The following is a 57671-nucleotide window of genomic DNA, read 5'->3' on the forward strand; positions in this document are numbered from 1 at the left end:
CATCATCTGTAAAAGAGTAGCCATTCAACTCTACCTCACGGGTCTCAAACCAACCTGTGTCCTCATTATACACACGTTCAATTCTTGTCTTACGTTTCATTGTCACTTCTGTTTGTTCCTAAGTGACAACCTTTTTCAGGGAAGTACATTTTCCTCTTACGCGTCTGCTTTAGAGCTTTAGTTAAAAATCCTAACTCATCCTATGCTGGCAAGCAAGAGTGTGGAATATGACAGAAAGACAGTAAAGCTACAGATACAAGTGTTACATAGAATAAAGTATTTGACACATGTGAAAAAGTAGAATTCTGCTTTTTTGCTTACCTTTGCATCCACAAATAACAATTTAACTAATAATTAATTTAAATCATAAAATGACTAGATACAGAATGATTTTATCCCTGCTTTTGGCTGGCATGGGAACTGTTGCAACAGCACAGAATATCAACTTGCCAATCATCCAGACCAAGTACACAGCCGATCCTGCACCTTATGTGCACAACGATACGGTTTATCTCTATACCACACACGATGAGGATGGGGCTGAAGGGTTCCTGATGAAAGACTGGCTACTCTATACCTCAACTGATATGGTAAACTGGCAAGACCGCGGTGCCGTGGCTTCATTGAAAGACTTCAAGTGGTTCAAGGGTGAGAATGGTGCCTGGGCAGAGCAGGTCATCGAGCGCAATGGCAAATGGTATATGTATTGTCCTATCCATGGTCATGGCATCGGAGTGCTGGTAGCTGATAATCCATACGGACCGTTTAAGGATCCTATCGGAAAGCCTCTGGCATGGGAAGGTGATTGGTTTGACATCGACCCTACTGTATGGATAGATGATGATAATCAGGCTTACATGTATTGGGGAAATCCAGAATTGAAGGCAGTAAAGTTGAATGAGGATATGATTTCTTATTCTGATTCCATCATGCACTTCCCGAAGATTCAGGATTATCAGGAAGGTCCTTGGTTCTGGAAGCGCAATGGCAATTATTATCTGGCTTATGCTTCTACCTGCTGTCCTGAGGGCATCGGTTATGCGATGAGCAAGAATCCGCTCGGACCATGGGAATATAAGGGACATATCATGAACCATACGCCTCGTACTCGTGGCAATCATCCGGGCATCATCGACTATAAGGGCAAGAGCTATTGCTTCGGCTTGAATTATGACATCTTCCGTTTGAAGACGGGGCGTCATGCCGAGCAGCGTTCTGTTTCTGCGGCCGAAATGACTTACAATCCTGACGGAACCATCCAGGAGTTGCCATACTTCCAGGAATGCAAGTTGGAGCAGATAGAATGGTTCAACCCTTATCGACAGGTTGAGGCTGAGACGATGGCTTGGGGCTATGGATTGAAGACTCAGCCTAAGAACGAATGGGCACAGAAGGACAGATGGAACCAAGTGGTTACGAATATTGATGAGGGAAAGTATATCCTCGTGAAGGGTGTTGACTTCAAGAAGGGTGCAAGTAAGTTTGAGGTTTCTGCCTCTTGCCACATGTTGGGCGGCAGTATCGAAATCCGTCTTGATGGGGTAAACGGCCTGTGCATCGGCAAGGTGGATATCAAGAACACCAAGGATGAATACAAAACCTTCTCAACCCAGGTGAAGAAGATAAAGGGTGTTCATGATCTCTACTTCGTTTTCAAGGGAGGCAACATCCAGAAGCAGAACTTCTTCTTCCTGGATTGGTGGAAGTTTAGTGAGTAAGAAAGAACATTAAAAGATGTGTTTTTTCATTGAAAGCCATAAGCTAAATGTAATTGTCCGTATATACACTTTTATTAAGAATTTAAAATAATATCAAATTATGAAGAAACAACTAATGATAGCTCTGTTGAGCATGGCGCCTGCCTTGGGTGTTGTGGCGCAAGATAAACTTTATAAGGATGAGTTCCCGCTGGGTGACATCACCCTTCTGGACGGACCATTGAAGCATGCCCGCGACTTGAACGTGCAGGTGCTCCTGAAATATGATTGCGACCGCATGCTGGCTCCTTATCGCAAGGAGGCTGGCTTGCAACCTCGCAAACCTTCTTATCCCAACTGGGATGGGCTGGACGGACATGTGGGTGGACATTATCTGTCGGCTCTTGCCATCAATGCAGCCACAGGCAATGAGGAATGCCGCAAACGCATGGAATATATGATATCTGAACTCCAGCTGGTGCTTGATGCCAACAATCAGCGTCATGAAGCCTGGTGCCATAACTATATCGGTGGTGTTCCCAATAGTGCCAAGATGTGGACGGCTTTCAGTAAAGGAGATTTCGGACCTTACTTCGGAACATGGGCACCTTTCTATAATATTCATAAGATGTATGCAGGTCTTCGTGATGCATGGCTCTATTGCGGCAATGAACAGGCAAAGAATCTGTTTCTGAAGTTCTGTGATTGGGCTGTGGACATTACGCGTGATTTGAATGACGGACAGATGGAGAAAATGCTAGGCAATGAGCATGGAGGCATGAACGAAGTGCTTGCTGATGCATACGCGATTACCGGAGAGCAGAAATATATGGACTGTGCCCGCAGATTCTCTCACAAGCTGTTGCTGGTGCCAATGGAAGAAGGCAAGGATTGTCTTGACAATATGCATGCCAATACGCAGATTCCAAAGGTTATCGGCTATCAGCGCATCGCTGAGTTGGCTCATGATGTGCAATATCACAATGCCAGCGAGTATTTCTGGGAAATAGTGACACGTCAGCGTTCGCTGGCTTTGGGAGGTAACAGCAGGCGTGAGCACTTCCCGACAAAGGAAAATTGCATCGACTATATCAACGACATCGATGGACCGGAGTCTTGCAATACTTATAATATGCTGAAGCTTACCGAGGATCTGAACCGAGTGAAACCTGATGGCATGTATGGCGACTTTTACGAGACTGCGATGTTCAACCATATCCTCTCTGCCCAGCATCCTCAACATGGCGGCTATGTCTATTTCACTTCTGCCCGTCCTCGTCATTACCGCAACTATTCTGCTCCTAATGAGGCGATGTGGTGCTGCGTGGGAACAGGTATGGAAGACCACGGAAAGTATGGACAGTTTGTCTGGACGCACGATAAGGGTGTGAAGGCGGAGGATGATGCGCTCTATGTGAATCTCTTCGTGGCTTCCGAGTTGAATTGGAAGGATAGAAAGATGGTGATTCGTCAGCAGACTGCCTTCCCGTATGCTGAGTCATCAGTCGTAGAAGTAGCCAAGGGTAAGGGAACTTTCATCCTGAAAGTCCGTAAGCCATCCTGGTGTGAAAACTTCACAGTGAAGGGTGTTGGTTTTGATGTCGATAGCTATGAGGAGAATGGATTTGTCTGCATCAAGCGCAAATGGAAGAAGGGTGACCAGATAAAGATTTCTATGCCTATGCACGCTTACATAAAACCGATGATTAATGTGCCTCAGTATGTGGCAATCATGTATGGTCCTATCCTGCTCGGCATGAAGACGGGAACGGAGGATATGCGTGGACTCATTGCCGATGACAGCCGTTTCGGACAGTATGCCGGTGGAAAGAAACTGGCTCTTGACAAGGCTCCTATTTTGTTGCCGAAACATCTCGACGACATTGCCAAAGACCTGAAGCCAATTCCTGGCAAGCCATTGCATTTTAAACTTGCCACCCGAATGGAGAATGCCATTGATGGTGAACTGCAGCCTTTCTTCGAGATTCATGATTCTCGATATATGATGTATTGGTTGGCACTAGGCGAGAATGATTACAAGGCTTATATGCAGAAGTTGGCTGATGAGGAAAAAGCCCGTCAGGCTTTGGAGGAGCGAACTGTAGATAAGGTGAATCCGGGAGAGCAGCAGCCTGAGACTGATCATAACATGGAGGCTGATGTTACTGAGCGTGGTAATACTGAGGGCGTCTTTTTCCGTGATGCAAAGGATGGGCATTTCTTCAGCTATCTGATGCAGACCAAGGGAGAGACTAATCTTAGCCTTCAGCTCAAGTTCTGGGGACAGGATGAATGGCGTACAAGTGAGTTTGATATTTATGTCAACGACAAGTTGCTTTGCAGCGTGAACAACAGTCATCGCTGGCGCACCACACAGTTTAAGACCGTTGATTATGCCATTCCTTCAGAGTTTGTTAAGGGCAAGAAGGAAATAAGAGTGAAGTTTGTGGCTCATAAGGGCAAGCAAGTTGGACAGATTTATGGAGTTAGACTTGTGAAGCATTAATTGTAGAAAAGTATATGTTAGCATATATTCAACTCAAGAATGAGACAAGTGCATCAATCACCAATAGAGTTTGTGTAGTAAGATAAACTCAATAAAGTTTTTGAAACATTCGATAAAGTCATTATGATTGTTTTTTCGTAATTTTGCAGCATTAAACGAAAAAACAATCATAATGATGAATACAACGAAAATTTTGGCTCTCAGAAAGCCGTTACTGATAAGCGCATGGCTGCTTGCCATGCAGGGAGCTGCCTATGCGCAGAATCCTATCGTTCAAACACAGTTGACTTCAGACCCAGCTCCTCTTCCTGTCGGTGACCGGCTTTATGTCTATACCGGTCATGATGAAGATAAGGCTGACTTCTTCTGGATGAACGAATGGCGTGTGTATTCCACCAAGGATATGGTGAACTGGACAGATCATGGTTCTCCGCTCGACCTCAGTTCTTTTTCCTGGGCAGACGACCGTGCCTGGGCAGCACAGACCATCGAACGTAATGGTAAGTATTACTGGTATATCTGTGCGCACTCTAAACTGACGGGCGGAATGGCTATCGGCGTAGCTGTGGCTGATTCTCCTACCGGTCCGTTCAAGGATGCGCTGGGCAAACCGCTTTTCGATAATGGAAGTTGGGACAATATCGACCCTACCGTCTGGATGGATGAGGATGGTCAGGCTTATCTCTATTGGGGTAATCCACATCTTTACTATGCCAAACTGAATAAAGATATGATTAGCTTCAAGGGTGGTATAGATGCTAAGGCAGCTGTTGATGAAAAGCGTGAAGTGGGCAGAATCGTGATGACTGAGGAGGGATTCGGTTCGCCTGACGTGGAGAAGCGTGATTCTACCCGAAAATATAAAGATTGCTACACAGAGGGACCTTGGTTCATGAAGCGTGGCAAGAACTATTATATGCTTTATGCAGCAGGTGGAGTGCCTGAGCATATCGCTTATTCCATGAGTAAGAAGCCTTTCGGCCCATGGAAGTATATGGGCGAAATCATGCCATTGGAAGATACGGGTTCCTTTACTAACCATTGCGGTGTGACCGACTTCAAGGGCAAGTCTTATTTCTTCTATCATACGGGTAAACTGGGTGGCGGATTCGGACGCAGTGTGGCTGTGGAAGAATTCAAATACAATGCCGACGGCACCTTCCCAATCATCCACCATACTCAGGAAGGAGTGGCTCCTATCGCAACCCTCAATCCTTACAAGCGTCAGGAGGCTGAAACCATCGCTTTCTCTAAGGGAGTGAAGTCGGAGCAGACCGATGATACGGGTGTTTATATCTCTGAAATCCATCAAGGCGATTATATCAAGGTACGCGAGGTGGATTTCGGAAATGAGAGTCCGGATGCATTTGCCATCTCTGCAGCGTGCTCTTCGCTTGGAGGTTCGCTGGAGGTTCATCTCGATAAGGAAGATGGCGAACTGATAGCTAAACTTGATGTTACCAAGACGGGTGGCTGGGAAAAGTGGAAGACTTTCTCGGCACAAATGCTAAAGAAAGTGACAGGAAAGCATGATATATACTTCGTGTTCAAGGGATTGAAGGGGAGCAAACTCTTCAATTTCGACTGGTGGAAGTTTGAGAAGAATTTTGCCAATCCTGTGGTTTGGGCTGATGTGCCTGATGTGGATGTAATCCGTGTGGGTGACAGCTTCTATATGGTAAGCACCACCATGCATCTGATGCCGGGTGCGCCTATCATGAAATCGAAGGATCTGGTGAACTGGGAAACCGTTAACTATATCTTCCCTAAACTTACCGATTCGCCTAAGTATGACATGAAGGAGGGTACGGTGTATGGTCGTGGTCAGTGGGCCACTTCGCTGCAGTATCATCGTGGCAAGTTCTATGCGCTCTTTGCTCCGAATGATAATCCCGGTGGAGAGACTTATATCTGCACTGCCGATGATATCGAGGGCAAATGGATTATCCACAGCCGTTTGCAGCATTTCCATGATGCCGCTCTCTTCTTCGATGACGACGATAAGGCATACGTGGTTTATGGAACGGGAGAGATGGTGCAGCTGAATGCCGACCTGACGGCTGTGGTGCCGGGCAGCCATCGTAAACTCTTTGAGCGTGATGCTGATGAAACGGGTTTGCTCGAAGGCTCCCGCCTGATCAAGCACAACGGCAAGTATTATCTCCTGATGATTTCGTGGCCACAGGGACATCCTCGTCGTGAGGTTTGTTATCGTGCTGATAAGATAACGGGTCCTTACGAAAAGAAGGTGATTCTGGAAACGGAGTTTGCCGGATTCAACGGCGTGGGACAAGGTACGATTGTAGATGATAAGGATGGCAACTGGTATGGCATCGTATTCCAAGACCGTGGTGGTGTGGGCAGAGTGCTCACGCTGGAGCCATGTACCTGGAAGGACGGATGGCCTATGCTGACCGATGAGAAGGGCAATATTCCTGCCGAGATGCAGAAGCCTGTGCTGGGCTACGATGGTAAGGGACTCGTGTATAGTGATGATTTCTCGAAGGATAAACTGGAACTGCAGTGGCAGTGGAACCACAATCCTGTGGATAATGCCTGGTCGCTCACAGAACGCAAGGGCTGGCTCCGCCTGAAGACATCCCGTATTGTTCCTAATATCTTCCTGGCTCCTAATACCATCAGTACCCGTACCGAAGGACCAACCTGCGAGGGAATCATCAAGATGGATGTGAGCAAGATGAAAGATGGCGATGTGGCTGGCTTGTCAGCCTTCCAGGGTGATGCGGCCCTGCTTTCTATCGTAAAGGAAGGCAAGAAACTCTTTGTGGTAGGTACCAAGGAGAGTGTAGCTTTGACTGAAAAGGAAAAGGCAGTGACTGATGTGAAGCGTGAGGAGGTTTATCGCCAGCCTTTGAATCTGAAGCAGAATAAGGCAACGAAATCAAGCATCATCTATCTGAAGATGAGTTGCGATTTCCGTCTTCATCAGGATCTCGCCACCTTATTATATAGTATAGACGGCAAGACCTGGATTCCTGCCATCAAGGATTTCAAGATGCAGTATGATTATCGCCGCTTCTTTATGGGAACCCGTATCGCCATCTACAACTATGCCACAAAGGCTGCTGGCGGATATGTGGATGTGGATAGTTTTGAGTATCAAAAACAGAATGGTAGTGAGAAATAGAATAATAGTCGGAACTATGGCTTTGGCGTTTCTTCTTCCGGTGAAGATGATGGCTAAGGCTAGCAGTTCTGATAATAGTACTCTTCTATGGTATAACGCCCCAGCCCAGCAGTGGCTGGAGGCTCAGCCTATCGGAAACTCACATCTGGGAGGTATGGTGTATGGCGGAACCACGGACGAAAATATCCAGTTGAATGAGGAGACTTTCTGGAGTGGTGGCCCTCATAACAACAATAGCAAGAAATCCCTGGAGAATCTGCCAAAGGTGAGGGAACTCATCTTCAATGGCAGGGAAGAGGAGGCAGCGGCTCTCATCAACCAGACTTTCATCCCAGGTCCTCATGGCATGCGCTTCCTGCCGATGGCAAATCTGCATATCAGAATGAAGAACCGGGGAAAGGCTGAACTGTTTGTGCGCAACCTGGATTTGAAGAGGGCGATTGCCACGACTTCTTTCGTGATGGATGGCGTAAGATATACCCGTACTACCTTTGCTTCGCTGGCTGATGGCGTTATCGTTTGCCATATCAAGGCGAGTAGAAAGGGTGCCCTGAATATCGAGGTTACCCTGGATTCGCCTTTTGAACATCAGACTCAGGAAACATCTTCAGGGGTTATGCTGAAGGTGAAGGGACAAGACCAGGAAGGCATCAAGGCGGCTCTCGCTGCCGAATGTGTGGCAGATGTAAGGACGGATGGCACCGAGGCAACCATCATCGTGAGCGCTGCCACCAATTTTGTGAACTATCACGATGTGTCGGGCAATGCCGCCCAACGCAATGCCGACTATATAAATAAGGTGAAACTGATGAGCTATGCACAGTTGGAGAAACGCCATGTGGAGGCTTACCAGAAGCAGTTCGCTACTTCTTCTCTGATTTTGCCAACCGATATCAATGCTTCGTTGCCTACCAACCAGCGCCTGGAGAAATTTGCAGGCAGCAAGGATATGGCGATGGTGGCACTGATGTATAACTATGGTCGCTATCTGCTCATCTCCTCTTCCCAGCCTGGTGGACAGGCGGCAAACTTGCAGGGCGTTTGGAACGACAGCAAAAATGCGCCTTGGGACAGTAAATATACCATCAACATCAATACGGAGATGAATTACTGGCCTGCCGAGGTAACGAATCTCGGCAACACGACGGAGCCTCTGTATTCGCTGATTAAGGATTTGAGCGTAACGGGAGCACAGACGGCTAGGGAAATGTATGGCTGTCGTGGCTGGATGGCACACCATAACACCGATATCTGGCGCATAGCAGGTCCGGTGGACGGTGCGCAGTGGGGCATGTTCCCGAACGGCGGAGCCTGGCTCACTACCCATCTCTGGCAGCATTATCTCTATACGGGCGACAAGGCTTTCCTCAAGCAGTGGTATCCGGTAATAAAAGGTGCTGCTGAGTTCTATCTTGACTATATGCAGAAGTTGCCGGGCACCGAATGGAAGGTAACCGTGCCGTCGGTGAGTCCGGAACAGGGACCTATGGGTAAGAGAACTGCCGTAACGGCAGGTTGCACGATGGATAACCAGATAGCCTTCGATGCCTTGAGCAGTGCCGTGAAGGCTTCTGAGATATTGGGAGTTGATGAGGCTGAGCGCAAGGCGATGCAGCAGCTGATTTCTCAGATTCCGCCAATGCAGATAGGAAAGTACGGACAGTTGCAGGAGTGGCTTGTGGATGCGGATGATCCGAAGAATGAACATCGCCATATCTCGCATCTCTATGGATTGTATCCATCCAATCAGATTTCTCCTTTTTCTCATCCGGAACTGTTCCATGCCGCTGCCACTACTCTGAAGCATCGTGGCGACCAGGCTACGGGCTGGAGTCTGGGTTGGAAGACGAACTTCTGGGCACGCATGCTCGATGGCAATCATGCTTTCAGAATCATCAGCAATATGCTTCGCCTGTTGCCATCTGATGCGCAGGCAAAGGAGTATCCTGATGGGAGAACCTATCCGAATCTCTTCGATGCCCATCCGCCATTCCAGATAGACGGCAACTTCGGAGTAACAGCCGGCATCGCCGAAATGCTCCTGCAGAGTCATGATGGAGCCGTGCATCTCTTGCCTGCCTTGCCTGATGCCTGGAACAAGGGAAGCGTAAAGGGACTTCGTGCCCGTGGCGGCTTTGTGGTTGATATGGACTGGAAGAATGGCAGACTGATGAAGGCGAAGATTCGTTCCACCATCGGAGGTGTGCTGCGTCTCCGCTCCTACGTTCCGCTGAAGGCGAAGAATCTGAAGAAGGCTGAAGGAATATGTCCCAATATCCTTTTTGCATCTGCAGAAGTGAAGCCTGTAATGGAACAGCATCGGATAGCAGAAGGAGTGAAGGTCACTATTCCTGACGTATATGAATATGACTTGGAAACAGAACCAGGAAAGACTTATCTGATTAAATAATGTCCTAAAATCACATTTGTTGCCATAAAAGTATCATTTTGTCCACCTCTGGTTGGATAATTATTCGTACTTTTGTGGCAATATTTTTTATAATAATCTTTTAGACCTATCAATGAGAATGAAGAAATTATTATTTGCAACCTGTTGCATCGCTTTTTTGAGCGGTTCTTTGGGAGCAGCGGCGCAGAAAAAATCTGCAGCCAAGAATGTTCTGACACAGACTTTGAAAGGGAAGTCTTGGTCGGCTGATAATGGTAATGGTACCTTTACAAACCCCTTGTTTTATGATGAGTTTTCTGACCCTGATATTATCAGAGTGGGGGAGGACTTCTATCTGGCAGGTACTACGATGCACAGTGTGCCGGGATTGGTGGTGCTCCATTCCAAGGATCTCGTAAATTGGGAGTTCTCTTCCTATTGCTTCGACCGATTCGATGATTCTGATGATTTCAACCTCCGCAATGGCAAGGAGGCTTACGGACAGGGTATCTGGGCGCCTGCTATCCGATATCATAACGGAAAGTTCTATATCTTCTCTAATATCAACGGACATGGCTTGCAGGTGTATATTTCGGATAGTGCCAAGGGACCTTGGACGCATCATAAAGTTAATGGCGATATCTACGACCTCTCTGTGCTCTTCGATGAGGATGGCAAGATTTATGCCGTGCACAAGTATGGAAACGTGACCGTTACGGAGTTGAAGCCCGATTTGAGTGGTCCGGTAGAGGGCAGCAGCAAGGTAGTGATTCCGGAAGGCAATGCGATGGGTGAGGGACATCATGTGTATAAAATCAATGGCATGTACTATATCCTCTCTGCAGATTATTCACCGATGGGCCGCATGCAGTGTGCCCGAAGCAAGAGCATCTGGGGACCTTATGAAACCTGCGTAATTAGCGAGCGCGAATCGTATGGTTATGCTGCGGGATGGAGCGTAGGTAACATGGGAATCGGTCGGCCTTTGCCGGAAGATGGTTTCAAATTCCAGAACAACAAGCCTAATGGTCTGAACCTGGGCTGTGCCACCATTCATCAGGGCGGCATCGTACAGGCTCCTGACGGGAAATGGTGGGGCGTTTCGATGCAGGACTTCAATTCCGTGGGAAGAACGGTGTGCCTGTCGCCTATCACTTGGGTTGACGGCTGGCCTTACTTTGGATTGGAGAAGAACCTGGGACGCTCGCCTCGTACCTGGTTCAAACCGAATGATATGGTCAAGACACCACAGGCTCCATACGACAGATGTGATGATTTCTCGGGTAAAACTTTTAAACCGGTTTGGCAATGGAATCATAATCCGAATGACAAGATGTGGTCGCTGAATAAGGAGCGAAAAGGATGGCTTCGTTTGCATTCCATGCCTGCCAAGCAACTGCTTTGGGCAAAGAATACATTGACGCAGCGTGCCATCGGACCTGTTTCTTATACATCTGTTAAGTTGGATGCATCCCGCTTGAAGGTAGGTGATGAGGCTGGTTTGGGTGCCATCAATACGCCATATGCTTCATTGGGCGTTGTCAAGACGGATAAGGGGTTGAACTTGAGATGTTATGACCAGAATACCAACAAGGAAGTGTTGAAGCCGTTGGCTAAAAGCAAGGTAGTTTGGTTGCGACTTTGGGGTGATTATGACAAGAGCCAGTTGCAATATTCCTACTCTCTGGATGGTAAGAACTGGGAAAATATCGGCGAACAGATGCTTTCGCCTTATCAGTTGAAGACCTTCCAGGGGGTACGTGTGGCACTTTATGCTTTCAACAAGAAGGAATTGAATGGCGGTGTGGCTGATTTCGATGATTTCAAGGTAGAGGAGCCGATGGCTGACAGAACAGCCAATTTGCCTATCGGAAAGACCATAAGATTCTCTAATCTCGCTGATGGCAGTCTGATGGATGCTACCGGACATGGATTGATGCATAGTTCCGGCAACCGAAGGGACATGAGAAATCAGGTGAAGTTTGTTGTGGAGGATAGAGGTAAGGGAAAGATTGCTTTGAAGACGGCTGACGGACGATATGTTTATATTGCTGGTGCTGGTTTATCTGGTGATGTTCGTCTGACTTCCGACTCTTCCAAGGCAGAGGAGTTTGTATGGCAGGATATGCTTTATAACCGCTGCATGCTGCTTTCTATGAAGACGCAGCGTTATGTAGGTAAAAATCCTATGGATGGAAGTCCTTATTCTGCAGATTTCCAAGGAGCTGACGCCGGTATGAAGAACGGGTGTGTTTTCACTTGGGATGTTGTTGAGTAAAGATATCTGTTCTTTATAAATTAGAAGAGGTAGACTCTCGCTGTGGGGAGTCTGCCTCTTTTTCTTTTGTGATATTGTTCGATTATTCGAAATAGAATGTTAGTGCTATTATTTTGCTATGTGCTGACTTAGCAGATAGTGTGTACGGGAGTGTACTCTTGTCTTTTATATTTTTGATGTGATTCTTATCGTATGTATCTGTTATTCCATACATGAATTTCAATTCAGGGCGAAGCTTGAAATAAGGCAGATAGAAATCACACCCCAATCCCAGTTCCAGGAACAGATCTGTTTTCTTCAGTTTGATATAATCTTCGTTCTTGCTGTTCAGATTCATCATCGGGTTGATTCCTGCCATGATGTATGGGCGGTGATTATTGAATCTCTGTGCTGCAAATATCAGGTCGAATGCACTGGAAATGTAAGCTGTCTTCATCTCCTGTTTCTGCTGTATTGGATTACCTGCCCCATCTTTTTCCAGCATGTTGTAGAAGGAGAGATGTCGGGTACCGAAATACATGGCTGGTGCTATGCGTAGCTGGAAGTGGTTGTTGAGGCGGAATTCTCCTAGTACACCTACTGTAAATCCTGGATCCCATCTGTCCTGGTCTACTGTTACGCAGCCATGTTGCTCAATGCCGTCAGCATCCAGATAAGTAACCGGTCCTGCATTCTGGAATTCTATATCCTGGAAATGGGTGCCTACCAATACACCGAAGTGGAATGGGCGTAAATCGGTATAAGGACGGTTTTCTACCGTTCTTTCCTGTGCACCAGCCTGGATTGTGATGGCAAGGCTTATGATGAATGTCAATAGTTTCTTTTTCATATATTTATAACGGAATATTCCTCTTCATATTGCTTTCTGTTTTATTTCGATAATGTATAAATTAAGTAAACACGTGAAATTTCTTATACCTAATTGTAGGTATTCCGAAAATAATTATTATCTTTGCACCATAATTATTAGGTAATGTACCTTTAGTTATCAGACAAGACAAATTAAAAGCATATTATACAAAAACATTATAAACATTTAAACATTAATAATTATGGCATACGTAATTGGTGACGATTGTATCGCTTGCGGTACATGTATTGATGAGTGTCCATCAGGTGCAATCTCTGAGGGCGAGAAGTATTCTATCAACCCAGACGTCTGCACAGAGTGTGGTACTTGTGCTGATGTTTGCCCTAACGAGGCAATCAGTCTTCCTTAATCTATAAGGATAGATACTTTTAGTTACATAAAACATTGAGAGCGGTTCCCATGGGAATCGCTCTTTTCGTTTTCTATTGTTTGAAGATTTTTTCTCCCAATTTCCCTTTATTTGCTTATAGTACAATTCATAGAAACGAAAAGGGGATTACATCAATAACTGATGCAATCCCCAATATGTTGTAGTTAATGTTATGCTTATTCACCTGGTTTGAGACCTGCTTTCTCGTAAGCATCGTTAGCCAACTTGTTCTGTGGATCAAGTTTCAGAAGCTTATCCCAGTATGGCTTAGCTGTATTGAAGTCCTGCTTGTCGTAGGTATAGATGAAGCCCATATACTGGTATGATGTCTTCAGGTAGCTGAGCTCATCTTCATCACACTGCTTTGCTTCCAGCTCATTGATTACTTCTGTGTAAGCAGCAATAGCCTTGTCGTCCAACTCGTTCTGGAAAGCAGTGTTACCCTCCTGAAGCTTAGCAAATGGCTTCAATGTAGGATACTTATCTGCCAACTTAGCGTAAACGGCGATAGCCTTATCGATGTTCTCAACCTTCTTGGCTGGATCTTTCTTAGCCTTGTTTACATAGATTTCAGCAAGCTTCATGAAGTCTGTAGGAGCAGCATTTGGATTCTTATCCATGTACTGCTGGTTGTACTCCAATGCCTTGTCTTCATCGCCCAACTCCTTGTAAGCCTCAGAGATATACTGCAATGGCTTAGGGTCGTCAGCCTTCATCTCTAATGCCTTCTGGTACTGAGCAATAGCCTCATTATACTGCTTGTTGCCAGCCAAAGCCAAACCATAATAAGCAACGATACTAGCATTCTTCTTGATAGAATCGGTATTCATTACGATGTTTGCATGCTGGAGAGCAGATTCAAAGTTCTTTACGTCAACAGCAGCGCGCATGGCCAAAACCTGCATAGCTGCATCCTTAGGGAACTTCTGGATACCACTTTCGCAAAGGCTCAAACTTTCTTCCTTCTTACCAACGATATAAGCTGTGAATGCATATTCGTACTGAGCATACTCTTCAAGTGTGTTTGGCTTAGCCTTTGAGAAATACTCATAAGCCTTCTCGTAGTTGCCAGCGCTGAAGAAGTTGTGACCAGCTTCTGCCTCGATAGGGTAGTTAGGGTTGATTTCTCTCAGCTTGTTCAAAGCTTCCGCACTAGCCTGTGGGTCAATTTTACGGTAAACGTTAGAATAGCTGATATATCCCTGAGGATTCTTAGGATCCATTGTCATACACTGACCATACCATGTAGCAGCTTCACCACCATTGTCCTGCATTGCATAAATGTCGCCTTTCAGAATGTAAGCGTCACCATAGTTCTTGAACTTAGCAATGACAGCATCAGCAACAGCGTTAGCCTGATCATAGTTCTTGTTCATTGCAAGAAGGTTACCCAAAGCTACCAATGCCTTAGGATCCTTTTTGAACTCCTTCTGGTATTCCTTGATTTCCTTGGCAAAAGCCTTAGGATCAGCGTTACCAGCCTTCAATGTTGTCTCTATAGGCTTCAGCATGTCCTTATAGTTGACATCCTGTGCCATTGCAGGTGTTGCCAAACCCATGACGAGCAAACCTGCTACTAAATATTTAATTGCTTTCATAATTCTACTTTTTTATATGCGTCTCTTTCTTAGCTTTTTCTTTAGCGTTTTACATTAACGGTCTTTATAGTGATGTCACCTCTGTAAGGAAGTAATCCGGTTTTGAACAGTATGAGCTGACCTCTTGGGCCTGAAATGTAGTTTGCGAAGCTCCAAGGCAATGCCCTGTGAGGGTCAACTACAATAGCATATAATGTTCTCACGAACGGATATCTTCCATCCAGCAAGTATGCCTGATATGGTTGCCAGCTGTTATATGGTGTTGCCACATCTTTGATAGATACTCGCATGACATGAATATTCTTCTTAAATGTAGTGTTGGTTGAATCACGGCGGTCGTTGAGCCAGTTAGATCCAATTACACCGATTGAGCCTGGGTTCTGATCCACATAGTCGATAACCTCTTTACTCGTTTTTGCGGCCATGATTTTTGCACCCATTTTAGCTCCGTGCAGCACAGAGTCTACTACGTAATTGGTTGTTGCAGAGCGGGTATCATCGAAAATGACTTCGATGTCTCCTCTCTTTGAACCTTTCACAATATCACTCCATTTTGTTGCCTTACCTGTAAGGATACGTTTGATATCTTTTACCGTAATACAAGTATCATTGTTTTGCTTGTTTACAATAAATGCCAATCCATCGTAACCGATAGGGAAAACAGAAGGAATTACATTGCTTTTAGACTTCAAGTAGGCTATTTCACTATCTTTCAAATTACGTGTAGTGAACAAGAGCGCTGTTTTGAAATCTTTAATCATCTGAAGTCCGGTGACTTCATCTGTATACTTCGGCTTGAGTTTAGCTTTCGGGAACTCATACTCAAACTGACTTCTTTCTTCGTCAATGATAGGACTCAAACTCTCGTCAGCCACAAATTCAATTGTGCCTGAAGTAGGAGTATCAGTTCTACCATCTTTGGCTTTCTTCTCGCCACATGACGAGAAGAAAGCCATTGATAGTACTGTTAATCCTATACCTAAAAAAATATAAGATGTTTTTTTCATTCTATTACTGCAATCTAAATACAACTGGTACAGTATATTTAACACGTACAGCAGAACCGTTTTGCTTACCTGGTTTCCACCTAGGCATGCTCTTAACGACACGCTGTGCTTCACGGTCAAGTGAAGGGTCAACTGAACGAGCTACCCTAACATCAGAGATAGAACCATCACGCTCTACCACGAATGATACGATAACACGACCCTGTACACCATTCTCCTGTGCAACTACAGGATACTTGATGTTGCTTGCAAGGTAAGACATCAGGGCGCCTTGTCCACCAGGGAATGAAGGCATCTCCTCTACAACATCGAAGACCTTAGTTGAAACTTCAGGTTTTGGTGCTGGTGGTGGAGGTGGAGCTACCGTTGCAATATCACTTCTTACAGCTTCAATTGTACGGTCCTTCACACCTTCCTTGTTTTCAGTACCGACTGCAACTTTTTCATCCAGTTTATCCATCTGCTTAACCTGGTTTTCCTCTTTTACGAGTTCATCCTTCTTAATGACAGGTGCGGTAAACTTCTGAGTTTCGCGAGCCACAGGTATCTCCTTCTTTGGTTCAATCTTTGGCTTCACTGGCTCCTTCTTCTTTTCTTCCTTCTTAGCCTGCTGCTGGAGTTTAGCCAACTCCATAGCTTCCATATATGCCTGCTGTTCTTCGGCCTGTTTCTGTTCGATGACTTTCCAAGCCAAGAATCCACCCACGAGAGCTGCAGCAATGACCAAGATCAGAAGAGCCTTGATGTTTCGGCCAGAAGTACCCTTACGGAGCTGGTATGCACCATACTCCTTGTTCTTTCCGGCGAAAACCATATCGACCCATTTAGGATCGTAAAGATCTATTTTTGCCATTTCTTTCTTGTTTAAAATTGTTTGTTACTCATCTTACATCTTAACGTTTCTAGACTTGAGAAGTTTCTCGTCGTCTGCGTTAATCTTATCGATGACGTAAGTACCAATGTTTGAAATCTGCATTTCGTCGAGAGCGTCAACCATATTCTTGTAAGAAGCGTTGTCGGTAGGCTTGATGACGATGGTAAGAGTAGGAATCTTTCCGTCCTTCAAGTTACCAGCCTTCAAATCGCTCAACTTCTTCTGATAGATGCTATCAGGATACTGCTTAGGATTCTTCTGACGGTCCATGTTCAACTCCTTGACAGCAAGTGCGATTCTTTCTACAGGGCGTGTGCCGTTTTCTGTAGCGTGCTCTCTCAAGACCTTACGGATGCCCTGGCTGCCCCATGTAGTCTCCTTGATCCATGATGGGTCATCGTACTTAGGAATACCTGCACCATAATAAATCTTGTTGTCTGCTGTTACGTAGAGTGTCACAGTCTCAGAAGCCTTTGCTTCGTTCTTCTTGTCCTCTGGTTGGTTGTCATCATTACTTGGCATAGTCAGCTCCATAGTCTGAGGTTTGCTCAAAGATGTACACAGCATGAAGAACGTGATAAGCAGCATGAGCATATCCACCATAGGCGTAAAGTCTACGCGGACATTCATTTTCTTTTGTTTGCTTTCTTTCTTTGCCATTTATTCGTCCCCCTGTTTTTTTAACTGTGTAATCATATAGTAATGACTCTCGTCCATATCCTGGAGTTCGTTCATCACTCTCTTAACGGTCTTGTAAGGTGTAGAAGCATCTGCCTTCAGGGCAATCTTGATGTCCTCGTTTACGTTGCGAGCTGCGTCAACCCACTGCTGGAACTCGCTCATACCGCCCTTAATACTGTCGAGAGGAATACCTTTAGTCTGGAGATACTGTGGACGCTTAGAAGCGTTCATTGTCAGATAAGTACTCAAGTCGTTCATTGGTACACCAAACGTACCTTCGCTCTTGAATGTCTCAATCTGCTTTGGATTCAATGACACGCCGAATGCTCCTGTCATTGTGCTCAGTGTAGCTCCCAACTGATCAGTATTATCAATACTCATAAATACTTGGCCCTCGCCGGTAGGATTACCAGCCTTGTCCTTTTCAGGACTTACCAAGATAGTCAAGACGCCGTTCTCTGGCACCTTAATCTCAGACACAGATCCTGGTGTGTTAACCTTTACAGGCTCATTCTTTACGAATGTAGAGGTGAGCATGAAGAAGGTAAGCAACAGGGTCATAACGTCTGACATAGGCGTCATATCGATCCAGACGTCACTCTTCTTAATTTTTACTTTACCCATAGCGATAAAATTTTAAAGGGTTAGCAAAAATTAAGCCTCTTCTGCGTGGTTAGCTTCGTATGTCTGAGCAATTGAGTAACCTACCTCGTCGAGTGCGTATGTCAACTTATCTACCTTGTTGGTGAATGTGTTGTAAGATACAACGGCACACCATGATGTCAAGATACCGAATGCGGTGTTGATCAACGCCTCAGAAATACCTACAGAAAGTGCTGCTGAGTCAGCGCCACCACCTTCACCCATGGCCTGGAATGACTTGATCATACCGGTTACAGTACCGAGAAGACCTGTCAAAGTACCAAGTGTTACGATTGTAGCGATGATAGGCAAGTTCATTGTCAAAGTTGGCATCTCCAACTGAGTTGCCTCCTCGTGAGCCTGCTGGATCTTAGCTACCTTCTGAGCCTTCTTCAAAGATGCGTTAGCACCAGACTCCATAGACTTGTAAGCGTTCAAAGAAGCCATAACAACGTTAGCTACTGTACCGCGCTGCTTGTTGCAGAGCTGCTCAGCCTTAGCGAAATCATTTGCGTTCAAAGCTGCCTTGATGTTTGCAACGAACTTAGGAAGAGCACCTTTACCTGTAGCGGTCTTAAGAGCCAACCAACGCTCGATTGTCATAGCCAACACTGTGAGCAACAATGTGTGGATAACTGGTACGATTACACCACCTTTGTAGATAGTACCCCAAATGTCTGCTGGGTGATCCTGTACACCTGGATCCTGGAAGTGCATGTCATTACCGAACCATGTGAAGAACAATGTGAATGCGATGATAGCACATACCACGATGATCCAGAATGCGCCTCTTACTCCCTGAAAGCCCTCAGACTTCTTAGCTGGGGCTGCTTGTTTTGTAGTTGCCATAATTTTACTTTTTTTAAATTATTAGTTAATAAATTATTAATATTTCCTTTTTTCTTTCTCGCTTCGTAGACCTTGAATGTGTCGTTTGTCAATAAACACAGTTGGGTTATCTATTTTGCATTGGCAAAGATAATAAATTAAAGTTTACTATCAGCCTAATTAAGAAGTTTTAACGAGATATTGGCTTATTTTATACCAATATCTCGCTTTTTTCTTACATTTTGCCCCTTGAAAATGGTCTTTAAGCCATTTTTATTTCAACTTACCCAAAGCTTCCTTGATGCGCTTGATAGCTTCAACGATGTTCTCGTCGCTTGTTGCATAGCTCATGCGGAAACAGTCTGGATCACCGAATGCGTCACCACCTACTGTGGCTACATGTGCTTCCTCGAGAAGGTACATGGCAAAGTCGGTTGAATTGTTGATGGTCTTCTCACCATTGCTCTTGCCAAAGTAGCTGTTGCACTTAGGGAAGAGATAGAAGGCACCCTGTGGCATGTTTACCTCAAGGCCTGGAACCTCTTTAGCCAACTTTACAATCAGGTTGCGTCGGCGCTCGAAAGCTACGCGCATTTCCTCTACTGCGCTCTGGTCGAGTGTGTAGGCTGCTTCTGCTGCCTTCTGGCTGACAGAACATGTACCGCTGGTATACTGTCCCTGGAGTTTGTTGCAGCCCTTGATGATCCATTCCGGACCCGCCAGGAAACCGATTCTCCATCCTGTCATGGCATAAGCCTTAGATACACCATTGGCAATGATTACCTGTTCCTTCATGCCTGGTTCCTGAGTAATGCTGTGGTGCTTGCCGATATAGTTGATGTGTTCGTAGATTTCATCTGCCAACACAAATACTTCAGGATGTTTCTTGAGTACTTCTGCCAATGCAGCCAGTTCTTCCTTAGAGTATACGCTACCGGTAGGGTTGCTTGGAGAACAGAGAATGAGCATCTTGGTCTTCTCTGTAATGGCATTCTCCAACTGCTCTGCTGTCATCTTAAAGTCCTGGTCGAAACCGGCATTCACGATGACCGGAGTACCTCCTGCCAATTTCACCATCTGTGGGTAGCTTACCCAATATGGTGCAGGAATGATAACCTCGTCGCCTGGATTTACGAGTGCCAATACTGCGTTGCAGACGCACTGTTTACCACCAGTACCAACGATTACTTCATTGGTAGTGTACTCCAAACCATTCTCGTTCTTTAATTTGGCTACAATTGCTTTTCGCAAGTCAGGATAACCTGGTACTGGTGAATAACGGGAATAGTTCTCGTCAATAGCCTTCTTTGCTGCCTGTTTGATATTGTCAGGAGTGTTGAAGTCTGGTTCACCTACGCTCATGTTGATTACATCAATACCTTGAGCTTTCATTTCACTACTCTTCTGTGACATCGCCAGCGTTGCTGAAGGTGCCAATCTGTTTAAACGATCAGATAATTGTGCCATAATTTTATTCTTATATTTGTTTATCGTGTGCAAAAGTAAGCAAATTATTTCTTTTTCGGAAGAAAATTGAGCATTATTTCATGTTTTGTATTGAAATAATAACATAATTTTATTATCCGAGGTGCAAAGTATGCCCCATGCGGTCTCTCTTGGTCTTGAGATAGCGCTCATTGTACTTGTTTGGTACAACTTCGATAGGTACATTTTCTACGATTTCCAAACCGTATGCTTCGAGACCTACGCGCTTTACCGGATTGTTGGTGAGCAGACGCATTTTGTGTACACCGAGATGACGGAGCATCTGTGCACCGCAACCATAGTCGCGCTCGTCTGGCTTGAAACCGAGATGGGTATTAGCGTCAACAGTATCATAGCCTTCTTCCTGAAGTTTGTAGGCTGCAATCTTGTTCATCAGACCGATGCCGCGTCCTTCCTGCTGCATGTAGACAACAACTCCCTTTCCTGCCTCGTCTATCATCTGCATGGCCTTGTGGAGCTGCTGACCGCAGTCGCAACGCTTGCTGCCCAGAATGTCGCCAGTAGCGCAAGAAGAGTGAACACGGACCAGGATAGGTTCGTCTTCTTTCCATTCTCCCTTGATGAGTGCCATGTGTTCCAGACCATTGCTAGACTGGCGGAACGGAATGAGGCGGAAGTGGCCGTATTCTGTAGGCATGTCAACCTCTTCGCCCACTTCGATGAGTGATTCTTTCTTGAGTCGGTATTCTATCATGTCTTTAATAGAAATAACCTTGAGGTTCCATTCCTTTGCCATCTTCATCAGTTCTGGCAGACGTGCCATGGTGCCGTCTTCATTCATGATTTCCATAAGTGCGCCTGCAGGATAGAGACCTGCCATCTTGCAAAGGTCAATGGCTGCTTCAGTGTGTCCGCTTCTTCTTAACACGCCGTTATCCTGTGCGTAGAGTGGGTTGATGTGTCCCGGTCTGCCGAATGTCTGTGGTGTAGAGTTCGGGTCGGCAAGTGCTTTGATGGTTTCAGCACGGTCGTGTGCAGAAACACCGGTAGAACAGCCTTCCAGTTTATCTACGGTTATGGTGAATGGTGTACCCAATACTGAGGTGTTCTCTGAAACCTGATGAGGCAAGTCGAGCTCATCGCAGCGGCTCAGGGTGATAGGGGCACAGAGTACACCTCTTGCGTGTTTCAGCATGAAGTTTACTTTTTCTGCGTCTATCTTCTCTGCGGCAATGATGAGGTCGCCTTCGTTTTCGCGGTCTTCGTCATCAACAACAATGACGAACTTTCCTTCCTTGAAGTCTTTTACTGCATCTTCGATGCTATTTAATTTGATTTCTGACATGTTTGATACCTTATTATATAGTTACATTTTACTTTTTCTGTTCTCTAATCCGCTGGATGATGTCCGTATTGGTCTGACTGATGACCTTGAGGTCACGGAACAAGCGCAGTCGGAATCGCCACATTCTCAAATATAGCAGTGTGCCCACTGGGAAGATAATGGCTGCAATGATGTTGAGCCATTTCCGCTCGAATGGGCGTGTATGTGCCTTGACAGAAAGAACCGGATATTGGTTCATGTCGTGCAGGATATACTTGTTGGCGGTGTTGGTCAAATCTTCTATTACCTCTTCCAATTCTGCATTGATTCTTTCTATCTCATGATCAGGCTCGTATTTGAAGAATACATTGATGACGTTTGGAAGATGAACCAGTTTGTGTTCCTTATTATATAAGGTGATGTCTTGGTTGATTCTTTCCAGTTTCTCTGTATCCGTCTGATAATCCGGGTCGGTGATGATGACTTCCTTGCCGAAGTAATGGCGTTTCTGTCGTAAACCGAGCAGTTTCATGAAGAACTCTTTGTAAACATCCATATTGAATACGGAAGAGTCATTGGTTGCCTTGTAGGTTACGAAGATAGCCAAAGGCGTCAATACTGCCGGTGCAAGACCTTTACCGAACCAAATGGCCCACATGCCACTTCTTGACATTCTGTATCCTGTGTTGTCGAGGATAAAGAAGACGATGAATACAAGTACGGAGATGACGACAGGGAAACCCAGACCTCCCTTTCGGATGATGGCTCCTAATGGTGCTCCGATAAAGAAGAAGATGAGACACGAAAGGGCTAGAGTGAACTTGTTGATAGCCTCAATCTTGTGCTGTCTTATCATGTAGTCAGCATCGCTCGTTGACATCGATTTGAAATCAAGGTCAGAAAGCTCCTGTTGTACGGTAGACTGTGCCTGGTTTACCGCCATGAGTTTCTTGTCCTGTGGCAACTTATTATATAAGGTGTCGAAATTGAGTTTTTCGCCCTTCTTGATTTCTTTGAGAGAGTCCTTCTTGTTGATGCGCTGTGCACCTCCATAGAATCTCGCATTGGCTTCGTTCAGATAGATTCTTCCGATAGAATCATATAATTGGTTGAGCGAATCGATGTCGTGGTTGATTTTTTCCAGACTTTTACCCTTTGCATTTCCTGAAAGCGAAGCTGCATCGGTCATACTGAAGTCTCCATCAAAGTCGAGAATGATTTTCTTGGAAACGAAAGTCTCTCGTCTGTATGGTACGGCAGCAGTATTGGCAAGTGCACTGCTTTGCATGTTCTCAAACCATTCTCCACTGTAGAGACTCAGAACAAGATGCTTCTTTTCTGCTGTACTCTGGAGCATGCCGGAATCTGCCAATATGATTGCGGCATCTTCATAGCTGTCGGTCATGCGGTAAATCATGATGCCGTAAAGCTTTCCGGTTTTCAAATCCTTCTTCTGCACATAAAGGTTGCAGTTTGGAATACCATCATAGAAGATTCCTTCAGGAATTTCCAGTTCCGGACTTTTCTGTTTCATAGAAATCAGAAGTTGTGCCAGTTTCATGTTCGACTTAGGTCCCACATTGTTCTGGAAATAGAAAGAGCCAAACATGATGATGACGGTGATGACGATAAGTGAGCGGAAAGCCTGCATCAGTGAAATGCCGGCAGCCTTGATGGCTGTAAGTTCCGAACTCTCGCCGAGATTACCGAACGTCATGAGTGAAGACAGAAGAATAGCCAATGGCAGAGCCTGCGGTACGAGCATCAGACCCATGTACCAGAAGAATTGAGCCATCACATCCATCGTGAGTCCCTTACCGATGAGTTCATCAATATATCTCCACAAGAACTGCATCATCAGCACAAACTGGCAGATGAAGAAAGTTCCCATGAAAAGGAGACCAAACTGTTTGGCAATAAATATGTCTAATTTCTTAATTCTAAGCATTTCAATATTCAGTTGTTTCAGACCTTTTTCTTATTTGAAATATTCGCAGGTCCATTATTCAGCGTGCAAAGGTAATACAAAAAAATAAGAAAACCTTTATTTTTCGTTTTTTTTATATATATAATTAGGTGGAATAGGGGCTGAAATGCGAGAAAAATGAGAAAATAAAACTTTTTTTGAAAATTTCTGCCGAAAAATTTGTTCAATTCAAATAAATGTATTACCTTTGCACCCGCAAATGAGAAATCAATTGCTTGGATGGCGGGATAGCTCAGCTGGTTAGAGCGTCGGATTCATAATCCGGAGGTCGAGGGATCGTGGCCCCCTCCCGCTACAAGATGAGAGACATCAACTTTTTAGTTGATGTCTTTTTTATGCTCTAAACTTTTCCACACTTGTTCACTTCTCATAGAAAAGTTATCCACATATGTGTTGATAACTATGCTATTCCGTTGGCTATCAGATGTTTCCATTGTTGGTAACTGGTGTGGAAAAGATAAAAAAGAAAGAATTTCCTGTATTTTTCTTGGTGTTTTCAGAATAAAATTATATTTTTGCACCACAAAAGGCAACTATTATGAAGCAGCAGCAAGTATATAACTTAAAAGAGTTTGCCGCTAAATACCAACTGAAGGACATATTTGGAGCCTATGCAGCTCATATTCATACAGATGTTTTAACTGGAAGTGTCCTGAGGGATATGGCGAGTGAACGAACACTTTTTTACAAGATATTATTGGTAAAAAGCGGAAGTGTGAAGTTTGAAGTCGTCCTGGGAACTGAAAGTGCTGAGGATGAGAAACATCAGCTTACGGCAAGTGATTTGCTTGTCGTATCGCCTAAGCATGTTTATAAGTTTACCGAAATATCGGAAGATTTTGAGGCTGAATGTGTTTTTGTTGATGAAGAGATTTCTAATGATCTGGTTTATCATCTTTCTGACGATAAACTCAAGGCGGCTCTTGATATCATTCATATGATTCGGGATATTGTGCGCCATCAGCATATTTATAAGGTAGAGATGATTCAGTCTATGGTGAATGTCTTGAAACTTCTGGTGTCAGAGTTGCCTTATGACAGCCTTTTGTCGACCCGAGACTTGCGCCATAAAAAGAATGTGTACGAAATCTTTCTGCATTTGCTGTATCGCAATTTCAAGAGTGAGCGACAAATCCGTTTTTATGCGGATAAACTGAATGTTTCTTCTGCTTATCTCTCCAGGATGGTAAAAGAAATATCGGGTACGACGGTCAATGATCATATTACCTCTCTTCTTTACAAAGAAATCTGTAATCTGCTGAAGCAGTCGGATATGACAATGGGAGAAATAGCTGATTATCTTAACTTTAACGACCAGAGTGCATTGACCAATTTCTTTAAAACAAGGGCTGGAATGACACCACTTGCTTATCGTAATCAATGCAACTGATATGATTTCCGTCATATGACCATCTTCTTATGGATAACAGAATATCCGCTTGCCTATCTTGAGGAATAGGCAAGCGGAACAGTCAAGTGTTAATATGAAATTCAGATTAGTATTATTCTATATTTTATTCTAAAGTTCTTTTATGTCAGCAGTTACATCTTTTTATTTCAGGGTGAACTTGTGTGACTGCAGCATCTCTTTTGGATCGAGTGCCTTGTCCAATTCTTCCTTGCTCATGATACCCTGCTCAATAACGATATCGTATACAGAGCGGCCTGTAACATGTGCTTCCTTAGCTACTTTAGTACTCTTCTTGTAACCGATGATTGGGTTCAGGGCGGTAACGATACCGATACTGTTCTTTACCATTTCGTAGCAACGCTCTTTGTTTACGGTGATACCGAGGATGCACTCAGAGGTCAAGGTCTCGATGGCGTTCTTCAACCATGTCAGACTCTCGAAGAGACTTTCTGTGATGATTGGTTCCATTACGTTCAATTCCAACTGGCCTGCCTCTGCTGCAAAGCTGACAGTTGCATCGTTTCCTATTACCTTGAAGCAAACCTGGTTGGTTACCTCAGGAATAACTGGGTTAACCTTACCTGGCATGATAGAAGAACCTGGAGCCTTAGGAGGAAGGTTGATTTCGTTTAAGCCGCAACGAGGACCAGAAGCCATCAGACGGAGGTCGTTACATATCTTAGACAACTTGATAGCCAGACGCTTCAAAGCAGAAGAGTAGCTTACGTAAGCACCCGTATCAGGTGTAGCCTCTACCAGGTCGGTAGCTGTTTCGAAGTTCTCGCCTGTCAGCTTGCTGAGGTTAGCAGCACAGAGCTTAGCGAAGCCAGGAACGGCATTCAGACCTGTACCGATGGCTGTACCGCCCATATTGATTTCGTGTAAGAGCTTCACGTTGCGCTCCAGATTGAGGATTTCCTCTTCCAGATTGTTGGCGTATGCGTTGAACTCCTGACCGAAAGACATAGGAACTGCGTCCTGCAACTGGGTACGTCCCATCTTGATGACATCTGCATATTCGTCTGCTTTATAGCGGAATGCGCTAATCAGACCTGTCAGAGCACCTATCAGATGAGCATTCATGCGGATCAAAGCCAGGCGGATAGAAGTAGGGTATACGTCGTTTGTACTCTGGCCGCAGTTGCAATGATCATTAGGAGAACAGAACTGATAATCAGCCTTTTCATGTCCCATGATTTCGAGTGCACGGTTGGCGATTACCTCGTTGGCATTCATGTTGACAGATGTACCTGCACCACCCTGTACCATGTCGATAGGGAAGTTCTCATGCCATTTACCGTCGATAATCTCGCGGCAAGCCTGACCGATTGCCCCTGAAATCTCATCGTTGATAACACCGAGGGTATGGTTGGTTTCGATGGCAGCCAACTTTACGTAAGCGATGGCGATGATGAAATCAGGATAGTCGCGCATCGTCTTGCGTGAAATGTGATAGTTATTAATACCGCGCTGTGTCTGTACACCATAAAGTGCATCAGCAGGAACTTTGAGTTCACCTAAAAGGTCTGACTCTACTCTAAATTTTTTCTCTTCAGCCATAATATTGATTGTTTTGTTATTTTTTTTCTTTCTTTTATTGACAGTTAGTTGTAATGAGAATTTTCTTATATCTTCTTCTCGGTTGCAAAATTACTGCATTTTTTACTGAAATTCTTTATAAATTTTAGACCGATATTTGTAAAAAACTGACCAATGGGGCTAAAATACAAAAAAAAGTTGTATATTTGCAGCGGTAAAGTTTTATTTTTAGGCATTTGTTGAATGCCTCTTCTTTATAAACATAGAAATTGTATAAGCTGTATGAAACGAAAATTACACCTTATTATATATGTAGCAATCATCGTGTTGCTGACCGGTTGTGCTCAGCAGCCTAGGAAGTATGTCATTGGCGTATCCCAGTGTTCGGAAGATACCTGGCGCGATAAACTGAATGATGAACTGAAGATGGGCGAGTATCTCAATGATTCGCTTATCGTGAAACTGGCTTCTTCCAACGATGATAATGTGTTGCAGAATAAGCAAGTTAACCAGTTTATCGATGAGGGCGTAGATCTGCTTATCGTATCTCCTAATCAGCTGAGTGCTATATCCAAGTCGGTAGAGCGTGCATACGATAAAGGTATACCTGTGATTCTCTATGACAGGAAGACCAATTCTGACAAGTATACGGCATTTATTGGCTGCGATAACTATACGATAGGTAAATCGATGGGAACTTTTATCGCCCAGCAGCTTCAGGGAAAGGGCCGCATCGTTGAAATCAGCGGTTTGGAGGGCTCTTCGCCTGCTTTGGAGCGTCATCGTGGTTTTATGGATGCTATCAAGCCTTATCCTGGGTTACAGGTTGTAGCCTCTGAGGGAGGAAACTGGAAAGAAGAGGGTGGAATCCGGGCGATGAAACGCATATTGAAACAGACACAGGACTTTGATTATGTCTTTGCCCATAATGACTGTCTTGCCTGGGGAGCTTATGTGGCTGCCCGCCAGATGAGGGTAAAGCGCAACTATAAGTATACCGGAGTAGACGGCTTGGCTACCGAAGGTGGTGGTTTGGAACTTGTGCGCGATGGTATTTTCGAAGCCTCTTATCTTTATCCTACCAAGGGTGACGAGGTCATAGCGCTTGCCATGAAGATATTGAAGCATCAGCCTTATGAACGCGACAATTATCTGAGCACTTCTATCATAACCCAGGCAAATGCTGCCCTTACATTGATGGAGGCTAGAGATGCCGAGCGTCAGGCGCATAATCTGAAGACTTTGCATAAGCAGGTAAATCAGTATCTGTCTGATTATAACTCACAGAAAGTAATGCTCATAGGTCTGTGTCTGTTCCTGCTTGTTTGCCTCGCAGCTGCGGCTTTGATTTTCAGAGGTTATCTGATAAAGGTGAAACTGAACGAAACATTGGCTAAGACAAATGGCGAACTGAAGCGACTGAATGTAGAATTGGGTGAAAAGAATGAAGAATTGAAACGATTGAATGAGGAGGTCTTGGAACTCACTCATTCCCGTCTGGTATTCTTTACCAATATCAGTCATGAACTTCGTACGCCTTTAACCCTGATAGCCGACCCGGTAGAGATGCTGCTCGAAGATACCGGCATCAAGGGCAAGAGTCGCGAACTCTTGAAGATGGTGCAGCGTAACGCCCTTGCTCTCCAACAGTTGGTAAGTAACATTCTTGATTTCCGTAAGATTCAGAATGGCAAGATGGAACTGAAACTCTATCGCTTCGACATTGTGAAGACCTTGACGATGTGGGTGGGCGACTTCCAGCTTACTGCCGAGCGCAAGCAGATCAGACTGCATCTGGATGTTGATAACTTGAAAGGCAGCCATGAAATGATTGCCGATCAGGAGAAAATTTCCCGTATCGTGTTCAATCTGTTGAGCAATGCCTTGAAATATACGCCTGCTGGTGGCGAAATCTTTGTTTCGTTGAAAGATGAAGGTGCCAATCTACGTCTTGACGTGAGAGATACGGGCAAGGGTATCTCGCAGGATGAGGCTGATAAGATCTTTGAACGTTTCTTCCAGGCTAAGGGTGCTGCCAGTGGTACGGGTATCGGTCTGGCTCTGGTGAAATCTTTTGTAGAGTTGCATCATGGTGAGGCTAGGGTAGAAAGTGAACCGGGAAAGGGCTCTGATTTTATCGTTGTCATTCCTCGTAAACAGGAGGGTGATTCACAAGTTATCCACAATGATGCGGATATTGTGGATAACTCTGCAAATGCTTCTGCGCCAGAGGGTAAGAATGTGATAGATGAATCTGTTTTGCAATATATTGACGATGGAGACAGAAGTCGTGGAAATGTTCAGCAGTTGGTAAGCGAGAATACCAATCGTCCTACTGTTCTGGTTATTGATGATAATACTGATATCCGTCAGTATGAGCGTACTCTTTTGCAGGATGAGTATATTGTTCTTGAGGCCGCCGATGGTAAAGAGGGTCTGGCTGTCGCCTTGAAAGAGGTGCCTGACCTGGTGATTTGCGATGTGATGATGCCTGTTATGGACGGATTGGAGTTTACTAAACGGTTGAAGACGAATACGGCTACCTCTCATATCCCTGTTATTATGCTTACGGCGAAGAACCTGGAGGAGCATCGCGCAGAAGGTTATGAGCATGGAGCTGATTCCTATATTACCAAACCATTCCATAGCAAGGTGCTTCTCGCCCGTATTGAGAATCTTTTGCGACAGCGTCAGCTCCTGAAGAATCTTTATCACGGTACTAAAGAGGCTGAGAAAGAGATTTCTGAGGCTCATCTGGAAGACCGTGACAAGCAGTTCCTCAAGCAGCTTCAAGCCATTATCCAGAAGAATCTTTCTGATAGCGAGTTTGGAGTTGAGGATATGGGACAGCAGATTGGCTTAAGCCGTGTGCAACTCTATCGCAAGGTGAAGGCGATGACAGGCTCTTCTGTTGTTGACTTACTCCGTAAGGCTCGCCTTGCCAAAGCTAGGCGTTTGCTCGAAACCCGGAGCATGAGTGTCTCTGAAGTTGCCTATGAAGTGGGCTTCTCAGCGCCGTCTTACTTCACAAAATGTTTCAAGGAAGAGTATGGAATGTTACCTGGTGATGTCGGTAATGTGATGAAATAGAGAGAAATACGCTATACCTGAAGTGTAAAATCTGTGAATATATGGATAAAAATCGTTCATTTCCTAGCATAAAAGGTACATTGTATCATTTTTGTCACTATTTGAACGATAATTATACCTGGGTTTCGCTGAAACTTACTATCTTTACACCAGAATTTAGAAGTTTATCAATTGTTTCATGCAGAAGTAGTTGCATTTTCATAGGTTTAGGTTTTTAGGTTATAGGATTAAGTATTCATTAAGGTAAGTAGTTTTCTTTAAGGTTAAAAGTTTTGTTTTGGGAAATAAGTAGTAATGAGAGAAAGCAGCTGTATAGACGGGATGTCTGACAGCTGCTTTTCGCGTATTATGGTTTGTTTCTTTTTAAGCGGCATACTATAGCTTTTTAAAGGGGGCTTATTCCCAATCTTCAAATTCCAGTTCCAGTTCCTTGTATTCGGGTTTGAAACTGCTGTTCTCCTTATCTTGCTTCCTGGCTTCTTCTGATGAGGCATTGCTTACGGACAGACCAAGCAGGCGGATGGGATGAGCAGAGGAGTAATCTACCTGTTTCAGCAGCCGTTTGGCAAGAGGTAGAATATCATCCTTCTTTTTCAGAACCTTTTCTTGTGAGATGCTTCGTGTTATCTGGGTAAAATCGGCAAACTTCACCTTCAGCGTCAGGGTTCTTCCTTCGAAACCGCTCTTGGCGATTCGCTCCAGCAGTTCGAGTACAGTATGGTACAGTTCGATAATCACAGCCGTTTTTAGATAGATATCTTCCAGGAAAGTCTGTTCGCAGCCTACCGATTTCCGTTCCCGGTAGGTGATGACAGGTCGTTCATCTATCCCCCTTGCGAAATCATAGAAGATGTGTCCGGCTTTTCCGAACACTTCTACCAGATGTTCCTCGGATACTTTCCTCAGGTCTGCTCCGTTGAAGATACCCATGAAATGCATCTTTTGCAAGGTTTTCTTGCCCACGCCCCAGAAATCCTCTACAGGAAGCTGGGCGATGAAATCGAGCGCCTTGTCGGGATGAATGGTGCAGATGCCGTCGGGCTTGCGGTAATCAGAAGCCACTTTGGCGAGAAACTTGCAGTAGCTGATGCCTGCCGAGGCGGTGAGTTCGGTTGCCTCCTTGATACGGGTTTTGATTTCTTTGGCAATATCCACCGCCAGTTCTATCCCTTTCTTATTCTGTGTTACATCAAGAAAGGCTTCATCTATGGAGATGGGTTCGATGAGGTCGGTATATTCCTGGAATATCTGATGTATCTGATGGGATATTTTAGCATAATAATCATGCCGGCAGGGCACGATGATGAGGTTAGGGCAGCGCTGCTTGGCTTGAGCGATGGATTGCGCCGAGTGAACGCCATACTTCCTTGCCTCATAGCTGGCTGTAGAAACCACACCACGAGGTCCGTCGAAGCCAACCGCTACCGGTTTGCCCCGAAGTTCCGGATTGTCTCTTTGCTCTACCGCAGCAAAGAAGGCATCCATGTCGATATGTATGATCTTGCGCTCAGTCATTGTTATGCAAACTGGCAATATAATGCGTAGTTTGGCATGAATTCATTCTCTATGTGTTTATATTTCATTTACTTCGTCAATTCTCGCCAGTTCCCATCCCTTGAACTGCATGATAATCTTATGGAGTGTCGTGCCTTGGCGTAATGCTTCCACTCTTGGTGCTTTGGCATATCGCTTGATTTGTTCCTCGGCATCAAGCCATTGCTTCGCTCCCTTGGTCATCTTGCTATCTTCTGTTAGAGTATCGAATTCTTTCTTAGACAATACCTTTAGCTCGATGATATAACTATGCTTCGTAGGGTAGTGGGTCAAGTTTGGCAGGAGGAAGAAATCGCAATAACCATGGTTCAATTCCAACTCTGGGGCAGTATAGTAATAGTTGTTGAGGCTGAAATATGCCATGAAGAAACCTTGCAAGTTGCGCTCAGCCTCGATACCATCCCTAACAGATGATACTTCGGCGTATGCTTTTGCCATATACTCCAAGCATTCCTTCCACTTGCCCTCAAAAGCCATATAGGTAAACATGGTCTTGAGGTTTGAGGTATTGATGTATTTCTCCTCTTGATACTGCTCCAACAGATAATTATAATATTGTTTGCGTACATTATTATTAGGAATGCCCAAAATCAGTTGGTCTCCAAAAGTATCCTTGATGGTCAACATGCCATAGTAGAACAACAAACTGATGAATATTTCAGGATTTGTCAATACCTTTGCCGGGAATGATTCCTCGATGTTTCCTACAATTTCTCCTTTTTCCGCAATGGTCATGATGACACCCTTTCGGTCTCCGTCCAACTTGTCGAGCTGGAGGAGCTTCTTCATCTTGTTGTAGTCGGTCTTGGTGTTAGGGTCAATCATCTGGCGTGGAGCTTCCCCAGTCTCCATATAGTTGCGGAGATAGTATAGTACCATGTCGCAGTTGAATACCTTGCTTTGGGTTCTCAATGCCTCCTCTGAAAAACAATAGTTGTCGTACCAAGGTTTCATGTCCTCGATAATAGCTTCTACATCTGTATCGGCTGGTAAGTCGCCTGAATTCTTGTAGTAAGTGAACAGGTCTCTCACATCTTCTGTGGAGAAACCAAGCATCTGGTTGAAAGGTGCCTTGGTGGAGATATGCCAGCCGATGTTGAAACCACTGGTCAAGTCATCGAGCGTTACAGGGCTTACACCTGTCATGAAGATACGGGCAAACATGCCCTTGAATACCTTGAAAATCTCACGATAAAAGCCACTGGCATGAGTCAATGCCCAATACATATCCTCCCCGTGCTCGTTGAGCACCACGTTGGTGAAGTTGTCGTATTCGTCCACGATGAGGAATAGTTGATAACCATTCTTCTGAGCCTCCATTGCGAGGGCGTTCAATTTGCCCGAAGCATAGTTGATGCCTTTTATCTTGGCGATAGCCTCTGGTGTATAGTAGTCCTTGTAAAGGGTATCTACAAAGAAATCCACGCACTGACCGCAATAGTCATTGAATCGGTCTTCCAATAGCTTGATGCCGCCTCCTATCTTCGAGAAGTCAAGGTATAGTACTTGGTACTTGCCCTGCTGTGGGGTAGGATGGGAGCCAATCCAAAGGTTGCCAAAAAGTTCTTGGAACCTTTCTGTCATGCTGATGTCGTAATAAGCACGCATCATGCTTATCAGCAAACTCTTGCCGAATCTTCGAGGACGTATAAAGAAGAGAGCGTCTGCCTCTTTTTCCAGCAAAGGCAGATACATAGTCTTATCGACATAATATTGGTTTCGCTCGATAATATCGACGAAATTAGATACTCCGTATGGTACTCTTTTAGATTGTTCCATGATGAATGATTCCTTTCTTTCTTATTCTTTCTGCAAAGATAATGGAAATATTTGATATATGTGCCGTTTTGGTGAAAAAAATGTTTTGAATCATTGCAGAAGCACCCATGCTTTTCGTTTATCCTCTATTGCTTATGTTATGTTGGACGAATTCTTGTATTTGATGCAATGGTTTTTTAACGCTGTTTTTTGTATGAGTCGTTTCTTGGCCCATTGAAACAGGCTTCGTTGGTCATCGCAAGTACTTGCGTTAGCTAATGAAAGTACTTACGATAGCCAACGAAGCTATCTGTGTCTGTTTCTGGTGTCGTCTCCGATAGCTAATGGAGTCGTCATCGATAGCTTCCGGAGTCGTCATCGATAGCTTATTGAGTCGTCTCCGTTAATTCATTGAGACATCTCCGATAGCTTGCAAAGCCGATTGAATATGCTAACTCAGTTACTTTAGTAAGCTCACTCAGCCACTTTCGTAAGCTGATTCAAGCACTTGAACTCGTTAACTCAAGCACATCATGATATGTTCTTGACTGAATATCCAAATTTGCGCATTTTCTATATTGTTCGTATCCTAGCACAGCGTAGGTGTCTGAAAGTCTGTTAGTTTTATATAGATAAATGGTAAAGAAGTAGCAGAAAAGTGTGAAATTCCGTTCATGTAATAGCAATTATGTTACAATGAACGGAATTTTTTATTCGATGAAATGATTTTTTAAGCCGCTGTTCAGACCTTTATGTATTTTTGCAGCGGAAATCAAAACATTAACGCTAACAAATTAAACATTTAAAGTATGAACAACTTTTTAAATGGAAAGAGCGCAGCTATGATGCTTGCACTTTCATTGGTAAATGTTACAGCAGCTTTTGCACAGGATGATAATTCAAGTGCTAAGGAAGAGGGTAATCGTAATGTGATGCTCAATGCAGCCAGTGCGAATGGTCCTCGTGAGATTCAGATAGGCTTGCCTTCTGCTGATGTCAACGTTTTGGAGAATGGTTTGCCTGTTACTTACGCAACCAATCCTCATTCTGTCAATACTATCTGGCGTGGTGATGCAAGTTTGAGCCATCAGGGCTTGCTCAAGATTGCAGAGACAGCTATCACTACCGGTAATATCGGTTATGCCGTGAACTCTTTCACCCAGAAGGGACAGAAGGGATTCAATGGTACGCTGAACTATAAGAGCAATCATTTCGGATTGCAGGAATTCTCTCTGAATATGAATGGTGATTTGGGTAAGGACTGGTACTACAGCTTTAATATGTATCAGGATTTCGACCCGGGAACCTTCAAGATCAAGTCAACTCCTTATCAGGACCGTACTCAGATTTACAAGGCACTCCTCACCAAGAAGTATAACGGCAACCGTGGTGAATTCACAGCCATGTATAAGTATGCTAATAGTCACAACGTGTATAACTATGCTACCCAGAGTGCTCCATTCATCTATGTAGGCGATGGAAGCGTAAAGGAGTATGGCGACTTCAAACTCGGTACCACCTCTTATCTCCCTATCGATAACGAGATTACTTATCGCAATATGCGTACCGGCAAATTGGAGCAGACTTCTCTCTACGATGCCTGTCTGAACAAGGCAAGCGAGGTAACCCTGATGAACAACTATCGTTTTGACAACGGTTTGAACTGGAAGGCTACCTTGAAGTACGATCACTCTCGTGGTGCAATGGTTTACCAGACTCCTATGTCTATCATCGATTTGAAGAGCGCTGCCAATCAGGGCGTATATAATTATATGTATCGCGATATCGACGGACAGACCAAGGCTTACAACGGTCAGTACATCCAGACCCGTATGTCATGTCTCAATGCCGGTAAGATTGATGAGGCTCTCTTCACCACCGAGCTTAGCAAGAAATTCAGTACATCCACCTTCCGCCTCGGCGTGAATGAGTGGTTCTATCATATTGATTATTGCTCAAATACAACCATGTATGACCAGAGTGTACCTGCTGATGGAAGTTATGCCCTGCGAGTTTGGGATGCAAACCTGCGCGACAGCTACTTCTATGATTTCAACAAGAACGCCTCTGAGTATTACAAGGGAAGCGAAAACAAGCTGGCTCTCTACTTCACTCACGATTGGGATGTTACCAACAAGTTGAATCTCTACTATGGTGCCCGTCTGGAGTGGCAGAAGCTGAAGGGTGAAAACGCGGCAGTGAAGAATGCCAATGGTGAATTCGTAGGTCGTTTCGCCGATTACCATCTCGGTGCTAAGGCAGCAGATGGAACCGTGATTGCTCCGGCAGACTTGAGTTACAACTGGCTCAACTACGATTTCTCTGTAGCAGCAACTTATAAGTTGACCGATAACTTCGGCTTCACTGGCGATTTCACTTACATCGTTCAGCATCCTAAGTTCGAGGCTTTTGCCCCAGCTACATTGCCAAATACGGATAAGATTTCTGTGCCACTCGGTCGTGCAGGTATCTACTACAATAACTCATGGTTGAGTTTGACATCGTTGTTCTCTTATATTTCAAAGACCAACAACAATGCAACATTGAATCTTCAGCATGGCAGTGAGATCAAGGCTGCGCCAATGGCTTTCGATATTCAGACATGGGGTTGGACAACTGATGCAGTGGCTCATCCTTTCAAGGGATTCGATTTCCACTTCCTCTTCACTTATCAGAAGCCAACTTACAAGAAATATGAGACATCGGTTACCTTCAGTGATGGTACCCTTGGCAACATCAATGCCACCGGCAACATTGTAGCCGAGATTCCTCAGATTCTCATCGAGTTGGATCCAAGCTACATGATTACCAAGGACATTAAGCTCTGGACCAGCTTCCGTTACTTCAGCAAGACCTACGCCAACATCAACGAGGCATATTACTTCAATGGTCACTGGGAGACTTTCGGAGGTTTGAATTGGCAGGCAACCAAGCGTCTGGCTCTCGGCTGCACAGTAGTCAACTTCCTCAACCAGACTGGTGCCAAGGGTAGTATCGCAGGTGCCGAGCTGATTACCAAGGATGAGGCTAAGGGAATCAAAAATCAGATTATGACGGGTAGCTATCTTCGTCCATTCACAGTAGAATTCACAGCTTCGCTGAAGTTCTAAGCGATATAAATATCAATAAACATCATCGACAGCTCCTATATATAATATAATGTATAGGGCTGTCGGTAATAAGACAAATAATAATACGTTATAGATATAAACAATAACAATTAACAATAATAGTACAATGAGAACAAACAATATGATGAAGGCTGCCTGCCTCATGTTGATGGCATCAGCTACAACTTCTGCCTTTGCACAGAAGATGAATATCGAACACAAGGGTGATACTACTATCATCAAGGTGGAGAATCCTACCAAGTATCTTCTTCTCCCTATCCAGGAAGAGAAGGATGAGGCCCAGGTTTTGCTCGATACAGGTTCTAAGGATGATACCTGGATGGACGTTCGCCTGGCTCAGAATGGTTCTGATTACTTCGTGCCATTTGCCTTGGGCAAGGGTAAGACCGCTACCGTCAAGATTCTCGGTTTGAAGAAGGATGCTTTGGCACTCAACTTGCTCAAACTCAGCGATACATTCGACACTACCAACACCGATTACTATCGTCCATCTTATCACTTCACTCCGCTCTATGGTTGGATGAACGACCCTAATGGTATGGTGTATAAGGATGGTGAGTATCATCTCTATTTCCAGTATAACCCATACGGAAGCAAGTGGGGCAACATGCACTGGGGACATGCCGTAAGCAAGGACCTGGTTCATTGGGAGCACCTCGACCCAGCTATTGCCCGCGACCCTGTAGGGCATATCTTCTCAGGCAGTTCTGTGTTAGATAAGAAGAATACTGCCGGTTTTGGCAAGAATGCCATCATCGCCATCTATACCAACAACAGTGTAAATCACGATGAGGTGCAGTGCATCGCCTACAGCAATGATAACGGTCGTACTTTTACCAAGTACGAGGGCAACCCAGTGTTGACTCCATTCGACGGTTTGAAGGACTTCCGCGACCCTAAGGTATTCTGGTATGAGAAGGGAAAGTGCTGGTATATGATTGTTTCTGCCGATAAGGAGATGCGTTTGTACAAGTCAAAGAATCTCAAGAAATGGAATTATGTCAGTGCCTTCGGTAAAGGTATAGGTCAGCAGCCATGTCAGTATGAGTGTCCAGACTTCTTCCAGTTGCCTGTAAATGGTGATAAGAAGAAGATGAAGTGGGTGATGACGATGAATATCAACCCTGGCTGCTGGTTTGGTGGCAGCGCTACCGAGTATTTCGTAGGCGATTTCGATGGCAAGAAGTTTACTTGTCCTGATGCCAACGAAGTAAAGTGGCTCGATTGGGGTAAGGATCACTATGCTACCGTTACCTTCTCAAATACAGGCGACCGAGTTCTGGGTATCACCTGGATGAGCAACTGGCAGTATGCCAACCTTACTCCGTTCAAGCAGAACCGTGGTGCCAATGGTTTGCCTCGTGAGTTGAAGCTTTACGAGAAGAATGGCAAGTATTATGTTTCTGAGAATGTAGCTCCTGAGGTATATGCCTTGAGAAAGGATACTAAGAATCTGGCAGATGCTTCTGTAGCCGACGCCAAGGATTTGAAGGGTGTTGCTGCCAATATGGAAGGTGCATTCGAAATTGAGGCCGATGTAACTCCAGATGCCAACGGCATTGCAGGTATTGAGATTTCAAACAACAAGCGTGAGCGCACCCTGATTTATTTCGATATGAAGCAGGGCAAGGTGGTTATGGATAGAACAGAGAGCGGTTTGACCGATTTCGGCAAGCAGGCAGTTCCTCACGATATCGAGTTGGCTTGGGACAAGCAGCGTGCAGCTGAAGGCAAGGAGCCTGCCCGCATTGCCAATTCCATCAACTACAAGAACGATTTCGCTCTGGCTACCTGGGCTCCATTGAGTCTTTGCGAGGATGGCAAGAAGACCTATCATGTTGATATTTTCGTAGATAAGTCATCTGTAGAGCTCTTCGTAGATGGCGGTCGCATCGCCATGACCAACCTCGTGTTCCCTGTAGCTCCATACGAGAATGTGAAGCTCTACACCCAGGGTGGCAAGGCTGAATTCAAGAATCTGAAGGTTCATAAACTTGGTTTGTAATCACGTAGATATTGTATGGTCGAATTGTAGGTTTAAATGTAAATAGTAATGAGTCGCAACCTGATAATATTTTAGGTTGCGACTCTTTTTTTGGCTCAGGGGAGATTGTCCGTGGATAAAACAACCTCTGTTTCTTATTTACCGGTTTGCTGTTTCATTCCCTCAAAAAACTTTTGCTGCAATTGTTTGGCCAGTTGATTATCAGGGTTGAGTTTGAGAGCTTTCTCGTAATCCTGCATCACTTCCAGATAATAGCGTTGACCGTTTTGCCCAGGATTCTGTACGATGCGTACCATATAGAGAAAACCGCGAAGGGTACAGATGTCAGACGGGTCAGCATGCTTTATATTCTCCATCTTGGCAATAGTTTCTTCTGTCTCTTTTAGAAGATTTTCTGTTTGTGGAGCATGCGGATTCATCACGGAATAATTGAGACTTTGCAAAGCTATCTGAAACTTGGGCTGGATGCTATCAGGAAACATATCATCAATACGCTTCATCTCTGCAATACAATTAAGTATGCTCTCTGATGTCGGTTGCTGAAGTTTAGCAAGCGACTGTCCGATAAGCCCCTGCATTGTGGATTGCTGGGCATAGATAACTACAGATGTTGTCATGAAGAAGACTGACATCAATACGAATCGTTTAAAAGTTTGAAATGTCATATGCTTTATTATTTTTAAGTGAAACAAATATGCCTATATATAAAAATCTGTCTCTAGATGGAACTATCGAACGTCCGTTAGTATTATATCCGAAAATGTTTGTACGGCCGAGGATGTTGTTCAGAGAAGAATAGATAATGACCTTGGGACTTAGCAGATAAGTAAGGTTTATATCTACGCTATTATAATGTGGTGTCTTGCCAATCAGAAAATGACGTCCGCTTGCATACGATTCAGTCAGCCCGATGATTGCTTTGCCGAATGAATATTTTGCTGTCAATCTCAGATTATGCCTTGAGGCGTAGTCAGGTATTCGCTCTTCTGTGTATTCGTGATAGAATCGCTTGGAATCGTTGTAGGAATATGAAAATGCTGTGGTCAGATGTTTGAAAAGCGAATGCTCTTCTACAAAAATGTCTATACCTTTACTCTTTCCATATCCTTTCGGTTGGTAAATACCCTTTTCCCATAAAGGCAATCGCTGATATTTTTTCCAGTAGGGTTCTATTCGTATGAGTGTACCAGGCGACTTATATTGTATGGATAGGATAGCATGATCTGCCGTACTTTGTCCAAGAGATTTCTTGTTTGTTGCAAGATAGTCATCTTCTGGAGTCTGGCTATACCGACCGGTAGCAAATGAAAGCTGAAAATTCTTGTTAGGAATATAACATAGTGTAGCCCTTGGCATAAACAGCCAGTTGGCATGAGCCATATATTCTGTCCTTGTCGAAATATTCAGGAACACATGGGGCATCATCCTCCATTGGGCATCAATATGAGCAGCAAGAATATTATAATCCAACTTGTAGCAATCGTTTTCGTACTCCATGAGGCTGTTTCGCTGATAGTCCTCCATTCCTGCCGATATTTTTAGTGCATCCGAGCAAATTTTGCGTATTCCTGTTTTCAGATGTATCTCATTCCTGAAGTTGTAATATCGGTCACCAGCAATCTTCGCATCTTCTATATCGTTGAATACCGATGAGCTTGCCATACCGCAAAAGAGCGTGTAGCCAGCACCCCACTGTGCCTTATAGGTTGTGTTGGCATAGATATTATTCTCTTTGAGCGAAAGGTTTTGGTTGTCTATATGCTGTCCTACAGATGTAAAATCATAGCCAACGTATGTTTTCAATATTCCGGCATTTCGGAACTCATTCTTGTATTGTGATTCGCCAGATAGTTTTAGATAAGGCTTGTTGAAATCAAGCCTTTCTGAAAATAACTGATTGTAGATTCCCAAACTTGTCAGTGCGGCATTAAAGGATAAGCTGCTGTGGGAATATGCCTTGGTGCCACCGATGTTCCAGTCAACCAATGATGCACTGACTCCATATTTGTCACTTGTTGCAGCATCTGATGTTTCCATAGGGAGAACGGAGGAAAGTGCTTGTCCATATTCTCCGCTATATCCACCAAGAGAAAAGTTGATACCTTTAAATATAAAAGGAGAGAATCGTCCACGTACAGCAGTATTTTCTGTGTTTGTACTATATGGAACAAGGACGTGCATTCCGTTAATGAAAGTCTGGCATTCTTCGCTTTCTCCACCACGGACATAGAGCTTTCCATTTTCTCCCACTTTTTGAGTGCCGGGTAAAGTTTGCAGGGCTGCAACAATGTCCCCGCATGAATTACCTGCCATCACAATATCTAAGGCATCCATAGTCTTGAAGTTGTCACTTTTCCCGAAACTGTAAGTGCTGGCAGATATTACAACTTCTTGGATTGCCGTAGCTTTTTCTTTCATTTGGATAGAAAGATTATGTAACTTGCAGGCATCTGTAGTCTGCATATATTCTTCAAAACCAATCATGGTAATCTTGATAGACGCTTCTCCGGTTTTTGATGTGGAAAAGGAAAACCTGCCCAGAGAATCTGTCAGGCATCCATCAATTGTGCCCATGATGAAAACATTGGCACCAGCAAGCGGTTCCTGACCGCTTTTTACCATGCCTGATATGATGGTCTGTGCAGCCAGGTTGCAGACTGAAGTCAGCAGCAATGCGATATGTATTATTCGATGTTTCATGCCGCAAAGATACTGCATGAAACTGGAGTTACCAAATTCTTAGGATATACAACTAAAACTTATGATAGAAAGCTAGTTAAGATGCCGAATAACTAAGTTGAAGGACAAATAACTATGTAAGATAAGTCTTTAACTTGGGCACAAATCTTCGGGAAACGGGTATGATGTTTGTGCAATTTCCGAGAGTCAGTTGATAACCATTTGAGTTGCCTCGTGCCGAAGTGATATTATTCACATTGACAGCAAAAGAACGGTGACATTGGAAAATGTTCTCAAACTCTTTCAACTCTTCAAGAGCATGGGTTAGTGTTGTATGGATATCAACAGCAACAACATTACCTTCTTTTAGAAAACAGACGGATACATTGTTTTTCTGTGCTTCCATATAAAGTAGATCGTTGATGGCAATCGACAGATCGTTTCCTCTTACGTTAGTATCATGGATGGTAATAGATACTTCTTCCTGTTCCTTTGTTGTATTGCGCAACAACTCTTCCATTCTCTCTCGTAATGTTCTGTTGTATTGCATTCCGATAGATAATGTCGTAAGAAATATGCCTATGATAATAGTCCAATTTAGAAACAAGAGAAACAGACTGAATGTAATCGTATAATGAAACAAGTATGAGAATAGGAGGAAATTACCGAAGGCAATGATGAAAATCAGTCCGAGTATAGCTACTCCTTCATGCCAGATACGCCAGGGCTTGATAGTTTGATGCAAATACTTCAATATCGTTGCAGCGTATGTTATGTGGCATCCAAAAGTTACCAGTCCGAATAATGTAGCAACAAAGCATTTGTTACCTTGATATAAGCAGAGTCCAAATGGCTGCAGAAAATATAAAATTACCCAAATGATGAAGCCAAAGATGCTACTATCTTTTAGCAAGTGTTTACTCTGTTTAAAAGGATATGTTCGAGTTAGAAACGACATGTTGAATCTGATTTATTTAATTAACGCAGCACTATCATTTATCTTCTTTATCAGGGTGTACCTAAGCTACTCTGTTGGTGCACCGGGATGCTTGCCATATCCAGACATTTAGTTTATTATCGTGCTGTAAAAATAAAACAAAGTTCTGAATGACACTGCAAAAGTACAAATAAAATTTGAGAAACGCACTTTTGGAGACGTTTATTTTGGTAATGAAGCATTTTCTTATGATGTCTCAGGACTTTTTTTTCTTGATGACATCTGCATCATCTTTCATGATAGCAAGAAACATCAATCCTACTCTGTTCGACCTCTCGGGAAGAAAAGTCCTTGTGCCACAAAAAGGACACATTTATATTATGGGCAACAAGAAAGTCGTATGGTAGGAACGTGTGTTTCGGATAAAATATAATAAAAGCCGCAGTTTGTAAACGCAAACTGTGGCTTTTTCGTTTTTTTATGCTATCTTTGCACACAGATAGTGTTTTTAAAGATAGATCATGATGGAACAGCAAGTAAAACTAGTACCTTATGGGGTGGCTGATTTTGCTACGGTAATAGAGCAGAATCTATATTATGTGGATAAGACGATGTTTATTCCAGAGCTGGAGAAGCAGCCTCGCAATCTCTTCTTCATCCGCCCTCGTCGTTTTGGTAAGAGCATATTCTTGAGTATGCTCTATTCTTACTATGACTGTACGCAGAGCCATAAGTTCCAGAGTCTTTTTGGAAATCTGTGGATAGGCCAGCATCCTACTCCTTTGCAGGGAAAGTATCAGGTGCTGTTCCTCGATTTCTCCCAGATTACGGGTAATATCGACAAGCTTGAGACTAAGTTTAATTCTTATCTCAGCATCAACCTCGATGCTTTTGTCCGTCAATACTCAGAATATTATCAGGCAGAGATGGAAGAAATCCTGGCGCAGGAAGATTTCGAGGAAAAGATGGAACTGATATTCAAGGCTGCCAAGGCGCACCAGTATCATCTGTATCTCATCATCGATGAGTATGACAACTTCACGAATGTAATACTCAACGAACGTGGTGAGAATGTGTATCATGCGATTACCCATGCCGACGGCTTTTATCGTGATGTCTTCAAAAAGTTCAAGGGTAATTTTGAGCGTATCTTCATGATGGGTGTGAGCCCTGTAACCCTGGATGATGTGACGAGTGGATTCAATATAGGTTGGAACATTTCTATCAAGCCGGAGTTTGATGAGATGCTGGGCTTCTCTACCACAGATGTGGTGGAGATGTTTACCTATTATAAAGAACATGGTAGTATTCCTGCCGATAGTGATATTGATGCCATCGTCAATGATATGAAGCCATGGTATGATAACTATTGCTTTGCTAAACAGGCATTGAAGAAGAAAACTCGTATGTTTAATTGTGATATGGTTCTTTATTACCTTCGCAATTATATGGATGCCGGATGTCCGCCTGAAGAGATGATTGACCCGAATACCCGTACCGATTACGGCAAGATGAAGAAACTCTTGCAGTTTGACAAGCTGGATGGAGAGCGTAAGGGCATTATCCGCAAGATAGCAGAAGAGGAGCAGATTGTTACCCAGCTTTATGAGTCGTTTTCTGCGTATCAGATTCCAAAGGCAGAGATATTCCCAAGTCTTCTGTTCTATTATGGCATGTTGACCATCAAGGGAACTCGTGGCTCCAAGCTCATTCTGGGCATTCCAAACAATAATGTCCGCAAGCAGTATTATGGCTATCTGGAAGAGGAGTATCAGGCAAAGGCTTATGTGGATGTCAACCAGCTCACCGATTACTATTATGATATGGCATACGATGGTAAGTGGGAAGAAGGATTGCGCTTCATGGCAGATGCCTATGCCAAGGTTTCATCGGTGCGTGATGGCATTGAGGCTGAACGAAACCTGCAGGGATTCTTCATGGCTTATCTGAATCTGAATGATTATTATATCACGGCTCCAGAGTTGGAGTTGAATCATGGCTATTGTGATTTCTTCCTTTTGCCAGACCTTACCCATTATGCCAGTCAGCATAGCTACATCCTGGAGTTGAAGGTTCTTTCTAAGAAAGATTTCTCTGCGATAGTTGAAGGTGAGTTTACGGAAGATGGCAAGCCTATGACCAAGGCAGAGAAACAGTGGCGTGAGGCTCTAGATCAGATTCATCGATATGCCGAGGCTCCAAGGGTTGAGGCTTTGCGCCAAGGTACAAAACTCCATCTCATCATCATGCAGTTTGAGGGGTGGGAACTTAAACGGATGGAAGAAGTATAAAATCAATGAAAAGAATCAATATTATCTTAATAGTACTACTTAGTAGTATGCTTCTTCTTCTAGGTTCTTGCACCCAGAAGAATGTGGTGATAGGTGTGTCGCAATGTTGCGGCGGAGTTTGGCGCGAGAAGGTGAATAATGAGATGCGACTGGCGCAGTATCAATATAAGAATGTGGATTTGCTGTTTACTACTGCAGAGAATGACGGGCAACGCCAGGCTCGCCAGATAGACAGCATGATAGCCAGGAAGGTAGATTTAATCGTGGTGGCTCCTGATAATGTGAATGATGTAACACCTGCCATCGAGCGAGCTTATCGTGCGCATATCCCAGTTATCCTCTTCGACAGAAAGGTAAAGACAACCCATTATACAGCTTCCATCGGTGGTGATAATGTAGAAGCGGGTAGGGAAGTAGCCCGCTTTCTTGCCAGTAAACTGGATGGAAAAGGTACCGTTGTTGAGATTACGGGCTTAAAGGATGCTTCCCCTGTCATTGAGCGCCATCGTGGTTTCCACGAGGTGATGAAGAATTATCCGGGAATCAAGGTGGTTACCCTGGACAGTAACTGGAAGATGGAGCGAGCCCAGGAGTTGATGAAACAATATCTGGATAAAGGCGGACATGCGGATGGTGTGTTCGGACATAATGACCTCAGTGCCATAGGAGCCTTTCAGGAAGCAGAGAGAAGAGGAATATACAAGCAGATGCTGATAGTGGGCATTGATGGATTGCCTGGTATCTGGGAAGGAGTGGATAGAGTGAAGAGGGGGCATTTTGCTGCTTCTTATGTCTATCCTACCCAGGGCGAAAAGATTATGGAATTGGCTATGAATATCCTTCAGGGTAAACCCTATAAGAAGGATAATGTGATGAAATCATTCCTTGCTACCCCTGAAAACTGCGATGCCATCGCTCTGCAATATCAGGATCTGGAAGCCAAGATGAAGAATCTGGATCAGATTTCTGACAGTCTTGATTCTTATTCAAAGGTTTCCCGTATCCAGAAATGGATGCTTTTGATAGCCTTTATTGTAGTTCTGATTCTGTTCTTTGTCATCTACTATATATATAAGGTATATAGAAAGAAGCTGCAGAAACAGAAAGCCGTGGCTCGTGGCTTCATCGAGAACAAGGAGGACTGGTCTGCTGAACTGAATCACCTGGATGAGAGTGAACGTTATTTCATGGACCGTTTCAAGAAGAAGATTCTTGAGAATATGGGCAATGCTGATATGAAGATGGATAATTTGGGAGCCGAGATGCAACTGAGCAAGGTACAGCTCTATCGCAAGGTGAAGGCGATGACTGGAAAAACGCCTGCCGAACTCCTGAAAGAGATGCGTCTGCAGAGAGCCTATACGCTCCTGATGCAGACTGATAAGACTGTAGCTGAAGTCTCGGCAGAAGTAGGCTTTGCGTTACCGGGCTATTTCTCTTCATGCTTCAGAAAGCAGTTTGGCGTTCTTCCTACCGATTTCAGAAATAAACAGTTATCTAAAAGAAAATAGTTTTCTAACTCCTTTAAAATAAGTACTTTAAAATCTTAGCAAAAGATGAGAAAATCGTTTCATGTAACATAATTATTGTTGCAGGAACGATTTTTTTTATTTATATAACAGTCTTTTCCCTAATTTTGCGGCAGAAATCAAGTAATGACAATTTTTGAAACTTAAAACGTTATAATAGTATGAACAATCTTTCAAGATTACTGATGAGCTCTGCGCTCTGTGCTGTTTGCACCGTAGCTAGTGCACAACAGGTAAATGTAAATGGCATCGTAAAGGATGCTACCGGTGAGACAGTCATTGGTGCATCTGTTATGGTGAAAGGCACAAAGACTGGTACTGTTACCGACTTTGATGGTAACTTCCATGTAGAATGTGCTCCTGGTTCCACACTTGTTATATCTTATATTGGATATAAGACGCAAGAAGTAAAGGCTTCAGATAATATGGAGGTAACACTTCAGGAAGATGCCAACGACTTGCAGGAAGTAGTTGTAACAGGTTATACCACTCAGAAGAAGGCAGACTTGACCGGCTCCGTGGCTGTGGTTTCAACCAAGAACCTGAAGACAAGTTCAGAAACAGACCCGATGCGTGCTTTGCAGGGTCGTGTTCCTGGTATGACAGTTACTACCGATGGTTCTCCTATTGGTTCAGGAACCGTGCGTATTCGTGGTATCGGTTCTTTCAACTCTTCTCAGGACCCTCTTTATATCATAGATGGTGTGCCTACCACTATGGCATTGAATACCCTCAATACAAATGATATAGAGAGTATGCAGGTTTTGAAGGATGCCGCTTCGGCTTCTATCTATGGTTCACGTGCATCAAATGGTGTCATCATCATCACCACCAAGAAAGGTAAGAAGGGTAGCAAGGTGGCTGTTGACTTCTCTGCCAACCTCACTGCACAGTTCTATTCCAACCAGTCGAAGATGAAGCTGATGAACTCCAGCCAGTATGCCACAGCGATGGCGCAGGCTGCCCTGAACGATGGACTCGATCCTGTGGCTTATGCAGCCAACTACGGCATCGACTTGAATGCGGCCTCTGGAACTCCAATCACCGTTTGGAATCCTGCTACCAACCAGTATCAGAACTATACTATCAATGGTCGATATGATGGCTACATCAATGCCAAGAAGACCATGCGATTCTCGGATACCGACTGGCTCGATGAAATCTCTCGCACAGGTTTCTCGCAGAACTACGACCTCTCAGTATCTCATGCCAATGACAAGCATAGCGCTATGTTCTCCTTGGGATACAAGAACAATGAGGGAGTCTTGAAATATACCGACTTCGAGAATATCTCAGCTCGTTTGAACACCTCTTGGAATTTGAACAAGATTGTTACCGTAGGCGAGAATGTAACATTGACTTATACCTCTCAGGTAGATTGCCATCCGATGGAGAATGCCTTGAAGATGCCTTCCATCGTTCCGGTTTACGAAGAAGATGGCAAGACCTTCGCAGGTCCTGTGGGTAGTATGGCCGACCGTCAGAACCCTTGTCGTGAGCAGTATCAGAACCGCAACAACCACCTCGACTATTGGCGCATCTTCGGTAATGCCTTCGTAGAATTGAAGCCAGTCAAGGGATTGACCCTGCGTTCTAACTTCGGTTTGGATTTCAAGACATCGTTTATCAATTCGATGACGAATACTTATCATTCCGATATTGTCAACAATGACATCGCCAAGACAACGCTCTCGAATAACAATGAGACTAACTGGACATGGTCTAACACAGCCCAGTACGTTACCCAGATAGGCAAGCACAACATCGATGTACTCGGTGGTATGGAATTTTCCAAGCAGTCGGTTATCGATTTCTCTGCCTATTCAGAAGGCTATGCGCTGGAAGATGTAGATTACATGTGGCCAAATGCTGCAACAGGAACGATGCGTAACTCGGGTGCAAAGGTAGGTTATCGCCTGGCTTCTTTCTTTGGAAAGGTGAATTACAACTGGGATGATCTCCTCTTGGCTTCCTTCACTATCCGTCATGATGGTTCATCACGTTTCGGTAAGGCTCATCGCTGGGGTACTTTCCCTGCTGCATCACTCGGCTTCCGATTCTCTAATCTTCTGAAGAAGGATTGGTTGGATGATGCCAAGTTGCGACTCTCTTGGGGTCAGACAGGTAACCAGGCTATCGACAACAATGCACAGTTTGGCCTTTATGTAGTGGATTACGGATTAGACCGTGTAACCTCTACAGCATACGACCTCTTCCTGCAAGGTTCAGGTACCTTCCCTTCTGGTTATCGTGCCACACAGTTGGCTAACCCTAACTTGAAATGGGAGGCTGCTACCCAGTATAACGTAGGCTTGGATTACACCCTGTTTGGCAATACCCTCTATGGTACAGTGGATGCCTATATTAAGAATGTAAAGGATATGTTGATTAATCCTGCTTATCTGGGTGCTACTGGTGAAGGTGGAAATTCATGGCAGAATGGTCCTTCGCTCCGCAACTGGGGTATGGAGTTCACCGTGGGCTATCGCAAGACCTTGGCTAATGGACTTGGCATCGATGTGAACGGCAATCTGGATTTCTTCCGCAACAAGGTTACTTATTTGCCAGCATCAACAACAGGTGCTTACGCTCACACATCTAAGGAAAACCTGGTACAGAGTGGCAAGTCTTATGGTTCTATCGTAGGTTATGTAGCCGATGGAATTTTCCAGAATCAGGAAGAAGTAGATAAGTCTGGACAGCCAAACGCACGTGTCGGTGGATTGAAATACAAGGACTTAGATGGTAAAAATGGCATTACTTCAGATGACCAGACTTGGATTTTCGACCCTGTGCCAGCCTTCTCCTATGGTTTGAATATTGCTCTCAACTACAAGGGCTTTGATTTCAGTATGTTCTGGCAGGGTGTCTATGACCAGGATGTGTATAACAACCAAAAGTTCCAGACCGACTTCTGGGCTATTACTGATGGCGGTTCTAACAAGGGTACCCGTTTGCTCGATGCCTGGAATACCAACAATACCGGTTCTTCTATCCCACGTCTGAGCACCATGAATACAGCTGATGAGGGTCGTGCTTCTACTTACTACGTTGAGAATGGATCTTACTTGAAGTTGCGTACCTTGCAGGTGGGTTACACTATCCCAAGCAGCATCCTCTCTAAGTTGAAGATGACCAGTGCCCGTGTCTATCTCTCAGGTCAGAATCTTTTGACCATCAAGAGCAATAGCCTGACCTGTTCAGACCCAGAGAATCCAAACTGGAACTATCCACTTTCAACATCCGTATCATTCGGACTTCAGGTAGGTTTCTAAAATGTTTCATATTTTTTAAAGAGAATTCTAAGATGAAAAAGTTATATACAATGGTGCTTGCTGTAGCACTGATAGGAACATTCACCAGTTGTGATGATTTCCTGGATTACACCCCAACAGCTGTGGTTGATGAAGACAAGGCATTCAGCGAGCCAGACAAGATGGTAAACAGTGCCTATGCGATGTTGGGCGACTGTTGGTATTCTTACCCATTCAACCTTTGGCCATATGGTGACCTTTCTTCAGACGATTGCTTGAAGGGTGGCGGTGGTACCGGTGACACCGGTTATCACGATGTGGAGATCTGGAGTACCTTGACCTCTACTAAGGGCGAACTCGACGAATTATGGTATCGTCTCTATTGTGCCGTTTCCCGTTGCAACCGTGCCTTGGTTTCTTTGCAACAGAATGGTGAGCGCACACTGGGTGCTGAGGTAACCAAGCAGCGTGAGGCTGAGGTTCGCTTTCTCCGTGCTCATTTCTATTTCAAGTTACTTAGCATGTATCGTCAGATTCCTTGGATAGACGAGAAGGTTTATGAGGATAAAACAACAGAGAGCACATCAAACACTCAGTTTACTTATGAGGAATTGTGGCAGAAGGTGATAGCCGACTTCCAGGCAGCATACGATGTACTTCCAGCTAAGCAGAAGGATGGCGGTCGTGTCAACAAGATTGCTGCCGCAGGTTATCTGGCTAAGTGTTATCTTACCATTGCCTGGGGTGATGGCTATGAGGCAACCGATGGTGTTGACCATATTAATAACGAGTATATGCAGAAGGTTGTCGAATATACTGATGTGGTGAAGAATTCTGACTATGGTTACATGGCAGACTTCGGCGACATCTTCCTGCCTGACAATAAGAACAGCAAGGAGTCAGTTTTTGCTGTCCAGGCTTCCGACTATAGCGAGGACCATACCACCTTCGGACGTGGCAACTGGTCTAACGTGCTGAATGGCTGTTGGGGTATGTGGTCTTGCGGATGGGATTTCCACAAGCCTTCACAGGACCTGGTGAATGCCTTCAAGACCAAGAATGGACTTCCTGAGTTTGATGACTACAACAAGACTTGTGATTATCCTGTAAACGGTAAGCCTAATAGTCAGAAATGGGATCCACGTTTGTTCCATACTGTAGGAATGCCTACCTTCCCATATAAATATGAGTCAGAATACAAGATGACTACGGCCAACTCTCGTACACCAAATGTTTACGGTTACTATACCTCTCTGAAGGAAGTACCACAGCGTTCTAAGGGTGAAACTTTCAATGGCTCTTGGCAGGCGTTTGCGATGAACGACTACGTGCTCCGTTATAGCGACATCATGTTGATGCGCGCTGAGGCTTTGATAGAGTTGGGCCATCTGGCTGAGGCTCGTACCATCATCAACGATATCCGTCAGAGAGCCAAGAATTCTGTGGATAAGCATATTGAATATGCCAAGGATCAATGTGATATAGCCCTCTATCCGGAGTCTTATTTCCAGGATAAGGAGACCGCAAGAAAGTGCCTGCGCTGGGAGCGTCGTCTGGAAATGGCTATGGAGAACGGCCGCTTCTTCGACTTGCGCCGCTGGGGCATTGCATCTGAGACACTGAACAAGTATTTCGCATTAGAGCAGAACGATAAGTATGGAGAGCAGACATACGCTCAATACCTGAAGGATGCCAAGTTTACTCCAGGCAAGAACGAGTTCTATCCGGTTCCATATAACCAGCTGTATTACATTCCTGGTCTTTATAAGCAAAATAAGGGATACGAGTAATTACCATCGGTATTTTTAGATAATTAGATAATTAGACAATGAAAAAGATATTTATTTCAGCGCTTGTCGCTCTTTGCGGTTTCACCGCCAGTTATGCCCAGCAGGCTTCCTTCTTGAGCAATAACCACTGTCTCTATCGCATCAGCCAGGAGAGTCAGAACCAGAAGTGTCTCTTGCTCCCTGTACAGGAAAATGCAGAGATAGCCAATATTAAGGTGATTGCCAACAACAAGCAGGTGAAAGCCTTCAATGTGAAGTTGGCTAAAGACCACGTAGATTATTACGTGCCTCTCTATATGAATGAGTTTGCCGGTTTGAAGGGCCTGGCTCTCGATATCCATGTAAACGGCGATTATAGCAAGGAGGGTTTGAACGCCCTCACTTGCTGGGAGAACATGAAGTTCTCTGATTCTTTCGATATGAAGAATCGTGAACAGTATCGCCCAGTTTTCCATCACACTCCTGTTTACGGATGGATGAATGACCCAAATGGTATGTTCTATAAGGATGGCGTATGGAATCTCTACTTCCAGTATAATCCTTACGGATCACAGTGGGAGAATATGACCTGGGGACATTCTACATCTACCGACTTGGTACATTGGAAGTTCCAGGGTGCCCCTATCCAGCCAGATGCAATTGGTACCATTTTCAGCGGTTCTGCCGTTGTGGATAAGAATAATACCGCTGGTTTGGGCAAGGGTGCTGTTGTGGCTCTCTACACTTCGGCTGGTGAGAACCAGACACAGAGCATGGCTTACAGCACAGATAATGGTAAGACCTTTACCAAATATGAGGGAAATCCGATCATCACCAGCAATGTGCCTGATTTCCGTGACCCTCACATGTTCTGGAACGAGGACATCAAGAAATGGAATATGATCATGGCGGTTGGTCAGCACATGGAAATCTATTCTTCAGATAACTTGAAGGACTGGAAATACGAAAGCTCTTTTGGTGAGAAGTATGGCAATCATGGCGGTGTCTGGGAATGCCCAGACCTGATGAAGATGAAGGTTCGTGGCACCGATAAGGAAAAGTGGATGCTCATCTGCAACATCAATCCTGGTGGTCCATTCGGCGGTTCTGCAACCCAGTATTTCGTAGGTGATTTCGATGGACACAAGTTTACTTGCGACAGCAAGCCTGAGGTTACCAAGTGGATGGATTACGGTAAGGACCACTATGCCACAGTTTCCTTTGATAATGCTCCAAACGGTCGCCGTGTGGCTATCGCCTGGATGAGCAACTGGCAGTATGCCAACCAGGTTCCTACCCAGCAGTACCGTTCAGGCAACTCTATTCCTCGCGACTTAGGTCTCTTCGAGTATAAGGGTGAAACTTATTGCAGCGTGGTTCCATCTCCTGAGATGACAGCAGCAAGAAGCAAGAAGGCAGGCAAGAAACTTACAGCATCTTGCGAAATGGTAGTAAACCTGAAGGGAAATGCTACTATCACCCTGAGCAACGATAAGGGCGAGAAGGTAGTGATGAACTACGATGCCAAGGCAGAAACCTTCTCAATGGATAGAACCAAGAGCGGTAAGATGGATTTCAGCAAGGACTTCGCTGCAGTCACCAAGGCTCCAACCTATGGCAATATCAGCCAGCTGCGCATCTTCATCGACAAGAGCAGCATTGAGGCACTGGATGCTGACGGCAAGATGGCCATGACCAATCTCGTGTTCCCAAGCAAGCCTTACAACAAGGTTACTGTAAAGGGAAAGGGCAAGTATCAGGTTTACGACATCAAGTAACCTCGTCTGTTAAGAACTGAATCTATAAGATAATTGTTTCTTAGCGTGTTACTGATGTAACAATGCAACATAAATGGTAGCCGATGAACGATATTTTATGATATGTTGTATCGTTTATCGCTACCTTTGCACCAGCAAAATAGAAACAATAACGCTAACAATTATGAATAAATCATCAAAGTTATCAATCATCCCGGTGATGCTCTGTTTCTTCGCCATGGGATTTGTAGATTTGGTAGGTATTGCCTCCAACTACGTAAAGGAAGATCTCAACCTCAATGATGCAACAGCCAATCTGTTCCCATCGCTGGTATTCTTCTGGTTTCTCATCTTCTCGGTTCCTACGGGAATCCTGATGAATAAGATAGGTAGAAAGAAGACTGTACTCCTGTCTTTGCTCGTTACCGTTATCTCACTCCTTTTGCCCATTTTCGGCGAAAACTTTGAGCTGATGCTCGTGTCGTTCTCATTGCTCGGCATCGGAAATGCATTGATGCAGACTTCCCTGAACCCGCTGGTTTCTGTAGTAACATCAGGTAAGAACCTGGCTTCTACTTTGACCTTCGGACAGTTCGTAAAGGCAATCGCTTCCTTTCTGGCACCATACATTGCCATGTGGGGTGCCATGGCAAGCATTCCAACCTTCGGTTTGGGCTGGAGAATCCTCTTCCCAATCTATATGATTATCGGAATAGCTGCAACATTCTTCCTGGCAGGTACACCTATTGAAGAAGAGAAGAATGAGGGTAAGGCTTCCGGCTTTGGCGAGTGCTTCAAGTTGCTCGGCAAACCTATCGTGCTGCTTTCCTTCATCGGTATCATGTGCCATGTAGGCATTGATGTAGGTACCAACACTACTGCTCCTAAGATTCTGATGGAGCGCTTGGGGTGGACGCTGAACGAGGCTGCCTTCGCTACATCGCTCTACTTCATCTTCCGTACCATCGGATGCTTCACCGGTACAGCCTTCCTCCGTATGATGAAGACCCGCACTTTCTTCGTTATCAGCGTAGTGATGATGGCTCTGAGTATGATAGGCATGTGGGTAGGCGAGAGCAAGACGATGCTTTATATCGCCATCGCCCTCGTGGGATACGGCAACTCTAACGTCTTCTCCATGATTTTCTCTCAGGCTCTGCTTGCTATGCCTGATAAGAAGAACGAGGTGAGTGGACTGATGATCATGGGACTCTTCGGTGGTACCATCTTCCCTTTGATTATGGGCTTTGCCAGCGATGCTATGGGTCAGGTGGGTGCTGTGGCTGTCATGGCTGTGGGAGTCGCTTATCTCTTCACTTATATCCGCAAGTTATAATATAAATCATCCGCAATCGTTTATATCGTATATATTAAGGTGTAATTATGGAAACAAAGAATTTGAATACAAAATATTGTGTAGGTTTGGGCGAAATCCTCTTTGACGTTCTCCCTAGTGGTTCTCAACTCGGCGGTGCTCCTGCCAACTTCGCTTACCACGCAGGTCAGCATGGTTTGCATTCTGTAGCCGTGAGTGCTGTGGGTAAGGATGCCTTGGGCGAAACAGCCCTTCGCATTCTCGATGAGAAGAAGTTGAAGTATGTAATGCCTGAGGTAGATTATCCTACCGGTACTGTTCAGGTGCAGCTCGACAAGGAGGGCGTTCCTACTTACGATATCAAGCAAGGTGTAGCCTGGGATAATATCCCGTTCACCAGTGATATCAGGGAGATTGCTGTCAATGCTGGAGCTGTATGCTGGGGTTCTCTGGCTCAGCGCAGTGAGGTTAGCCGTAAGACCATCTATACGTTCCTCGATCATACTCCAGAGGATTGTCTGAAGATTTTCGACATCAATCTTCGTCAGAACTTCTATACTCCTGAGGTGATTACCGAGAGCTTGAAGCGCTGCAATGTGTTGAAGATTAACGATGAGGAGTTGATTACCATCGGCCGTCTCTTCGGTTATCCAGGTTTGGATATCGAGAACAAGTGCTGGCTGATTCTCGGCAAGTACAATCTCGATATGCTCGTGCTGACCTGCGGTGTAAACGGCAGCTATGTCTTTGCTCCGGGTGTGAAGTCATTCCAGGAGACTCCAAAGGTTGAGGTGGCTGATACAGTAGGTGCAGGCGACAGCTTTACCGGTACATTCTGTGCCAGCATCCTGAAGGGAAAGAGCATTCAGGAGGCTCACGAACTTGCCGTAAAGGTAAGTGCCTACGTTTGTACCCAGAATGGTGCGATGCCTCAGATTCCTGAGGAATACACCCGTTAACCTCGCTTCCCTTATTGGTTATATATAACAATATAAGATTGTAGGTTTAAAGAATAGTTGATTTAAAGTTAATGTTAGTTAGTAAGCTGCATCCTGTTCGCGAAGAATGGGTGCAGCTTTTTATATTTATCTTTAAAAACTCTTTGGGTGTAAACTTGTTGATATCGTCTAGGATAATATTTCTTGTATTTCCTCCTTGTCGAAGGCATCCTCGTTCATGTTGAATTCGTAATAAGCAAGAAAATTGGAAGAAACTTTTATTTTATAAACACACGAATATTTGGAAAAATCTCAGTATTTTTCACAGAAAAGTTGTATTTTTGCAGAAAACTTTCTGGATGATGGCAAAGTGTAGCTAATCTGATATTCCTGGAAGGTAGCGTAATTAACTCAATATCAAATATAAAGACCTGAAAATATGAAACAGAAAAAAGAAAGAAAAAAATGGAAGGGCTTGAAAACGAGGTACCTGTTGATGGGAATCGTTGCCCTGATGATAGCCAGTTCTCAAACTGTTTGTGCAGAGGAAATCAACTGGCAGAAAGCGACGGAGATAGCTAAGAGATATGTTACTCTGCCGCAAGATGATGGTATGAAAGCAAAGAAGGATGGCAGAAAAAATAAGGCTGGTATACCTTATTATATATATAATGATGCGCGGGGACAGGGATTCGTTATCGTATCTGGTGATGACCAGATGGGAGAAGTGCTGGGATACAGCAGAGAAGGTTGTCTCGATACGCTGAATGTCAATCCCTGCGTAAAACTGCTGCTTTCGGGATACCGACAGACTTTTGAGGTGCTGAAAGAAGGGAAGGTGAAGGTGCTAAGTAAACCCCGTACCGGACTTTACTCTAAAACCGTAGCGCCGATGCTGAAAAGCAAATGGGGACAGTCGTATCCGTTTAATGCTAAAACGGGATATGATTACAGCGGCTGTGTGGCTACGGCTGTGGCTCAGATGATGTATTATTATCAGTGGCCGGCTCAGGGACAGGGAAAAAATGAATATGTGGTAACCTACTACCAGACCAAGAAAAGTGCGGATTTCAGTCAGTCGCACTACGACTGGAGCAACATGTTGCCCGATTACCGCTATCCGGTTCAGGCTACTCCTGCAGAGATTGATGCCGTAGCCTTATTGATGAGCGATGTGGGTGTGGCTTCTTTCATGCACAATTTAAGCAAAAGCAACGGAAAGTGAAGATGAGAGAAATGAACTGCAAGTGGTTGAGAATGAGCAATATTTCATAATTCTGCCAATTGGCTGCAAAGCAAAGCCGAGCAGGATATTGAGTTGTTTCAGTTACCAAACCGTTAGCGGTCAGTTACCGAAACCAACACTGCTAACGAGGTGAAAAACAAATAGTTTGTCACCAGTGTTTGTTGCACTGTTCTGCACAACTTTCAATGACGGAGAATGCTTACTAATTGATTATTTTTGCAAACTAAAAAAGTAAGCAGATGAAAGTTGAAAAATTCAAGGTGCTGCTCTACCTCAAAAAGAGCGGATTGGACAAGAACGGTAAGGCTCCCATCATGGGACGCATCACCCTCAACCGAACAATGGCGCAGTTCGGTTGCAAGTTGTCATGTACGCCAAAGTTATGGAATCCACGTGAGAGCAGACTTGACGGCAAGAGCAAGGAGGCTGTGGAAGTGAACGCCAAGATTGACAAGCTGTTGCTGGCAATAAACTCAGCCTACGAGTCACTTGTGGAGCGCAAGACGGATTTTGACGCAAAGGCGATAAAGGATCTGTTTCAATGCAGTGCAGACACTCAGATGACCTTGTTGAAGCAGCTTGACGCCATCATTGCGGACATTGAGTCAAGAATCGGCATCGACTACAAGAAAGGCACGCTTCCAAACTACCAGTACACTCGCCTGACATTGGTATTGTTCGTCAAGAAGCGTTATGGAACTGACGATGTGGCATTCGGTGAGCTTGACGAGCAGTTTATCCGTGAGTACATGGACTTTTGCTTGGACCAGAGAGGTCTTGCACTTGATACAGTCCGCCACTATCTCGCCATCTTGAAGAAGACCTGCCGAATAGCTTTCAAGGCAGGACACTCCGAGCGTTATCATTTCATGCACTTCAAGCTACCTCAAAAGAAAGAGAATCCACCAAAGGCATTGACACGTGAGGACTTCTTGAAAATTCGTGACCTCGAAATACCGGAGCGAAGAAAATCGTTGGCTTTGACACGTGACCTTTTTCTTTTCGCCTGCTATACAGGCACGGCTTATGCCGATACGGTTTCCATCACGGAAGAAAACCTCTTTCGTGATGAGGAGGGCAGCCTTTGGCTGAAATACCACAGAAAGAAGAACAAGATGCTTGCACGTGTGAAGTTACTGCCAGAGGCGCTTGCCATGTTGGAGAAATACAAAGACCCGACAAGACCTACTCTTTTACCGCCACAGGAATTTCGAGTGCTGAGAGGTAACATGAAAAGTCTCCGAGTACTATCTGGCATAAGTATGGATTTGGTCTATCATGTTGGACGGCACAGTTTCGCATCGCTCGTTACGCTCGAAGAAGGTGTTCCGATAGAGACTATCAGCAGAATGCTTGGTCACAACAACATTCAGACCACGCAAATCTATGCACGTGTCACCCCGAAAAAGCTATTTGAGGATATGGACAAGTTCATCGAAGCCAACAAGGACTTCAAGTTTGTCCTGTAATATTATCACAAAATAAGAAAGGAACATAACAATGAGAAGTACATACAAGCAGTTTTATTATATCAACCGTGGCAGAGTAAAGGCAGACGGAACCACATCTATATTTTGCCGTATCACGATTGACGGCAAAGTGTCAGCCATAGCAACAGGTCTTTACTGTGCTCCCGAAGAATGGGACACGAAAAAAGGTGAAGCCAAGAATGCAAGAGTGAACGGACTACTGCAAGCGTTCAGACAAAGAATTGACGAAGCCTACGAGCAGGCAACAAAGGAAAAGGGCATCGTTACCGCCGAGATTCTGAAGAATGTTATTGTTGATGCAAATACTATCCCGATGACATTGCTTGCCACTG

Annotated in this window: 36 protein-coding genes and 1 tRNA gene (1 of these 37 running past the window's edge); 21 read left to right on the plus strand and 16 right to left on the minus strand. The window is 44.5% G+C overall.

All coding sequences use genetic code 11. From position 1 onward, the window contains the following. The first annotated feature begins 371 nt into the window (after positions 1 to 371). From KSW37_RS07730 to KSW37_RS07750, 5 genes are all read left to right on the plus strand, one after another. The gene (locus KSW37_RS07730; protein ID WP_217313902.1) at positions 372 to 1718 is read left to right on the plus strand and encodes a glycoside hydrolase family 43 protein; all 1347 of its coding nucleotides are present in this window, start codon (positions 372 to 374) and stop codon (positions 1716 to 1718) included. A gap of 100 nt (positions 1719 to 1818) precedes the next feature. After that, the gene (locus KSW37_RS07735; protein ID WP_217313903.1) at positions 1819 to 4203 is read left to right on the plus strand and encodes a glycoside hydrolase family 127 protein; all 2385 of its coding nucleotides are present in this window, start codon (positions 1819 to 1821) and stop codon (positions 4201 to 4203) included. Positions 4204 to 4375: 172 nt separating this feature from the next. Continuing rightward, positions 4376 to 7351: a family 43 glycosylhydrolase gene (locus KSW37_RS07740; RefSeq protein ID WP_437183111.1), complete on the plus strand. Its 2976-nt coding sequence runs from the start codon at positions 4376 to 4378 to the stop codon at positions 7349 to 7351. Positions 7352 to 7397: 46 nt separating this feature from the next. Continuing rightward, the gene (locus tag KSW37_RS07745; RefSeq protein ID WP_254368583.1) at positions 7398 to 9761 is read left to right on the plus strand and encodes a glycoside hydrolase family 95 protein; all 2364 of its coding nucleotides are present in this window, start codon (positions 7398 to 7400) and stop codon (positions 9759 to 9761) included. A 118-nt stretch (positions 9762 to 9879) separates the two neighbouring features. Then, the gene (locus tag KSW37_RS07750) at positions 9880 to 12018 is read left to right on the plus strand and encodes a glycoside hydrolase family 43 protein (protein WP_217313906.1); all 2139 of its coding nucleotides are present in this window, start codon (positions 9880 to 9882) and stop codon (positions 12016 to 12018) included. 82 nt (positions 12019 to 12100) lie between these two features. Here KSW37_RS07750 and KSW37_RS07755 read toward each other — a convergent pair whose 3' ends face one another. After that, positions 12101 to 12847: a porin family protein gene (locus KSW37_RS07755; protein WP_217313907.1), complete on the minus strand. Its 747-nt coding sequence runs from the start codon at positions 12845 to 12847 to the stop codon at positions 12101 to 12103. Between the two features lie 223 nt (positions 12848 to 13070). Here KSW37_RS07755 and KSW37_RS07760 point away from each other — a divergent pair, with 223 nt between their 5' ends. Further along, positions 13071 to 13238 carry a 4Fe-4S binding protein gene (locus KSW37_RS07760; RefSeq protein WP_022327039.1) on the plus strand — a complete coding sequence of 56 codons (168 nt, stop codon included), beginning with the start codon at positions 13071 to 13073 and terminating at the stop codon, positions 13236 to 13238. Positions 13239 to 13435: 197 nt separating this feature from the next. Here the strand turns inward: KSW37_RS07760 and KSW37_RS07765 are convergent, their stop codons facing one another. The 9 genes from KSW37_RS07765 to KSW37_RS07805 form a co-directional block, all read right to left on the minus strand. Next, positions 13436 to 14857: a tetratricopeptide repeat protein gene (locus KSW37_RS07765; RefSeq protein ID WP_217313908.1), complete on the minus strand. Its 1422-nt coding sequence runs from the start codon at positions 14855 to 14857 to the stop codon at positions 13436 to 13438. Between the two features lie 41 nt (positions 14858 to 14898). Further along, positions 14899 to 15864 (minus strand): PstS family phosphate ABC transporter substrate-binding protein, encoded by a 966-nt coding sequence (locus KSW37_RS07770; RefSeq protein ID WP_217313909.1) that lies wholly within the window; start codon positions 15862 to 15864, stop codon positions 14899 to 14901. Positions 15865 to 15868: 4 nt separating this feature from the next. Further along, complete coding sequence (locus KSW37_RS07775; RefSeq protein ID WP_022120092.1) at positions 15869 to 16717, minus strand: energy transducer TonB; 849 nt, start codon at positions 16715 to 16717, stop codon at positions 15869 to 15871. Between the two features lie 33 nt (positions 16718 to 16750). After that, the gene (locus KSW37_RS07780) at positions 16751 to 17398 is read right to left on the minus strand and encodes an ExbD/TolR family protein (protein ID WP_022120093.1); all 648 of its coding nucleotides are present in this window, start codon (positions 17396 to 17398) and stop codon (positions 16751 to 16753) included. Continuing rightward, entirely contained in the window at positions 17399 to 18043 is a 645-nt protein-coding gene (locus KSW37_RS07785) for an ExbD/TolR family protein (RefSeq protein ID WP_022120094.1), read from the minus strand. It abuts the gene before it with no gap. Positions 18044 to 18073: 30 nt separating this feature from the next. Beyond that, on the minus strand, positions 18074 to 18910 hold the full coding sequence (locus KSW37_RS07790; RefSeq protein ID WP_022120095.1) for a MotA/TolQ/ExbB proton channel family protein: 837 nt from the start codon (positions 18908 to 18910) through the stop codon (positions 18074 to 18076). Positions 18911 to 19162: 252 nt separating this feature from the next. Next, positions 19163 to 20356 carry a pyridoxal phosphate-dependent aminotransferase gene (locus tag KSW37_RS07795; RefSeq protein ID WP_217313910.1) on the minus strand — a complete coding sequence of 398 codons (1194 nt, stop codon included), beginning with the start codon at positions 20354 to 20356 and terminating at the stop codon, positions 19163 to 19165. Between the two features lie 112 nt (positions 20357 to 20468). Then, positions 20469 to 21680, minus strand: coding sequence for a bifunctional 3,4-dihydroxy-2-butanone-4-phosphate synthase/GTP cyclohydrolase II (locus KSW37_RS07800; RefSeq protein ID WP_006849147.1), 1212 nt, complete (start codon positions 21678 to 21680; stop codon positions 20469 to 20471). A gap of 28 nt (positions 21681 to 21708) precedes the next feature. Next, a complete protein-coding gene (locus KSW37_RS07805) occupies positions 21709 to 23607 on the minus strand; it encodes an LptF/LptG family permease (RefSeq protein ID WP_217313911.1) in 1899 nt (632 codons plus the stop codon). 260 nt (positions 23608 to 23867) lie between these two features. Between KSW37_RS07805 and KSW37_RS07810 the strand changes: the two genes are divergently transcribed. Then, a tRNA-Met gene (locus KSW37_RS07810) sits at positions 23868 to 23941 on the plus strand. Positions 23942 to 24184: 243 nt separating this feature from the next. Continuing rightward, entirely contained in the window at positions 24185 to 25036 is an 852-nt protein-coding gene (locus tag KSW37_RS07815; protein WP_217313912.1) for a helix-turn-helix domain-containing protein, read from the plus strand. A 162-nt stretch (positions 25037 to 25198) separates the two neighbouring features. Here KSW37_RS07815 and KSW37_RS07820 read toward each other — a convergent pair whose 3' ends face one another. Then, positions 25199 to 26617 carry an aspartate ammonia-lyase gene (locus tag KSW37_RS07820; protein ID WP_217313913.1) on the minus strand — a complete coding sequence of 473 codons (1419 nt, stop codon included), beginning with the start codon at positions 26615 to 26617 and terminating at the stop codon, positions 25199 to 25201. Between the two features lie 261 nt (positions 26618 to 26878). Between KSW37_RS07820 and KSW37_RS07825 the strand changes: the two genes are divergently transcribed. Beyond that, positions 26879 to 29686 carry a hybrid sensor histidine kinase/response regulator transcription factor gene (locus KSW37_RS07825; protein WP_217313914.1) on the plus strand — a complete coding sequence of 936 codons (2808 nt, stop codon included), beginning with the start codon at positions 26879 to 26881 and terminating at the stop codon, positions 29684 to 29686. A 396-nt stretch (positions 29687 to 30082) separates the two neighbouring features. On the opposite strand, the gene dinB is transcribed toward KSW37_RS07825, so the two are convergent. Together dinB and KSW37_RS07835 are read right to left on the minus strand one after the other, a co-directional pair. After that, entirely contained in the window at positions 30083 to 31201 is a 1119-nt protein-coding gene (dinB, locus tag KSW37_RS07830) for a DNA polymerase IV (protein WP_217313915.1), read from the minus strand. A 57-nt stretch (positions 31202 to 31258) separates the two neighbouring features. After that, complete coding sequence (locus KSW37_RS07835; RefSeq protein ID WP_217313916.1) at positions 31259 to 33019, minus strand: ATP-binding protein; 1761 nt, start codon at positions 33017 to 33019, stop codon at positions 31259 to 31261. 788 nt (positions 33020 to 33807) lie between these two features. Between KSW37_RS07835 and KSW37_RS07840 the strand changes: the two genes are divergently transcribed. After that, the gene (locus KSW37_RS07840) at positions 33808 to 36108 is read left to right on the plus strand and encodes a TonB-dependent receptor (protein WP_217313917.1); all 2301 of its coding nucleotides are present in this window, start codon (positions 33808 to 33810) and stop codon (positions 36106 to 36108) included. A 127-nt stretch (positions 36109 to 36235) separates the two neighbouring features. Beyond that, positions 36236 to 38134 carry a GH32 C-terminal domain-containing protein gene (locus KSW37_RS07845; protein WP_217313918.1) on the plus strand — a complete coding sequence of 633 codons (1899 nt, stop codon included), beginning with the start codon at positions 36236 to 36238 and terminating at the stop codon, positions 38132 to 38134. A 134-nt stretch (positions 38135 to 38268) separates the two neighbouring features. Here the strand turns inward: KSW37_RS07845 and KSW37_RS07850 are convergent, their stop codons facing one another. The 3 genes from KSW37_RS07850 to KSW37_RS07860 all read right to left on the minus strand — a co-directional run bounded on the left by KSW37_RS07850 (position 38269) and on the right by KSW37_RS07860 (position 41333). Then, positions 38269 to 38799 (minus strand): hypothetical protein, encoded by a 531-nt coding sequence (locus KSW37_RS07850; protein ID WP_153082304.1) that lies wholly within the window; start codon positions 38797 to 38799, stop codon positions 38269 to 38271. Beyond that, on the minus strand, positions 38780 to 40834 hold the full coding sequence (locus KSW37_RS07855; RefSeq protein ID WP_217313919.1) for a TonB-dependent receptor: 2055 nt from the start codon (positions 40832 to 40834) through the stop codon (positions 38780 to 38782). The genes KSW37_RS07850 and KSW37_RS07855 overlap by 20 nt, the downstream gene beginning before the upstream one ends. Before the next feature lie 112 nt (positions 40835 to 40946). Beyond that, the gene (locus KSW37_RS07860; protein WP_181976471.1) at positions 40947 to 41333 is read right to left on the minus strand and encodes a LytTR family DNA-binding domain-containing protein; all 387 of its coding nucleotides are present in this window, start codon (positions 41331 to 41333) and stop codon (positions 40947 to 40949) included. 941 nt (positions 41334 to 42274) lie between these two features. Here KSW37_RS07860 and KSW37_RS07865 point away from each other — a divergent pair. The 10 genes from KSW37_RS07865 to KSW37_RS07910 form a co-directional block, all read left to right on the plus strand. After that, positions 42275 to 44041 (plus strand): ATP-binding protein, encoded by a 1767-nt coding sequence (locus tag KSW37_RS07865; protein WP_217313929.1) that lies wholly within the window; start codon positions 42275 to 42277, stop codon positions 44039 to 44041. Between the two features lie 47 nt (positions 44042 to 44088). Beyond that, positions 44089 to 45552, plus strand: coding sequence for an AraC family transcriptional regulator (locus KSW37_RS07870; RefSeq protein ID WP_217313920.1), 1464 nt, complete (start codon positions 44089 to 44091; stop codon positions 45550 to 45552). Between the two features lie 179 nt (positions 45553 to 45731). Next, positions 45732 to 48845: a SusC/RagA family TonB-linked outer membrane protein gene (locus KSW37_RS07875; RefSeq protein ID WP_217313921.1), complete on the plus strand. Its 3114-nt coding sequence runs from the start codon at positions 45732 to 45734 to the stop codon at positions 48843 to 48845. Between the two features lie 32 nt (positions 48846 to 48877). Continuing rightward, complete coding sequence (locus KSW37_RS07880) at positions 48878 to 50614, plus strand: RagB/SusD family nutrient uptake outer membrane protein (protein WP_217313922.1); 1737 nt, start codon at positions 48878 to 48880, stop codon at positions 50612 to 50614. Positions 50615 to 50652: 38 nt separating this feature from the next. After that, a complete protein-coding gene (locus tag KSW37_RS07885) occupies positions 50653 to 52371 on the plus strand; it encodes a DUF4980 domain-containing protein (protein ID WP_217313923.1) in 1719 nt (572 codons plus the stop codon). Between the two features lie 163 nt (positions 52372 to 52534). Continuing rightward, positions 52535 to 53686 carry an MFS transporter gene (locus KSW37_RS07890; RefSeq protein ID WP_217313924.1) on the plus strand — a complete coding sequence of 384 codons (1152 nt, stop codon included), beginning with the start codon at positions 52535 to 52537 and terminating at the stop codon, positions 53684 to 53686. Between the two features lie 47 nt (positions 53687 to 53733). Next, entirely contained in the window at positions 53734 to 54624 is an 891-nt protein-coding gene (locus KSW37_RS07895; RefSeq protein WP_117586455.1) for a carbohydrate kinase family protein, read from the plus strand. Positions 54625 to 55042: 418 nt separating this feature from the next. Next, the gene (locus tag KSW37_RS07900) at positions 55043 to 55828 is read left to right on the plus strand and encodes a C10 family peptidase (RefSeq protein ID WP_217313925.1); all 786 of its coding nucleotides are present in this window, start codon (positions 55043 to 55045) and stop codon (positions 55826 to 55828) included. 260 nt (positions 55829 to 56088) lie between these two features. Continuing rightward, a complete protein-coding gene (locus tag KSW37_RS07905; protein ID WP_217743438.1) occupies positions 56089 to 57318 on the plus strand; it encodes a site-specific integrase in 1230 nt (409 codons plus the stop codon). A 31-nt stretch (positions 57319 to 57349) separates the two neighbouring features. After that, positions 57350 to 57671, plus strand: partial view of a site-specific integrase gene (locus KSW37_RS07910; RefSeq protein ID WP_217313927.1) — the 5' end (the start) only. Its footprint extends 902 nt past the window's final position; 322 of the gene's 1224 nt are visible here — the first part of the coding sequence; the start codon lies at positions 57350 to 57352; its stop codon lies off the right edge, out of view.

This window comes from Segatella copri (assembly GCF_019127135.1).
GTDB lineage: Bacteria > Bacteroidota > Bacteroidia > Bacteroidales > Bacteroidaceae > Prevotella.

What these genes read in the sequence shown, in the direction of transcription:
- KSW37_RS07840 (WP_217313917.1), top strand. Translation starts at nt 33,808, where the DNA reads ATGAACAACTTTTTAAATGGAAAGAGCGCAGCTATGATGCTTGCACTT.
- KSW37_RS07895 (WP_117586455.1), top strand. Translation starts at nt 53,734, where the DNA reads ATGGAAACAAAGAATTTGAATACAAAATATTGTGTAGGTTTGGGCGAA.
- KSW37_RS07765 (WP_217313908.1), bottom strand. Translation starts at nt 14,857, where the DNA reads ATGAAAGCAATTAAATATTTAGTAGCAGGTTTGCTCGTCATGGGTTTG.
- KSW37_RS07905 (WP_217743438.1), top strand. Translation starts at nt 56,089, where the DNA reads ATGAAAGTTGAAAAATTCAAGGTGCTGCTCTACCTCAAAAAGAGCGGA.
- dinB (WP_217313915.1), bottom strand. Translation starts at nt 31,201, where the DNA reads ATGACTGAGCGCAAGATCATACATATCGACATGGATGCCTTCTTTGCT.
- KSW37_RS07865 (WP_217313929.1), top strand. Translation starts at nt 42,275, where the DNA reads ATGGAACAGCAAGTAAAACTAGTACCTTATGGGGTGGCTGATTTTGCT.
- KSW37_RS07835 (WP_217313916.1), bottom strand. Translation starts at nt 33,019, where the DNA reads ATGGAACAATCTAAAAGAGTACCATACGGAGTATCTAATTTCGTCGAT.
- KSW37_RS07850 (WP_153082304.1), bottom strand. Translation starts at nt 38,799, where the DNA reads ATGACATTTCAAACTTTTAAACGATTCGTATTGATGTCAGTCTTCTTC.
- KSW37_RS07750 (WP_217313906.1), top strand. Translation starts at nt 9,880, where the DNA reads ATGAAGAAATTATTATTTGCAACCTGTTGCATCGCTTTTTTGAGCGGT.
- KSW37_RS07795 (WP_217313910.1), bottom strand. Translation starts at nt 20,356, where the DNA reads ATGGCACAATTATCTGATCGTTTAAACAGATTGGCACCTTCAGCAACG.
- KSW37_RS07790 (WP_022120095.1), bottom strand. Translation starts at nt 18,910, where the DNA reads ATGGCAACTACAAAACAAGCAGCCCCAGCTAAGAAGTCTGAGGGCTTT.
- KSW37_RS07730 (WP_217313902.1), top strand. Translation starts at nt 372, where the DNA reads ATGACTAGATACAGAATGATTTTATCCCTGCTTTTGGCTGGCATGGGA.
- KSW37_RS07820 (WP_217313913.1), bottom strand. Translation starts at nt 26,617, where the DNA reads ATGGCTGAAGAGAAAAAATTTAGAGTAGAGTCAGACCTTTTAGGTGAA.
- KSW37_RS07855 (WP_217313919.1), bottom strand. Translation starts at nt 40,834, where the DNA reads ATGAAACATCGAATAATACATATCGCATTGCTGCTGACTTCAGTCTGC.
- KSW37_RS07780 (WP_022120093.1), bottom strand. Translation starts at nt 17,398, where the DNA reads ATGGCAAAGAAAGAAAGCAAACAAAAGAAAATGAATGTCCGCGTAGAC.
- KSW37_RS07890 (WP_217313924.1), top strand. Translation starts at nt 52,535, where the DNA reads ATGAATAAATCATCAAAGTTATCAATCATCCCGGTGATGCTCTGTTTC.
- KSW37_RS07735 (WP_217313903.1), top strand. Translation starts at nt 1,819, where the DNA reads ATGAAGAAACAACTAATGATAGCTCTGTTGAGCATGGCGCCTGCCTTG.
- KSW37_RS07880 (WP_217313922.1), top strand. Translation starts at nt 48,878, where the DNA reads ATGAAAAAGTTATATACAATGGTGCTTGCTGTAGCACTGATAGGAACA.
- KSW37_RS07745 (WP_254368583.1), top strand. Translation starts at nt 7,398, where the DNA reads ATGATGGCTAAGGCTAGCAGTTCTGATAATAGTACTCTTCTATGGTAT.
- KSW37_RS07825 (WP_217313914.1), top strand. Translation starts at nt 26,879, where the DNA reads ATGAAACGAAAATTACACCTTATTATATATGTAGCAATCATCGTGTTG.
- KSW37_RS07800 (WP_006849147.1), bottom strand. Translation starts at nt 21,680, where the DNA reads ATGTCAGAAATCAAATTAAATAGCATCGAAGATGCAGTAAAAGACTTC.
- KSW37_RS07875 (WP_217313921.1), top strand. Translation starts at nt 45,732, where the DNA reads ATGAACAATCTTTCAAGATTACTGATGAGCTCTGCGCTCTGTGCTGTT.
- KSW37_RS07860 (WP_181976471.1), bottom strand. Translation starts at nt 41,333, where the DNA reads ATGGAAGAGTTGTTGCGCAATACAACAAAGGAACAGGAAGAAGTATCT.
- KSW37_RS07760 (WP_022327039.1), top strand. Translation starts at nt 13,071, where the DNA reads ATGGCATACGTAATTGGTGACGATTGTATCGCTTGCGGTACATGTATT.
- KSW37_RS07740 (WP_437183111.1), top strand. Translation starts at nt 4,376, where the DNA reads ATGATGAATACAACGAAAATTTTGGCTCTCAGAAAGCCGTTACTGATA.
- KSW37_RS07805 (WP_217313911.1), bottom strand. Translation starts at nt 23,607, where the DNA reads ATGCTTAGAATTAAGAAATTAGACATATTTATTGCCAAACAGTTTGGT.
- KSW37_RS07845 (WP_217313918.1), top strand. Translation starts at nt 36,236, where the DNA reads ATGAGAACAAACAATATGATGAAGGCTGCCTGCCTCATGTTGATGGCA.
- KSW37_RS07755 (WP_217313907.1), bottom strand. Translation starts at nt 12,847, where the DNA reads ATGAAAAAGAAACTATTGACATTCATCATAAGCCTTGCCATCACAATC.
- KSW37_RS07775 (WP_022120092.1), bottom strand. Translation starts at nt 16,717, where the DNA reads ATGGCAAAAATAGATCTTTACGATCCTAAATGGGTCGATATGGTTTTC.
- KSW37_RS07770 (WP_217313909.1), bottom strand. Translation starts at nt 15,864, where the DNA reads ATGAAAAAAACATCTTATATTTTTTTAGGTATAGGATTAACAGTACTA.
- KSW37_RS07815 (WP_217313912.1), top strand. Translation starts at nt 24,185, where the DNA reads ATGAAGCAGCAGCAAGTATATAACTTAAAAGAGTTTGCCGCTAAATAC.
- KSW37_RS07785 (WP_022120094.1), bottom strand. Translation starts at nt 18,043, where the DNA reads ATGGGTAAAGTAAAAATTAAGAAGAGTGACGTCTGGATCGATATGACG.
- KSW37_RS07885 (WP_217313923.1), top strand. Translation starts at nt 50,653, where the DNA reads ATGAAAAAGATATTTATTTCAGCGCTTGTCGCTCTTTGCGGTTTCACC.
- KSW37_RS07870 (WP_217313920.1), top strand. Translation starts at nt 44,089, where the DNA reads ATGCTTCTTCTTCTAGGTTCTTGCACCCAGAAGAATGTGGTGATAGGT.
- KSW37_RS07900 (WP_217313925.1), top strand. Translation starts at nt 55,043, where the DNA reads ATGAAACAGAAAAAAGAAAGAAAAAAATGGAAGGGCTTGAAAACGAGG.